This window comes from Serratia sp. Sp408, assembly GCF_057180665.1.
Map to the genome: position 1 here is coordinate 170705 of NZ_JBXUFT010000006.1, position 57671 is coordinate 228375.

The 57671-nt window shown below is 57.9% G+C and carries 48 protein-coding genes and 1 pseudogene (2 of these 49 running past the window's edge); 19 read left to right on the forward strand and 30 right to left on the reverse strand.

Features of this window, described 5'->3' with window-relative positions; translation table 11 throughout:
- From AC2AXP_RS17735 to AC2AXP_RS17795, 13 genes are all read right to left on the reverse strand, one after another.
- A protein-coding gene (locus AC2AXP_RS17735; RefSeq protein WP_484381842.1) for a mannitol dehydrogenase family protein crosses the window boundary here: on the reverse strand, positions 1–1448 show its 5' portion. Its footprint begins 16 nt before the window's first position; the window shows 1448 of its 1464 coding nt (coding positions 1–1448); the start codon lies at positions 1446–1448; the stop codon falls past the left edge of the window.
- Between the two features lie 97 nt (positions 1449–1545).
- Positions 1546–2940, reverse strand: a complete 1395-nt coding sequence (locus AC2AXP_RS17740; RefSeq protein ID WP_004959855.1) for an MFS transporter — start codon at positions 2938–2940, stop codon at positions 1546–1548.
- Positions 2941–3169: 229 nt separating this feature from the next.
- Positions 3170–4183 carry a Zn-dependent oxidoreductase gene (locus AC2AXP_RS17745; protein ID WP_039991847.1) on the reverse strand — a complete coding sequence of 338 codons (1014 nt, stop codon included), beginning with the start codon at positions 4181–4183 and terminating at the stop codon, positions 3170–3172.
- Between the two features lie 14 nt (positions 4184–4197).
- Positions 4198–5412 (reverse strand): D-mannonate dehydratase ManD, encoded by a 1215-nt coding sequence (manD, locus tag AC2AXP_RS17750; protein WP_039992611.1) that lies wholly within the window; start codon positions 5410–5412, stop codon positions 4198–4200.
- Between the two features lie 181 nt (positions 5413–5593).
- Positions 5594–6493 (reverse strand): lipid kinase YegS, encoded by a 900-nt coding sequence (gene yegS, locus AC2AXP_RS17755; protein ID WP_004959864.1) that lies wholly within the window; start codon positions 6491–6493, stop codon positions 5594–5596.
- A 403-nt stretch (positions 6494–6896) separates the two neighbouring features.
- Positions 6897–8249: a prephenate-dependent tRNA uridine(34) hydroxylase TrhP gene (gene trhP, locus AC2AXP_RS17760; RefSeq protein ID WP_004959866.1), complete on the reverse strand. Its 1353-nt coding sequence runs from the start codon at positions 8247–8249 to the stop codon at positions 6897–6899.
- A gap of 172 nt (positions 8250–8421) precedes the next feature.
- Positions 8422–8760: a YegP family protein gene (locus AC2AXP_RS17765; RefSeq protein ID WP_004959869.1), complete on the reverse strand. Its 339-nt coding sequence runs from the start codon at positions 8758–8760 to the stop codon at positions 8422–8424.
- Positions 8761–8938: 178 nt separating this feature from the next.
- Entirely contained in the window at positions 8939–9655 is a 717-nt protein-coding gene (baeR, locus tag AC2AXP_RS17770; protein WP_371902117.1) for an envelope stress response regulator BaeR, read from the reverse strand.
- Positions 9655–11046 carry an envelope stress sensor histidine kinase BaeS gene (gene baeS / locus AC2AXP_RS17775; protein WP_484381843.1) on the reverse strand — a complete coding sequence of 464 codons (1392 nt, stop codon included), beginning with the start codon at positions 11044–11046 and terminating at the stop codon, positions 9655–9657. The genes baeR and baeS overlap by 1 nt, the downstream gene beginning before the upstream one ends.
- Positions 11046–12470 carry a multidrug transporter subunit MdtD gene (gene mdtD, locus AC2AXP_RS17780; protein WP_039991848.1) on the reverse strand — a complete coding sequence of 475 codons (1425 nt, stop codon included), beginning with the start codon at positions 12468–12470 and terminating at the stop codon, positions 11046–11048. The genes baeS and mdtD overlap by 1 nt, the downstream gene beginning before the upstream one ends.
- Before the next feature lie 83 nt (positions 12471–12553).
- Positions 12554–15634 (reverse strand): multidrug efflux RND transporter permease subunit MdtC, encoded by a 3081-nt coding sequence (gene mdtC, locus AC2AXP_RS17785; protein ID WP_484381844.1) that lies wholly within the window; start codon positions 15632–15634, stop codon positions 12554–12556.
- Positions 15631–18750 (reverse strand): MdtB/MuxB family multidrug efflux RND transporter permease subunit, encoded by a 3120-nt coding sequence (locus tag AC2AXP_RS17790; protein WP_198773632.1) that lies wholly within the window; start codon positions 18748–18750, stop codon positions 15631–15633. Before AC2AXP_RS17790 ends, mdtC begins: the two co-directional genes overlap by 4 nt.
- A complete protein-coding gene (locus tag AC2AXP_RS17795; RefSeq protein WP_484381845.1) occupies positions 18750–20000 on the reverse strand; it encodes an MdtA/MuxA family multidrug efflux RND transporter periplasmic adaptor subunit in 1251 nt (416 codons plus the stop codon). Before AC2AXP_RS17795 ends, AC2AXP_RS17790 begins: the two co-directional genes overlap by 1 nt.
- A 261-nt stretch (positions 20001–20261) precedes the next feature.
- On the opposite strand from AC2AXP_RS17795, the gene AC2AXP_RS17800 reads away from it, so the two are divergent.
- Entirely contained in the window at positions 20262–21215 is a 954-nt protein-coding gene (locus tag AC2AXP_RS17800; RefSeq protein WP_004959894.1) for an aldo/keto reductase, read from the forward strand.
- A 74-nt stretch (positions 21216–21289) separates the two neighbouring features.
- Complete coding sequence (locus tag AC2AXP_RS17805) at positions 21290–21907, forward strand: pyridoxamine 5'-phosphate oxidase family protein (RefSeq protein WP_004959897.1); 618 nt, start codon at positions 21290–21292, stop codon at positions 21905–21907.
- 53 nt (positions 21908–21960) lie between these two features.
- Here AC2AXP_RS17805 and AC2AXP_RS17810 read toward each other — a convergent pair whose 3' ends face one another.
- Entirely contained in the window at positions 21961–22521 is a 561-nt protein-coding gene (locus AC2AXP_RS17810) for a GNAT family N-acetyltransferase (protein WP_484381846.1), read from the reverse strand.
- Between the two features lie 63 nt (positions 22522–22584).
- Complete coding sequence (gene yegD, locus AC2AXP_RS17815) at positions 22585–23937, reverse strand: molecular chaperone (RefSeq protein WP_004959904.1); 1353 nt, start codon at positions 23935–23937, stop codon at positions 22585–22587.
- Positions 23938–24110: 173 nt separating this feature from the next.
- Between yegD and alkA the strand changes: the two genes are divergently transcribed.
- Entirely contained in the window at positions 24111–25604 is a 1494-nt protein-coding gene (alkA, locus tag AC2AXP_RS17820) for a DNA-3-methyladenine glycosylase 2 (protein WP_198773633.1), read from the forward strand.
- An 18-nt stretch (positions 25605–25622) separates the two neighbouring features.
- On the opposite strand, the gene mgtE is transcribed toward alkA, so the two are convergent.
- The 4 genes from mgtE to ppk1 all read right to left on the reverse strand — a co-directional run bounded on the left by mgtE (position 25623) and on the right by ppk1 (position 31277).
- Positions 25623–27056, reverse strand: coding sequence for a magnesium transporter (gene mgtE, locus AC2AXP_RS17825; protein ID WP_004959910.1), 1434 nt, complete (start codon positions 27054–27056; stop codon positions 25623–25625).
- Between the two features lie 106 nt (positions 27057–27162).
- Positions 27163–27315, reverse strand: a complete 153-nt coding sequence (locus AC2AXP_RS17830) for a YfgG family protein (RefSeq protein ID WP_004959913.1) — start codon at positions 27313–27315, stop codon at positions 27163–27165.
- A gap of 334 nt (positions 27316–27649) precedes the next feature.
- A complete protein-coding gene (ppx, locus tag AC2AXP_RS17835) occupies positions 27650–29203 on the reverse strand; it encodes an exopolyphosphatase (RefSeq protein WP_004959916.1) in 1554 nt (517 codons plus the stop codon).
- Positions 29204–29213: 10 nt separating this feature from the next.
- Positions 29214–31277: a polyphosphate kinase 1 gene (ppk1, locus tag AC2AXP_RS17840; RefSeq protein ID WP_102991025.1), complete on the reverse strand. Its 2064-nt coding sequence runs from the start codon at positions 31275–31277 to the stop codon at positions 29214–29216.
- 236 nt (positions 31278–31513) lie between these two features.
- Between ppk1 and AC2AXP_RS17845 the strand changes: the two genes are divergently transcribed.
- The 3 genes from AC2AXP_RS17845 to pstB are packed head-to-tail and all read left to right on the forward strand — an operon-like array spanning position 31514 to position 36178.
- A complete protein-coding gene (locus tag AC2AXP_RS17845; RefSeq protein ID WP_484381847.1) occupies positions 31514–33691 on the forward strand; it encodes an ABC transporter permease subunit in 2178 nt (725 codons plus the stop codon).
- The gene (gene pstA / locus AC2AXP_RS17850; RefSeq protein WP_004959927.1) at positions 33688–35337 is read left to right on the forward strand and encodes a phosphate ABC transporter permease PstA; all 1650 of its coding nucleotides are present in this window, start codon (positions 33688–33690) and stop codon (positions 35335–35337) included. The genes AC2AXP_RS17845 and pstA overlap by 4 nt, the downstream gene beginning before the upstream one ends.
- Before the next feature lie 28 nt (positions 35338–35365).
- Positions 35366–36178, forward strand: a complete 813-nt coding sequence (gene pstB / locus AC2AXP_RS17855; RefSeq protein WP_004959931.1) for a phosphate ABC transporter ATP-binding protein PstB — start codon at positions 35366–35368, stop codon at positions 36176–36178.
- A gap of 208 nt (positions 36179–36386) precedes the next feature.
- Here the strand turns inward: pstB and AC2AXP_RS17860 are convergent, their stop codons facing one another.
- Positions 36387–36956: a hypothetical protein gene (locus AC2AXP_RS17860; protein WP_430299825.1), complete on the reverse strand. Its 570-nt coding sequence runs from the start codon at positions 36954–36956 to the stop codon at positions 36387–36389.
- Between the two features lie 611 nt (positions 36957–37567).
- Here AC2AXP_RS17860 and AC2AXP_RS17865 point away from each other — a divergent pair.
- The 3 genes and pseudogenes from AC2AXP_RS17865 to AC2AXP_RS17875 form a co-directional block, all read left to right on the forward strand.
- Positions 37568–37984 (forward strand): annotated as a pseudogene (locus AC2AXP_RS17865) (hypothetical protein); the annotation flags it as partial.
- Between the two features lie 51 nt (positions 37985–38035).
- Positions 38036–38473 carry a fimbrial protein gene (locus AC2AXP_RS17870; protein ID WP_371902137.1) on the forward strand — a complete coding sequence of 146 codons (438 nt, stop codon included), beginning with the start codon at positions 38036–38038 and terminating at the stop codon, positions 38471–38473.
- A gap of 85 nt (positions 38474–38558) precedes the next feature.
- A complete protein-coding gene (locus AC2AXP_RS17875; protein WP_484381848.1) occupies positions 38559–39566 on the forward strand; it encodes a fimbrial protein in 1008 nt (335 codons plus the stop codon).
- A gap of 149 nt (positions 39567–39715) precedes the next feature.
- Here the strand turns inward: AC2AXP_RS17875 and speG are convergent, their stop codons facing one another.
- The 3 genes from speG to purM form a co-directional block, all read right to left on the reverse strand.
- Positions 39716–40267 (reverse strand): spermidine N1-acetyltransferase, encoded by a 552-nt coding sequence (speG, locus tag AC2AXP_RS17880; protein ID WP_484381849.1) that lies wholly within the window; start codon positions 40265–40267, stop codon positions 39716–39718.
- A 182-nt stretch (positions 40268–40449) separates the two neighbouring features.
- Positions 40450–41088 carry a phosphoribosylglycinamide formyltransferase gene (gene purN, locus AC2AXP_RS17885; protein WP_198773640.1) on the reverse strand — a complete coding sequence of 213 codons (639 nt, stop codon included), beginning with the start codon at positions 41086–41088 and terminating at the stop codon, positions 40450–40452.
- Entirely contained in the window at positions 41088–42125 is a 1038-nt protein-coding gene (gene purM, locus AC2AXP_RS17890; RefSeq protein WP_004959945.1) for a phosphoribosylformylglycinamidine cyclo-ligase, read from the reverse strand. The genes purN and purM overlap by 1 nt, the downstream gene beginning before the upstream one ends.
- Before the next feature lie 255 nt (positions 42126–42380).
- On the opposite strand from purM, the gene upp reads away from it, so the two are divergent.
- Positions 42381–43007 carry a uracil phosphoribosyltransferase gene (gene upp, locus AC2AXP_RS17895; protein WP_039991849.1) on the forward strand — a complete coding sequence of 209 codons (627 nt, stop codon included), beginning with the start codon at positions 42381–42383 and terminating at the stop codon, positions 43005–43007.
- Positions 43008–43200: 193 nt separating this feature from the next.
- Positions 43201–44490, forward strand: a complete 1290-nt coding sequence (uraA, locus tag AC2AXP_RS17900) for a uracil permease (protein ID WP_004959950.1) — start codon at positions 43201–43203, stop codon at positions 44488–44490.
- 66 nt (positions 44491–44556) lie between these two features.
- Here the strand turns inward: uraA and AC2AXP_RS17905 are convergent, their stop codons facing one another.
- The gene (locus AC2AXP_RS17905) at positions 44557–45081 is read right to left on the reverse strand and encodes an E3 ubiquitin--protein ligase (protein ID WP_273870325.1); all 525 of its coding nucleotides are present in this window, start codon (positions 45079–45081) and stop codon (positions 44557–44559) included.
- 235 nt (positions 45082–45316) lie between these two features.
- Here AC2AXP_RS17905 and hda point away from each other — a divergent pair, with 235 nt between their 5' ends.
- Positions 45317–46024 (forward strand): DnaA inactivator Hda, encoded by a 708-nt coding sequence (hda, locus tag AC2AXP_RS17910; protein WP_039992615.1) that lies wholly within the window; start codon positions 45317–45319, stop codon positions 46022–46024.
- Between the two features lie 26 nt (positions 46025–46050).
- Here the strand turns inward: hda and arsC are convergent, their stop codons facing one another.
- Positions 46051–46404, reverse strand: a complete 354-nt coding sequence (gene arsC / locus AC2AXP_RS17915) for an arsenate reductase (glutaredoxin) (protein ID WP_198773642.1) — start codon at positions 46402–46404, stop codon at positions 46051–46053.
- Positions 46405–46421: 17 nt separating this feature from the next.
- The gene (gene bepA / locus AC2AXP_RS17920; protein ID WP_004959964.1) at positions 46422–47891 is read right to left on the reverse strand and encodes a beta-barrel assembly-enhancing protease; all 1470 of its coding nucleotides are present in this window, start codon (positions 47889–47891) and stop codon (positions 46422–46424) included.
- Positions 47892–48191: 300 nt separating this feature from the next.
- Between bepA and AC2AXP_RS17925 the strand changes: the two genes are divergently transcribed.
- Positions 48192–49262, forward strand: coding sequence for an AI-2E family transporter (locus tag AC2AXP_RS17925; protein ID WP_039991850.1), 1071 nt, complete (start codon positions 48192–48194; stop codon positions 49260–49262).
- Positions 49263–49323: 61 nt separating this feature from the next.
- Here AC2AXP_RS17925 and bcp read toward each other — a convergent pair whose 3' ends face one another.
- Positions 49324–49791: a thioredoxin-dependent thiol peroxidase gene (bcp, locus tag AC2AXP_RS17930; protein ID WP_004959970.1), complete on the reverse strand. Its 468-nt coding sequence runs from the start codon at positions 49789–49791 to the stop codon at positions 49324–49326.
- 2 nt (positions 49792–49793) lie between these two features.
- Positions 49794–50357, reverse strand: a complete 564-nt coding sequence (locus tag AC2AXP_RS17935; RefSeq protein ID WP_004959973.1) for a glycine cleavage system transcriptional repressor — start codon at positions 50355–50357, stop codon at positions 49794–49796.
- Positions 50358–50499: 142 nt separating this feature from the next.
- Between AC2AXP_RS17935 and dapA the strand changes: the two genes are divergently transcribed.
- The 6 genes from dapA to ypfH all read left to right on the forward strand — a co-directional run bounded on the left by dapA (position 50500) and on the right by ypfH (position 57354).
- A complete protein-coding gene (gene dapA / locus AC2AXP_RS17940; protein WP_259004707.1) occupies positions 50500–51381 on the forward strand; it encodes a 4-hydroxy-tetrahydrodipicolinate synthase in 882 nt (293 codons plus the stop codon).
- Between the two features lie 16 nt (positions 51382–51397).
- Complete coding sequence (gene bamC / locus AC2AXP_RS17945; RefSeq protein ID WP_004959979.1) at positions 51398–52450, forward strand: outer membrane protein assembly factor BamC; 1053 nt, start codon at positions 51398–51400, stop codon at positions 52448–52450.
- A 190-nt stretch (positions 52451–52640) separates the two neighbouring features.
- A complete protein-coding gene (purC, locus tag AC2AXP_RS17950; RefSeq protein WP_004959981.1) occupies positions 52641–53354 on the forward strand; it encodes a phosphoribosylaminoimidazolesuccinocarboxamide synthase in 714 nt (237 codons plus the stop codon).
- 152 nt (positions 53355–53506) lie between these two features.
- The gene (gene ypfJ / locus AC2AXP_RS17955) at positions 53507–54367 is read left to right on the forward strand and encodes a KPN_02809 family neutral zinc metallopeptidase (protein WP_004959984.1); all 861 of its coding nucleotides are present in this window, start codon (positions 53507–53509) and stop codon (positions 54365–54367) included.
- Positions 54368–54528: 161 nt separating this feature from the next.
- On the forward strand, positions 54529–56556 hold the full coding sequence (locus AC2AXP_RS17960; RefSeq protein WP_484381853.1) for a tRNA(Met) cytidine acetyltransferase TmcA: 2028 nt from the start codon (positions 54529–54531) through the stop codon (positions 56554–56556).
- Positions 56557–56664: 108 nt separating this feature from the next.
- On the forward strand, positions 56665–57354 hold the full coding sequence (gene ypfH, locus AC2AXP_RS17965) for an esterase (RefSeq protein WP_198773643.1): 690 nt from the start codon (positions 56665–56667) through the stop codon (positions 57352–57354).
- A 28-nt stretch (positions 57355–57382) separates the two neighbouring features.
- Here the strand turns inward: ypfH and AC2AXP_RS17970 are convergent, their stop codons facing one another.
- The gene (locus tag AC2AXP_RS17970; protein ID WP_004959994.1) at positions 57383–57571 is read right to left on the reverse strand and encodes a YpfN family protein; all 189 of its coding nucleotides are present in this window, start codon (positions 57569–57571) and stop codon (positions 57383–57385) included.
- 2 nt (positions 57572–57573) lie between these two features.
- Positions 57574–57671: the end of a M15 family metallopeptidase gene (locus AC2AXP_RS17975; RefSeq protein WP_198773644.1), read on the reverse strand. It continues 577 nt past the right edge of the window; only the last 98 of its 675 coding nucleotides appear in the window; its start codon lies off the right edge, out of view; it ends in the stop codon at positions 57574–57576.

The following is a 57671-nucleotide window of genomic DNA, read 5'->3' on the forward strand; positions in this document are numbered from 1 at the left end:
CCACCGACGCTCTCTTTGGCGCCGTGGGTCAACAGGGTCAGATAGGCCTGGGTGACGGCCTCGACAAAGGCCGGTTGCGCGGGTAAATCCCGGCCAAATACCGTGTCCATCTGCAGTAATGCCCGTACGCGCGGCTCGCCTTCCTGGCTGGTGGCGACGCGGGTGGCAATCTCGTCACTGCGCGGATCCTGAATCTCGAAGGGCTGACCCTGCTCGTCGATCCCGCCGACATAGCGCATCCAGCCGGCTACGCCCAGCGCCAGACAGTCAAAGCAACTGCCGTGCGCCAGATGCCAGCGAATGGCATCGAGCATGCGTTGCGGCAGTTTTTGCGTACCATCCATGGCAATTTGCGCGGTGCGATGCTGCAGTGCGCCGTTGCCGTAGCGCAGCAGTAATGAGTCGGCGTACAGGGCCAGATCCACGCCCTGCACCTGCAGCGTGGGGGCCTGTTCAGCCAGCATCAGCCGGCGCGCGGCAACGACGAAATGGGGATCTTGCATACAGTCGCTGATGTGCGCATAACCGGCCAGGTAACCCAGATAGGCCAGGAAGGAGTGACTGCCGTTCAGCATGCGCAGTTTCATTTCTTCATATGGCAGCACGTTATCCACCAGTTCGGCGCCGGCTTGTTCCCAGGCCGGGCGGCCTTGAGGGAAGCGGTCTTCGATCACCCATTGGCGGAACGGCTCGCAGGCGACGCCGACCGGGTCGGCAATGCCGCCAAGCAGGTGCTGGATACGCTGTAGGGTGTCGGGCGTGACTGCCGGCACGATGCGATCGACCATGGTCGACGGAAAGGCCACCTGCCGTTCAACCCAGCTTGCCAGCTTGGCGTCCTGCAACTGCGCCAACTGGATGACGACATTACGCGCCACGCGGCCGTTTTCCGGCATGTTGTCGCAGGACATCACGGTGAACGGCGGCAAGCCGCGACTGCGGCGCAGGCGTAGCGCGGCCAGCAGCAATCCCGGCGCCGACTGTGGCCGTGACGGATGCGTCAGGTCATACACAATCGCCGGGTGATCGGCCAGCAGTTGTCCGCTGGCGGGGTGGTAGCAATAGCCTTTTTCGGTGATGGTCAGTGAGACAATGGCGACCTGGGGGTGAGCCATGGCCTCCAACACCGCCTGCACTCCGTCGAGCCGTAGATGCAGCGCCTGCCTGACGACGCCGATGGTCTGGCTGTGCCAGCCGCTGCTGTCCATTTCTGCCACCGAATACAGCAAATCTTGCCGCTTGAGATCGCTAATCAGCTGCTCGCCGCCGACCAGATTGACCGTGCAATATCCCCAATCGCTGCCATATTGGCTGGCCAGCAGATCGGCAAACACTGCCTGATGGGCGCGATAAAAAGCGCCAAAGCCAAGATGTACCATGCGTGCAACCAGCCGGTTGCGATCGTACGATGGCCGCGCAATTGACGTCGTTAAATCGTTAGCATTCATTATTAGCCCGCCGTAGAGTGCCGGCGATCGAGACCGGCACGTTGATGACAAGATGCACCGTGGCGCGGGGCTGGTATTGGCTGCGCCCCGCAGCGGCTCAATAGCTTTGTGCGCTTTTCACCGCGGCGCTCGACGCAGCTTCTGCCGCATCTTCAAGCAGGCTTAAATCACGATCCTTGACCTCCGGCATCAGCAGAGCCGAAATCAGTCCGACCACCGAATAGGCAACGATCATCACCACGATCGGCCACCACGAGTCGACCATATTGCAGAAAATGCCGGCCAGCAGCGGGCCGAAACCTACCGCCACCAAACCGCCGGCCTCCTTGGCAATCGCCATGCGGGTAAAGCGATTACGTGAGCCGAACATTTCCGCCATGGTGATGTTTTCCAGCGCAAACAGCCCCAATACCGCAACGTTGTGGATCACGATGATCGACACCATGATGATGCTGACGTCATTGCCTTTATCGACAATCAACGACAAGGTCGGGTAGGCCAGAATAATGGCGGAAATGCTGACGATGATATAAGGCAGCCGCCGGCCGAATTTGTCGGAAAGCCAACCGAGTAGCGGAATGGTAATAAAACCGAGTATCGAGCTTATCATCAGCGCATCGGTAGGAATGCTCTTCTCAAACAGCAGGGTCTGGACCAGATAACCGGCCAGGAAGGTCTGGATCAGGCCCGAGTTGCCCGCCTGGCCGAAGCGCAGTCCGGTGGCCAGCCAGAAGGATTTGCTGGTGAACATGGCACCAAGCGAATGGGTGTTGTCAACAGGCATGGCATTGGCTACGGCCTCGTCACTGCTGTCGTTGACCTTTTCGAACACCGGACTTTCCTTCAGGTTCATACGCAGCCAGATGGCAAAAATCATTACTACTACGCTGGCCAGGAACGGGATACGCCATCCCCAGGCCAGTAGCTCTTCCTTGCTGAGCCAGAAGAACATGAAGGCCCAAATCGCCGTGGCAGACAGGGTTCCGCAGTTGGTGCCCATGGCGACCAGCGAGGAGATAATGCCGCGTTTACCTTTCGGCGCATATTCGGCCAACATGGTGCCGGCACCGGATATTTCCGCGCCGGCTCCCAGCCCTTGAACAATGCGCAGCAATACCAGCAGCAGCGGCGCAAAGATGCCGATCTGGGCATAGGTCGGCAAAACGCCAATCAGCGTGGTGCAGACTCCCATCATGGTAATGGTGATAAACAGCACTTTTTTGCGGCCAATGGTGTCGCCCATACGACCGAAAATAAACGCGCCGACGATGCGGGCGATGTAGCCGGCGCCATAGGTGCCCATGGCGAGAATCAATGCCATGGCGGCGGATTGTTCCGGGAAAAAGATCTCATGAAAAACCAGTGCGGCACCGAGCGAGTAGAGCTGAAAATCCATAAATTCCAATGCGGTACCCAGCCAGCCGGAAACGGCGGCCTTGACCAGATCGCTGGTATTTCTTTTGGGTTGGGCCGTGTTCTGTCCTATATTCATATTCCTGTTCTCTATTGTTGTTCGTTTTATCGGGCGATATCTTGGCTAGCGTCCGGCACTCCCTGACGTGACGGGCTTGCTCGCGAGCGAAAAGGCGACCTGACGATCCGGTGGTGCTGACCAGCCGCGTCGACAACGATCGGACCATCAGGGTTTTACCTAACCAATTGATAAGGCTGTGTTATTTTGCAAATAGATACAGCAAACTTTCGGGCACAGAGCCTGTTGCCTAGAACTGCAGCAAGACTTTGCAGCACTGCTGCTGGTCTTTTTCAAAAACGTTCATGGCATCAACCACCTGCGTGTATGCAAACTGATGGGTAATCAACTTTTCAGGATCGATTTTTCTGTTGCGCATCCAGTCAATAACCTGCGGGAAGCGGGCGCTGTTAAGGCGCGATGAAAATATCGACAGCTCTTTACTGGTAATAGCTTGCTGGGACAGGGTGCAGGGATCGCTGGAAAACCCCATGATGCCGATGCGTGCCGCCGGCGACGCCAACTGGATGGCTTCGGGCAGTATGCCTGGGTGGCAGGCAGCGTCGACAATCAGCGTCGGGCGGATACCCCGTTTTGCCAACGCCTCCGCCAATGACGCCTGGGTATTGTCAAACACCCAGTCCGCACCGTTTTCCTGCGCCATTGCCAGCCGCTCGGCGATGCGATCGACAACCATCACCTGGCGCACGTTATAGACCCCTTTCAGGGTCTGGATCACCGTCAGTCCCATTGGCCCGGCACCGTAGATCAGCGCCACGTCCTGTTCGCAGGGTTGCAGATGAGCGGTGATATTGGCGGCGATGGTGAAGGGTTCGACCATCGCGGCATGGCGATCGCTGATGTCGTCGGGAATAGGGTAGGCATTGCGCGCCGGAGCGCAGGCGTAATCACTGAAGCCGCCGTCGCGATGCACGCCGATGACCTGCAGGCTGGTACAGACGTTGGGCCGGCCTACCGAGCACGGGTAACAATGACCGCAGCTCACCACCGGATCGATCGACACCCGCTCGCCAAGGCGCCTATCGCTGACCTCGCTGCCGACGGCGTCGATCACGCCGAAGAACTCGTGGCCGATCACCCGCGGATAGCGGGCAAACGGGTTGTGGCCGTGATAAATGTGTACGTCAGATCCGCAGATCCCGGCGAATTTCACCTTGACCCGCACTTCGTCGGCGGCGGGGTGAGGCAGGGCGCGTTGCTGGATAACCAGCTCACCCGGTTGTTCAATCACTACGCTGTGCATGTTCAATTCTCCTGTTACCAGTTCCATAAGGTGCCGTCTTCCAGACGCGCCACCGGCAGGTAAGCGGGGTCATACGGATATTTGGCCGCCAGTCTTTCGTCGAACTCGATGCCGATACCTGGTTTTTCGCCCGGGTGCATATAGCCGTTGTCGAAGCGCCAGCTGTGTGGGAACACCTCCAGCATTTGCTCGGAATAACCCATGTATTCCTGTACGCCAAAGTTCGGCACCCACAGATCAAAATGCAGCGCCGCCGCCATGCATACCGGTGACAGATCGGACGGGCCGTGCGATCCGGTGCGTACCTGATACAGCGAGGCAAAGTCGGCAATGCGGCGCATGCCGGTGATGCCGCCGGCGTGTGTCAGAGTGGTGCGGATGTAGTCGATCAGCTGTTCTTCGATCAGCTGTTTGCAGTCCCAGATGCTATTGAATACTTCACCGACGGCAATCGGCGTGACGGTGTGTTGACGGATTAGCCGGAAGCATTCCTGGTTTTCTGCCGGCGTCGGATCTTCCATCCAGAACAGGCGGTATGGCTCGACGCTTTTGCCGAAGCGCGCTGCTTCGATAGGCGTCAATCGGTGGTGCATGTCATGCAGCAGGTGCTGGTCGAAACCGAATTTATTGCGCACCGCTTCAAACAGTTTTGGGGTGAAATCGAGGTATTTTTCCGTCGACCACAGCTGTTCTTCCGGCCAGACGCCCTTGGTGGCCGGTTCATACGCCTGGCCTTTGCCTTTGGCCATGCCGTAGGTGGTCTTCATGCCCGGTACGCCGCACTGGACGCGAATCGCCTTATAGCCCATTTCCTGGTGTCGGGCGTAATCGTCCAGCACTTCGTCAATCGAATGGCCGGTGGTGTGGCAATAGACCATTACACCGCTGCGTGAAGCGCCGCCCAGCAGTTGATACAGAGGCATATTGGCGGCTTTGGCCTTGATATCCCACAGCGCCATATCGACGGCGGAAATTGCCGACATGGTCACCGGCCCGCGGCGCCAGTAAGCGCCTTTGTAGAAAAACTGCCAAATATCCTCGATCTGATGGGCGTCGCGGCCGATCAACTGTGGGCAGAGATGATCCTTCAGGTATGAGGCGACCGACAGCTCCCGGCCGTTCAGCGTGGCGTCACCCAGGCCGGTAATGCCGTCGTCGGTGGTGATTTTCAGCGTGACAAAGTTCCGTCCTGGGCAAGTAACAAATACCTCTGCATTAACAATTTTCATCATTTCCACTTCCTGACTGGCAACGTTGCGATGCGCAAAAAATACGCTATGAACTAACTACCATACAAGTATGATTTATCGATTTTGCCGGCAGGGATCACACTTCGGCCCGTCGGAGCGATAGGCCGTCAGCAGGGAAAGCAGGGGAGAAAGGCAGGCGCCGAGCGGGCGCCCGTCGGGTTTAGCCGAGTAATTGACAGTTAGGTGGCAGGCGGCATTGCAGCGCGTGTGGCAGTACTTCGATACGGAAGTGGGTGCCTTTCAGCGGTTCACCGTCGAGGTTGAAGGTCATGGTATGCGGAGCGTCAATTTCCACCCACGGCAGCGATGCGCCAATGACGTTTTTGTTTTCTTCGCCGTTGAACAGACTGGCGATCAGCGCCGGCAGCAGCTCATCGGCAATCAGCAGGCGTAACTGCAGCAGACCGTCGTTGATCAACGCATCCGGGCATAGCTGCTGCCCGCCGCCCGCCTGTTTGCCGTTACCGATGCCGATCACCATCGCATCGCCGGTCCAGCTGAAATCCGGGCCGCGAATTTCGCAGCGGTCGGCTTTCAAGGTATCCATGCGCAGCAGGCCGTGAATGAAATAGGAAACGCCGCCCAGCGCCGCTTTCAGTTTTTCTGGTGTTTCGGTGGTGATACGTGCGCCGAAGCCGCCGGTAGCCATATTGATAAAGTAACGATCGTCGTTGACCTTGGCCAGATCGATCGGTACCGCGCGGCCCTTGATCGCCAGATTCAGCGCCTGTTCTGGCACTAACGGGATATTGCACGCCATGGCGAAATCATTGGCGGTGCCCAGCGGCAGGATGCCCAGAATCGGACGTTGCTGCTCGGGAAGGGTGACAAGTGCGGCGGCAACTTCGTTAATGGTGCCGTCGCCACCGCCGGCAATAATGTTGCTGACGCCGAGTTTTACCCCTTCTGCGACGTAACGCGCGGCGTCCCCGTATTCCCAGGTGGCGCGTACGTGCAGGATTTCACCCGCTTCTCTCAACGTGTGAACGGCAGCGCGCACCAGTTCATCGCCGGCACCTTTACCGTTGATGATAAGCAGCGTTGGCGCGTGTTGACTCATTTCCGAACTCCAGACCCAATCATGATGGGGTAAACGATAAACCACAAGCCGGCGCTAAACCATCAGAATATTCAGTTAACAGTGCCGGTTAGCGGGATTTAAACGCGGTTTTATTTTACTCAAGGAGAAATAATATATCGATTTAGCCCGATGGGATATTAATACAATAAATAACGTGGATGACTAAAATAATTTGTCTGGTCGGTTATTGACGGAAGGCAACAAAGAAAAAGCCAGTCCAAGGGAGATTGGACTGGCTAAGGAGGTGGTTCCTAGTATTGCTATGCAAGTATTTTCGTTATTGGTTTTAAGCAGCCTGATATTAACCAGGCTGGCAAAAAATTGATGTGATCCAATTCTAATATTTGCCAAAAAACCGCGCCACCGACCGTGGCGTGGCTCATCAGGCGCTCGGATTATTTCCCTGGGGTAAATTACGGATCAGCAACGCATATTCCAGCTCGATATCCGGTGGGATCGGTAAATAAACAATGTGGCCGTTACCCGGAGCCACGTCTATTGCCTGGTCTTTTTTATTGCGCATGTTTTCCAGTGTAAACTGGATGTTGCCACCCGGCGTCATCAATTCAACGTTGTCGCCACAGGAAAATTTGTTTTTTACGTCGACTTCGGCCCAGCCGTCGCGGCGTACGCCGGTGAATTCCCCGACAAACTGCTGGCGTTCGGAAACAGAAGAACCGTACTCATAGTTTTGCTGCGATTCATGGGTATGGCGGCGCAGGAAACCCTCGGTATAGCCGCGGTGCGCCAAGCCTTCCAGCGTAGTGAGCAGCGACGGATCGAACGGTTTGCCGGCGGCGGCGTCGTCTATCGCCCGGCGATAAACCTGGGCGGTGCGGGCGCAATAGTAAAACGATTTGGTGCGACCTTCGATTTTTAACGAATGCACGCCGAGCTGCGTCAGACGTTCTACGTGCTGGATGGCGCGCAAATCCTTGGAGTTCATGATATAGGTGCCGTGCTCGTCTTCAAACGCGCTCATATATTCGCCCGGTTTCTGCGCTTCGGACAGCATAAACAGCTGGTTGGTCGGCGTGCCGATGCCCAGCGTCGGCTCGACGGTTTGCAGCGGGATGGGTTCATGTTGGTGAACAATATTGCCCGCGTCGTCTTCCTTGCCGGGTTCCGCCTTGTATTGCCAGCGGCAGGCGTTGGTGCAGGTGCCCTGATTCGGGTCACGCTTGTTAATATAGCCAGACAGCAGACAGCGGCCGGAGTAGGCCATGCACAGCGCGCCATGGACGAAGATTTCCAGCTCCATGTCCGGCACCTGGCTGCGGATTTCCGCGATCTCTTCCAGCGACAGTTCGCGTGACAGAATGACACGCGTCAGCCCCATCTGCTGCCAGAACTTCACCGTCGCCCAGTTGACCGCGTTGGCCTGTACCGACAGGTGGATCGCCATCTGCGGGAAGGCTTCGCGCACCATCATGATCAGGCCAGGGTCCGACATGATCAGCGCGTCCGGGCCCATCTCAATCACCGGTTTCAGATCGCGTAAAAAGGTCTTCAGTTTGGCGTTATGCGGCGCAATATTGACCACGACATAGAATTTTTTGCCCAGCGCATGGGCTTCGTTGATGCCGAGCGCCAGGTTTTCATGATTGAATTCATTGTTGCGTACGCGCAGGCTGTAACGCGGCTGGCCGGCATAAACCGCATCGGCACCATAGGCAAAGGCGTAACGCATGTTTTTCAGCGTTCCGGCGGGGGAAAGGAGTTCCGGTGTAAACATGAGGGTTCTCAGTCTGATTTCAGGTCAGTACCGCGCCACCTGATGGCGCAGTGAAAGCGCAGAATTGTAACGGCAGCCCGCGCCAAAATCAGCAATTAACCGGAATTATTCAGGGGAGATTGATCTGCATCATGCGGAAAACGCGCGGCCATGCTGCCGCGCGTAAAAAACCTCAGGCGCTCAGATCGCGCACGTCGGTTGTCGGGCCGTTCTTGATCACCGACTGGATACCGCTTTTGGCGCTGGCATCCGAGCTGTACATCTGGCTGACGCCGATGATCTGATGGTTTTTGGCTTTCAGCACGAAATACGGTTTGTCGCTGCTGCTGACCTTGGTTTCGTATTGCGCTTCGTTGGGGGAATTGGTTTGCACCGAAGCAATACCGTTCTCCGCCGAAGCCTTGCTGGCGTACATTTCGCTGGAAAGAATGATCTCGCCATTACTGGCTTTCAAGGTGAAGTGGTACTGTCCGTTGGACGACTTTTTCAACTCATAGTGGCCGGTTGCCATGGGTCCTTCTCCTGTTGGGTCGATAATTGCAGTAAGTGTAGTCAATCCCTTGAATTTTGGGCGACTGTGCAAACAGACCTAATTAGCGTAGCGTAAAAAAACGCCGAAATATTTGCGGCCGCCGGAAATTTTCACTTTGCAGTGGCGACAACGCACAGGAAGCTAACCACGCGGTGGCTCAGAGAGGATTGACCAGCCGGCACGCTTCCGCCTCCCAACGGTAACCGACGCCATATACCGAACGGATAAACGCCTTTTCGCCGTCGAGTGCTTCCAGCTTGCGGCGCAGGTTCTTGATATGGCTATCGATAGTGCGGTCGGTGACCACGCGATAATCGTCATACAGGTTGTTCAGCAGTTGCTCGCGTGAAAATACGTTGCCAGGCTGGCTGGCGAGGGTTTTCAGCAGGCGAAATTCCGCCGGCGTGAGATCCAGCACCTGACCTTGATAACTGGCCTGAAAACGCGGCTCGTCGATGTGCAGCAGCGCATCTTCCTGCTGGGATTCCGCTGGTCGATAGCAGCGGCGCAGTATGGTTTTTACCCGCGCGACCACTTCACGCGGACTGTAGGGCTTGCAAATATAGTCATCCGCGCCGATTTCCAGCCCCAGCAGCCGATCGATCTCTTCGATTTTTGCCGTGACCATCACGATCGGCAGTTCGGTAAAGCGGCGCAGTTCGCGACAGACCGACAGACCGTCGCTGCCCGGCAGCATCAAATCCAGCAGGATCAACGCCGGTGGCTGCTGATGCACTGCGGCAATGACCTCACTGCCGTTGGTTAGCCAGCGGGTGGCGTAGCCAGCAGCCTGGAGATAGTCCACCAGCAATTGGCCCAGCTTGGGCTCATCTTCAACAATCATGATCTGCAATGGCTGATTTTGCGTTTCCATTAGGGCGCCTTGTTCTTCACGGACGAAATTGGGTCAGGGAATTCTACCGTAATGCGCACGCCGCCCAAAGGCGAGTGCTGCGCACGGATGTGGCCGCCGTGCGCTTCGACGATGTTCTGGCTGATGGAAAGACCAAGACCCGAGCCGCCGCTGGCGCGGTTGCGCGAAGCCTCGGTGCGATAAAAACGCTCAAAGATGCGCGACAGTTGCTCGTCGTTGACGCCGGGGGCGCTGTCCTGCCAATAGATAACCAGCCTGCTGGCGTGCGTTTCGATGCCGATCTCCAGCCTGCCGCCGGCGTCGGTATAGCGCAGGCTGTTTTCCAGCAGGTTGTTGAACAGTTGATTGAGACGGTCCGGATCGCCGAACAGCAATGCACGCTCCGGCAGACGGGTGACGATCTGCAGGCCCTTGGCATGGAAACGTTCGCGAAATACCGCAACGGCGATTTGCAGCAGATGCACGCAGTCGACCTGGGATTTACGGTAGGCCAGCGCGCCGAGATCCGACAGCGACAGCTGATGCAGATCGTCAACCAGTTTGGTCAGGGTGGACACTTCGGCCTGCAATGAACTGAGCGACGCCGGCGTCGGCTGGCGCACGCCATCTTGCAACGCCTCCAGCTCGCCGCGCAGTACCGCCAGCGGGGTGCGCAGTTCATGCGACACGTCGGCCATAAACGCGCGGCGCATCTGTTCGTTTTTTTCCAGCGAGGTGGCGAGCTGGTTAAAGTCCAGCGCCAGGCGACCCAGTTCGTCCTGACTGCTGACCGCCACCCGCGCGCTGAAATCGCCTGCTGCCAGCCGGTGGGTGCCGGCGACCAGCCGCTTCACCGGCGCCAGCAGGCCGCGCGACATCAATAGCGTGACCGCCGCCGCCAGCAGGGTGGACAGCGCGACAATCCACCAACTGGTACGCCGCTGCTGACGGTCGAAGTTGATGTCGGCGTTGCGGGTCAGGCGTTCCGGTGGGGTGGCGATCACCCAGCCGACAATTTCATTGTTGTAGCGAATCGGCTGGCGGGTGCCTTCCTGGGGAATGTGGCCAGCGTGGCCGACCAGCCGGTTGTACTGACTGTCAACCACCCAGAACTGGGTGCGCCAGCCTTTGGGCGGCAGGTTGTGGCTGCTGTCGCTGTTCTGTTCGAACGAACGCATGATCTGGTAGACCACCTGATCGTTGTTGCGCAGAAACTGCCAGTTGCCGTGGCGGCTGTATTGATCTTCCAGCGCATCGCTGAGCATGGCGATACGCTGTTCGTTGCTGTGCTTGATGTAATCGATAAAGCCACGCTCGAAGCTGAGACGCACGCCCCAATGCATGGTGATCAACACCAGCATGCAGGTGGCGAAGATGGCTAAAAACAGCTTTGCGGTAATGCCTATTCTCATTAAGTCCTCGTTGAGCTGTTACCCGGCCCTTTGGTCAATGTGCGGTTGGTGATGTTGATGACCGGAACGCGGGCAAAGGCCAGCGCCGGCAGTGCAATGATCAGCGCCATGCACAGGTAACTGTAAATGAAGGCATTGTGGATCGCCGGGCTGTCGGCCACCACCTGATGGTGGGCAAAGCTGCCGATTAAAATACCGGCGATGCTGACGCCAATGCTCATGGAAAGCTGCATCACCATCGACAGCAGGCTGTTGCCGCTGCTGGCGAGGCGATCCGGCAGGTCTTTCAGCGTCAGCGTATTCATCGCTGAAAAACGCAGCGAGTTGATCATGCCCTGGAACACCAGTACCACCGGCAGCAGATACAGCCAGCCCAGCATCGCCACCAGCAGGAATAGCACGGTGACCAGCGCCAGCAACAGGGTGGCATACACCAGCACGTTGCGATAGCCGAAACGGTTGACCACCTGCACCACGATGCGTTTCATGCCCATACTGCCAAGGATCATCGGGATCATCATCAAACCGGCGTGGAACGGCGAAAACCCCATGCCGACCTGCAGGAACAGCGGAGTCATGAACGGTAACATCCCGCTGCCAATCCGCCCCAGCAGGCTGCCGAACAGGCCTACTTTATAGGTTTCGGTAGCCAACAGCGACAGCGAAAACAGCGCCCGTGAATTGCCGCGGGCATACCACCAGTAGCCCGCCAGCGCGGCGGCACCCAGCGCCACCAGGCCAGCAATGGCGGCCGCCGACAGCCCCATGCCCTTATGACCGTCGAGCGCCAGCGTCAACGCCGCCATACCGATGGCCAGCATGATAAAGCCGCTGATGTCGAAGCGCCGGGTCTGCATGCGGTAGTTGGGCATCAGCATCAGCGTGGCGATGGCGCCGGCAATGCCGACCGGAATGTTGATCAGGAAAATCCAGTGCCAGCTGGCGTACTCCACCAGAAAGCCGCCGAGCGCCGGCCCCATCAGCGGGCCAATCTGCCCGGGCAGGGTAACGAAGGTCATTGCCGCCATATACTGGTCGCGCGGTACGATTTTCATCACCGTCAGGCGGCCGACCGGCACCATCATGGCGCCGCCGATGCCCTGTACCACGCGCCAGGCAATCAGCTGGTTCAGCGTTTCCGCTCGGGCGCACAGCAGTGAGCCGAGGGTAAACAACACGATGGCGCTGAAAAATATCCACTTTACGCCGACCTTATCCGCCAGCCAGCCGCTGGCCGGCAGCATCACCGCTACCGTCAGCACGTAGGAAACTATCACCGATTGCATGCGCAGCGGGCTTTCCCCCAGGCTGACGGCCATGGACGGTAACGCGGTATTGACGATGGTGGTGTCGAGGGTTTGCATGAAAAAACCAAATGCGACGATCCACAGTTGCCATTGTACGGATGCGGGTTGCTGTTTCACGAACCTTGCTCTCCTCCTCTGGTCTGACACGCCGCGGATCAATGGCGGGGCGGGGCCGAATCAGACGCCGCCCGGCTTATCGGTTATTCAGGCAATGGTTGCAATTTTTTTCCGCGGCGAAAACGCATTTGCAGCCGGTCGAAATACAGGTAAATCACCGGCGTGGTGTATAGCGTCAGCAACTGGCTCATCAACAGCCCGCCGGCAATGGTAATCCCCAGCGGCTGACGCAGCTCGGCGCCGTCGCCGCTGGTCAGCACCAGCGGCAGCGCGCCAAACAGCGCGGCCAGCGTGGTCATCATGATCGGCCGAAAGCGCAGCAGGCTGGCCTGGAAAATCGCCTCGCGTGCGTTGATGCCGCCGTTGCGCTGCGCATCCAGCGCGAAGTCGACCATCATGATGGCGTTTTTCTTCACGATGCCTATTAACAGCATAATACCGATCAACGCAATCAGGCTAAACGAGGCATCGAACAATTCCAGCGCCAACAGGGCACCGACCCCGGCGGAGGGCAGGGTGGACAGAATGGTCAGCGGGTGGATATAGCTCTCGTACAGTATGCCAAGCACGATATACACCGTGGCGATGGCGGCGATGATCAGCAACAGTTGGGATTGCAGCGTTTCCTGGAATACCTGCGCGGTGCCGGCAAATGCGCCACGTACCGTACTCGGCACGCCGAGCGCAGTCATGGTGCGTTCGATGGCCGCGGTGGCGTCCGACAGGCTGCCGCCGTCCGGCAGGTTAAACGAAATGGTCGAAGCCGCCGACAGGCCCTGATGGTTGACCGACAACGGCGCGTTGGCCGGTTGCCAGTGAGCGAAATACGACAGCGGGATCGCCTTGCCGTCGTTATTGATCACGAACATTTTTTCCAGCGCACTGACGTCCTGGGTGTAGGGCGGCGCCACTTCCATCACCACCTTGTACTGATTGAGCGGCTGATAGATGGTCGAAACCTGGCGTTGACCAAAGGCATTGTTCAGCAGGTTATTGGCATCGGACACGGAAATGCCCAGCCGCGCCATGGTTTCGCGGTCATACACCAGATCCATTTCCGACCCCTTGTCCTGCTGATCGGAGTTGACGTCCGCCAGTTGCGGCAAGGCAGCCAGCGCGGTGCGGATCTTCGGCTCCCATTCGCGCAGCGCACCCAGGTCGTCGGCCAGCAGAGTGTATTGATAGCTGGCGTTCGACTGCCGCCCACCGACGCGAATATCCTGCACCGCCATCAGGAACAGGCTGGCTCCCGGCTCTTGCGCCAGCTTGGCACGCAGTCGGGCGATGACCTGCTGCGCGTTTGCGCGGCGTTCGGATAACGGCTTGAGCGAAATGAACATCGAACCGGCATTGGTGCGTGAACCGCCGGTGAAACCGGTCACGTTGTCGACGTCAGGATCTTCACGCACGATTTTCATAAAGTCTTCCAGTTTGCCGCGCATCGCCTGGAACGAAATGCTCTGATCCGCCTGAATAAACCCCATCAGGCGGCCGGTGTCCTGCTCGGGGAAGAAGGTTTTCGGAATGCTGACATACAGCCATACATTAAGGGCGATGGTGGCGAGGAACACCGCCAAAACCCAGCGTGAATGACCCAGCACCCAGTTGAGAGAACGCCCATAGCCCTGCTGCAATCCCACCAGCAATCGGCCGAATCCACGGCTGCGGCGCTGGGCGCGTGCCGGCTGGTGGCGCAGCAGATAGGCGCACATCATCGGCGTCAGCGTCAGCGAAACGATCAGCGACAGGCCGATGGAAACCGACAGCGTGACGGCAAATTCGCGGAACAGGCGGCCGGGCAATCCGCTCATCAACAAGAGCGGGATAAATACCGCCACCAGCGACACGCTCATCGAGAGCACGGTAAAACCGACTTCGCGCACCCCTCGCAGCGCGGCGTTCAACGGTTTGATGCCGGCTTCGACGTGGCGTGAAATATTTTCCAGCACCACGATGGCGTCATCCACCACAAAGCCGGTGGCAACGGTGAGCGCCATCAGCGACAGATTGTTCAGACTGAACCCGCACAGATACATGGCGGCGAACGAACCGATCAGTGAAACCGGTACCGCCACCGCCGGGATCAGCGTGGCACGACCGGAACGCAGAAAGATGAACACCACCAGAATCACCAACCCAATGGCGATTGCCAACGACTGTTCGACTTCTGCCAGCGAGGCGCGGATGGTGGGGGAGCGATCCTGTGCGATGTTCAGATGGATCGAGGCGGGGATGGTTTCCTGCAAGGTCGGCAGTTCGGCGCGGATGCGATCGACGGTTTCAATGATGTTGGCATCCGGCGCGCGGCTGACGGTCAGAATGATCGCCGGTTCGGCGTTGGTCATCCCGGCGTTGCGCACGTCCTGCACCGCGTCCTTGACCTCGGCAACGTCGACGAGCCGCACCGCCGAACCATTGTTGTAATGCACGATCAGCGGCTGGTAGTCGGCGGCGGTTTTCAACTCGTCGTTGGTCTGTAACTGCCAGCGCTGCTGCTGGTTTTCCACCGCCCCCTGCGGCCGGCGAACGTTGGCGTTGCTGATGGCCTGCCGTACGCCGTCGAGTGAGATCCCCTGATTGAACAACGCACCCGGGTTGAGTTCTACCCGGACTGCCGGCAGCGAACTGCCGCCCACCGACACGTCGCCGACGCCTTCGGTCTGGGCGATTTTTTGTGCCAGCTGGGTCGAGGCGAAATCATACAGCTGCCCCTGGTTATAGGTATCCGAGGTCAGCGTCAGGATCATGATCGGTGCGTCTGACGGGTTCACCTTTCGGTAGCTGGGACGATTGGGCATACCGGTTGGCAGCAGGCTTTGCGCGGCGTTGATGGCCGCCTGCACGTCGCGTGCCGCGCCGTTGATATCGCGATCCAGATCGAACTGCAAAATGACCCGCGTGCTGCCCAGCGAACTCATTGAGGTCATTTCGTTGACGCCGGCAATGCGGCCTAGCGCGCGCTCCAGCGGCGTCGCCACCGATGACGCCATGGTTTCCGGCGACGCGCCGGGCAGCGAGGCGCTGATGACGATCACCGGGAAATCCACCTGCGGCAGCGGCGAGACCGGCAATAGCCGGAACCCCATCACCCCGGCGATGGCAATCGCCAGGGTCAGCAGGGTGGTGGCCACTGGCCGATAGATGAACAGGGCGAAGAATTTCACGGCAGCTCCTGCGGATCCGGCTGACGGCGAGTATTACGCGCCAGTTTGTCAAACAGCAGGTAAATTACCGGCGTGGTGAACAGCGTCAGGATCTGGCTCATCACCAGACCGCCCACCATGCACACCCCCAGCGGATGGCGTAGTTCGGCGCCGACGCCGGTGCTGAGCATCAGCGGCAGTGCGCCAAGCAGCGCCGCCAGCGTGGTCATCAATATGGGCCTGAAACGCAGCAGACAGGCCTGATAAATCGCGTCGTATGGCGTCATGCCCTGTTCACGTTCGGCGGCCAGCGCAAAGTCGATCATCATGATGGCGTTTTTCTTGACGATGCCAATCAGCAAAATGATGCCGATAATGGCAATCACATCCAGCTCGCTGCCCGCCGCCATCAATGCCAACAGCGCGCCGACGCCGGCGGTCGGCAAGGTGGACAGAATGGTCACCGGGTGGATAAAGCTTTCGTACAACACGCCGAGCACGATATACATCGCGACAATTGCCGCCAGGATCAGCCACAGGGTGCTGCCAAGCGCCGCCTGGAATGCCAGCGTGGCCCCCTGGAACTGGGTGGTGATGTCAGTGGGCAGATTGAGTTGCTGTTCCGCCTGGGTGATGGCGTCCACCGCTTCGCCCAGCGAATAGCCGTCCGTCACATTGAACGACACCGTTGCCGACGGGAACTGGTCAAGGTGGTTGACCGACAGTGGACCAAAGCGCTGTTCTATTTTGGCCATGGCGCTGAGCGGCACAATGGTGCCGTTGCTGCTGGTCAGGCGGATATCGTTGAGAGCCGTCAGCCCAGGTGTCTGGCTGACGTCGTGCTCCAGCACCACGCGGTACTGGTTGGCCTGGGTATAAATGGTGGATATCAGCCGTTGACCAAAGGCGTTATACAGCGCGTTGTCGATGTCGTTCATGCTGATGCCGAGGCGCGAGGCTGAGTCGCGATCGACATTGACGTAGGCCACCAGCCCCTGATCGAGCCAGTTGCTGGTCACCTCGGCCAACTGTGGCGTCTGTTTCAGCACCGTCAGCAGTTTCGGCACCCACAGACTCAGCTCATCCAGCGACATCGCCTGTAAGGTAAATTGATACTGGGTGCGGCTGACCTGGGTATCAATGGTCAAATCCTGCACCGGCTGCAAATACAGTTTCATACCGGGGAAATGCGCGGTTTGCCGTTGCAAGCGGGCGATCACCGCCGGAATGCGATCGCTGCGTTCATCGAGCGGCTTCAGGTTGATCTGCAGCCGGCCGCTGTTGAGGGTGGCGTTGCTGCCGTCGACACCGACGAATGAGGTCAGGCTAGCCACCGCCGGATCGCGCAGGATTTCCGCGGCCACCTGCTGTTGACGTTCGGCCATATTGCTGAACGACACGCTTTGTGGCGCTTCCAGCGTGCCCTGAATGATGCCGTTGTCCTGTACCGGGAAGAAACCCTTGGGGATCAGCAGATACAGCAGCACCGTCAGCGCCAGCGTGCCCAGCGCCACGCCGAGCGTCAGCCACGGGTGATTGAGCACCACCTTCAGCCAGACCGCGTAGCGGGCGATCACCCGGTCGAAGAAGCGCTCGGACGCACGCGAAAAACGGTTTTGCCGGCGCAGCGATTCATGGCTGAGCATGCGCGCGCACATCATTGGCGTCAGCGTCAGCGACACCACGGCGGAAATCAGGATCGCCACCGCCAGCGTCACGGCGAACTCGCGGAACAGCCGGCCGACGATATCGCCCATAAACAGTAACGGGATCAGCACCGCCACCAGCGAGAAGGTCAGCGAGATAATGGTAAAGCCGATTTCGCCAGCGCCTTTCAGCGCCGCATCCAGCGGCTTTTCGCCCTTTTCGATGTAGCGCGAGATGTTTTCGATCACCACGATGGCGTCGTCGACCACGAAGCCGGTGGCGATGGTCAGCGCCATCAGCGTCAGGTTGTTGATCGAAAAATCGAGGAAATACATGGCGGCAAAGGTGCCGACCAGTGACAGCGGTACCGCTACGCTTGGAATAATGGTCGCGGGTACGTTGCGCAGAAAGACGTAAATCACCATCACCACCAGCGCAATCGCCAGCAGCAGTTCAAACTGCACGTCGTTGACCGAGGCGCGAATGGTGGTGGTGCGGTCGGTCAGCACCTTGACGTCAACCGACTTCGGCAGACTCTTGACCAGCACCGGCAGCATGTCGCGAATGCCGTCGGCGGTGGCGATCACGTTCACCCCCGGCTGGCGCTGAATATTGAGCACGATCGCCTGTTGTTTGTTGGCCCAGGCCGCCAGACGGGTGTTTTCCGCACCCTGCTCAATGGTAGCGATGTCCTGCAGGCGGATTGCCGCGCCGTTCTGATAGGCGATGATCAGCTGACGATAGTCTTCGGCCGACTTCATCTGATCGTTGGCGGACAGCGTGACCGAACGGGTAGGGCCATCGAGGCTGCCTTTGGCGGAATTGACGTTGGCGTTGCTGATGGCGCTGCGCACCGTTTCGCTGTCCAGGCCGTAGGCGGCAACCGCCGCGGCGTTCAGCTTGACCCGTACCGCCGGACGTTGGCCACCGGACAGCGTGACCAGACCGACGCCGTTCACCTGTGAGATTTTCTGCGCGACGCGGGTTTCCACCATGTCTTCCACCTGGGTCATTGGCATGGCGCTGGAGGTGACCGCCAGCGTCATGATCGGCGGATCGGCAGGGTTGACCTTACTGTAGATCGGCGGGTAGGGCAGGTCGCTCGGCAGCAGATTGGTGGCGGAGTTTATCGCCGCCTGCACTTCCTGCTCGGCAACGTCGAGCGGCAGTTCCAGTTGAAACTGCAGCGTAACCACCGACGCGCCGCCGGAGCTTTGCGATGACATTTGCTTCAGGCCGGACATCTGGCCGAACTGGCGTTCCAGCGGAGCGGTGATGGCCGAGGTCACCACGTCCGGGCTGGCGCCGGGGTACAGCGTAACCACCTGAATGGTTGGGTAGTCCACTTCCGGCAGCGCGGAAACCGGCAATGCGCGATAGCCGATAATACCGGCCAGCAGAATGGCCAGCATCAGCAGCGTGGTGGCTACCGGGCGCAGAATAAACAGGCGGGATGGTCCGCCACCGGCGTTCGGCGGTGTGGCGTGCATCAGGATTTCCCTTGAACGTGCGGTTGCTGGCGCGGTTTGGTGGCCGCCGGGGTTTCCTGCGGCGTCAGCACTTCAACCTGTGCGCCTTCGGTCAGGCGATCGATACCGTCGGTTACCACCCGGTCGCCGGCGCTCAGCCCGGCGCTGATCACCACCTGCTGGCTGTCCTGCACCCCGGCGGTCACCAGGTGCTTGCTGACGCGGCTATCGTCGCTCAGCGTCCAGACAAAGTTGCCTTCGTTGCCCATTTGCAATGCGGCGGTCGGGATCACTACCGCGTTGTGCAGGGTGTCGACCTTCAGCCGTGCGTTGACGAACTGATTGGGAAACAGCGCGTCATCCTGATTGTCAAAACGCGCTTTGAGTTTGATGGTGCCGGTGGCGGTATCAATCTGGTTATCCAGACTCAGCAGTGCGCCGGTGGCGAGCCGTTGCTGATTGGTGCGATCCCAGGCTTCAACCGCGACCGGGCCGGCTTTTTGCGCCTTGACCAGATCGGCGATATTGCCCTCCGGCAGGGTAAATACCACGTCGATCGGCTGCGTTTGGGTGATCACCACCAGCCCGGTGGTGCTGCCGCTGCTGATATAGTTGCCGACGTCCACCAGCTTCAGACCGACGCGCCCGTCAATCGGCGCGGTGATGCGGCTGTAGGTGATTTGCAGTTTGGCGCTATCGACCGCGCCCTGATCGGCCTTGATGGCCCCTTCGGTCTGGCGCACCAGCGCTTGCTGCGCGTCGAGTTCCTGACGCGAAATCAGGTTGGTTTTCACCAGTTGCTGATAACGTGCCAAATCCTGCCGGGCATTAGCCAGCGTTGCCTGATCCTTCGCCAATTGTCCCTGCGCCTGGGTGAGCTGGACGTTGAACGGCCGCGGATCGATTTCCGCCAGCAGATCCCCGGCTTTGACCTGTTGTCCCTCGGTAAAATGCAGCGCCATCAGTTGACCGTCGACGCGGCTGGTGACGGTAACGGTATTGGCGGCGGTAGCGGTGCCCAACCCGGACAGATAGCGCGGCACCGTCTGTTGGCTGGCGGTGGCTGCCTGCACCGGCGACATCGGCATACCGCGCCTACCGGCGGCAGGCGTTGCGCGAGCATCCTTGCCGGCTGCGGCCTGGCGGGCGCTTGGCATCGCTTCGGGCTGCGTCGCAGAGAAATGGCGCCACAGCATAACGGCAGCAACAATCACCAGAATCAGCGCCAGCAGGCGCAGTATCCAGGAACGACGTGTGGGGTTTGCATTCATGACGGTGAAAATTCTCTCCAAAGGCAGGCGTACTGACGGGCATTGATTGCCGAAAAGCGGTCTTTCTATAGGATACTAGTTTAGCGGCCGGAGACTTGATAAAAATGAAGGAAAAATGGAGGAATCGTCAGTTTTCCATGAAGAGTTCGGGGATTTATCGTTTTCCAGACTAATCTTGTCTGTTAGCGCGGCTTTTATCGCGTGCCAGGTGCGACGCATCTGGCTGGTTGAGCCTATCTGTTCTGCCTGGAGGAGTTAGTAATGCGTAAACGGCAATTGGGAACCACCGATATTCAGGTTCCACCGCTGACCTTTGGCGGCAATGTGTTTGGCTGGACGGCGGATCGCGCCATGTCCTTTCGTCTACTTGATGCGTTACTGGATCATCAGCTTAATTTTATTGATACCGCCGACGTTTATTCCTCTTGGGCGCCGGGCAATCAAGGGGGCGAGTCGGAAACCGTCATCGGCGAATGGCTGAAGAAAAGCGGCAAACGCGACCAGGTGATTATCGCCACCAAAGTGGGCAAACCGATGGGGGAAGGCCGACAGGGGCTGGCGCCACGCTATATCCAACGGGCGGTAGAAGATTCGCTGCGCCGCCTGCAAACCGAGTATATCGATCTGTATCAGTCCCATGACGACGATCGCGATACGCCGCTGGCGGAAACGCTGTCGGCGTTTGATGCCCTGATCAAGGCCGGTAAGGTGCGGGCTATCGGCGCCTCCAATTATCAGGCCGAACGGCTGGAGGAAGCGCTGAACGTCAGTGAACGGCTCGGACTGGCGCGCTATGAAACGCTACAGCCGGAATATAATCTCTACGCCCGCCAGGGTTATGAACAGGCGCTTGAGGGCGTGGCGGTCAAACGGCAACTGGGCGTGATCAACTTCTTCTCGCTGGCCAGCGGTTTCCTGAGCGGCAAATACCGTAGCACAGCCGACGTCGGCAAAAGCCAGCGTGGCGATACGGTGGCTGCACGTTACTTGAATCCACGCGGGTTTCGCATTCTTGCCGTGCTGGATCAGACGGCGGAAAAGCACCGCAGTACGCCGGCGCAGATTGCCCTGGCCTGGCTGATGGCGCGGCCGAGCATTACTGCTCCGATTGTCAGCGCCACCTCGTTGCAACAGCTTGATGAGCTGGTGGGCGCGACCCGCGTGCAACTCGACGCGCAGGATATGCAGCGGTTGCAGCAGGCCAGTGCCGCATAGCCGCGCCGTGCTCTCCTTTGGCAGGATTTTGCTCTATCCTGAATGGGTCTAGATGATTCATTCAGGGAGCAGCAATGTGCAACGAGACTGTTAATGATTTAGCCACGCTTGAGCAAATTTACGGCCAACCGGCCGCCCCTTCGGTGTTCAAGGAAGTCAGTTACCTTCACCCGGCTTATCGCCCTTTTATCGAGGCCGCGACATTTGCCGCGCTGGCGAGCGTTGGCCCGGACGGGATGGATGTGTCGCCGCGTGGCGATCCGGCCGGTTTCCTGCATATCGAGGATAAAAAAACGCTGTTGCTGCCTGACCGACGCGGCAACAACCGCATCGACAGCATGCGCAATATTCTGCATGACAATCGCGTTGCTCTGCTGCTGTTGATTCCCGGGGTGAATGAAACGCTGCGTATCAACGGCCGGGCGGAGATTGTGATCGCCCCGACGCTATTGCAACGCTTTGCCCATCGCAACATGTTGCCGCGCTCGGTACTGCGTATCACGGTGGAGGCGGTATTCTTTCAGTGTGGCCGGGCGATTCTGCGTTCCGGCCTGTGGGATGCGTCGACGCAGATCCCGCGCCAGTCGCTGCCCAGTACGGGTACTCTGCTGGCCGAAATCAGCAAAAGCAGTTTTGACGGCGAGCAGTATGACGCCGAGTTGCCGCAGCGGCTGCGCGATACGCTGTATTAATCACCTGGCGTCAGGCGGGCGTGCCAGCGTGCCCGGCAAGCCGAAAAAGATAATCAGCATGTTTGCTCCTGCCATTGTTGCCGCGTCAGACGATACACCACATGATCGCGTAACGGGTGGCCTGCCGGCAGGCGCGGATGGGCAAAGCGCTCACCGTGGTAATGCATGCCGATGCGCGCCATCAGCCGCCGTGAGGGCTGGTTGATGACGGCGGTAAATGACACCACTTCCGGCAATGACAAGCGCTGGAACGCATAGGCCAGCACGGCACGGGCAGCTTCGCTGGCATAGCCCTGATGCCAATAATTCGCCGCCAGGCGCCAGCCGATTTCCACGCCAGGTGCGATGGGCAGATCGTCGCCTATCGGATTGAGGCCGACAACGCCGATAAACGGCGTAACCGCTTTGAGCTCCACGGCCCATAACCCCCAACCGACCCGTTGCATAACATGGCGCAGGGTGGCCGCCTGACGGTTGCTGGCAGCGGCGCTGAGTGTCGAGGGGAAATAGTGCATGACGCGTGGATCGGCATTAAGCGCGGCGAAGGCGCTCAGATCGCTGTCCTGCCAGGCGCGCAGGTGCAGGCGCGCGGTATCAAGGGTGTCGATGGACATGGCGCTTCCTCGGAAAAGGCGCGGCGTGGTGGCCGCGCCCGGTAGAGTGTAGCGAATGACGAGCTAGCGAAACAGCGTTTGTGCCCAGCGCGCCAGTCCGGCGGTGACCGAGCCGAAGTCGTTACCGCCGACGATCGGAATGCCTGGCAACTGTTGCTGTAGTGCGGTGCGCAGCAGCGGCGAACGTGCACTACCGCCGGTGAGATAAATCACCTGTGGCGTGCTTTGGCTGGTGGCCAATGCCGCAGTCACCTGTTCCTGGATCCGTTGCAGTGGCTGCGAAATTGCCTCGGCCAACTGACCTTGACCGATGGTTTCGGCCAGATCGGGCTGCACAAATGCCAGCGGCACCTGGGTACTGTCCTGAGCGGACAGGGCAATTTTGCTTTCTTCTGCCGCCCGCACCAATCGGTAGCTCAGGCGCTGCTGATAGACCTTCAGCAGGCGTTGAACCTTCTCCGGCTCGGCGGCGTCGCGGATCAGATCGCGCAACAGACGGGCATTGGCGCTGCCATAAAAATCGTTCTGCGCCGGCACGTCGTTGGTAGCAACCGCGTTCCAGTAAGGCAACGCCGGCAGCGCGATGCCTTTCTCGGTTTCGCCGCCCATGCCGAACAGCGGCATCAACTGTTTGAACGCCAGCATGATATCCAGATCGTTACCGCCAACGCGGCAGCCGCTGTGACCCAGCAGGCTTTGCTGGCGGTCGGCGCGATCGCGCCATTGCGGCCCCATCAGCAACACCGAACAGTCGGTGGTACCGCCGCCGATGTCCACCACCAGAACGGTTTTTTCTTCGCTCAGCGTGGCTTCAAAATCCAGCCCGGCGGCTACCGGCTCGAACTGGAATTCGATGTCTTTAAAGCCGGCGCGCTGGGCGGCGCGTTGCAGAATACCCTGTGCCTGATGGTTGGCCTCGTCGCCGCCGGTGCCCTGGAAGTTAATCGGGCGGCCAATCACCGCCTGATCGATCTGCTGCTGCAACGCTCCTTCGGCCTGGCGCTTGATGTGGAACATCATGGCGCACACCAGATCTTCAAACAGCGCGATCTGCTGTGCTTTCAGGCCGTTGGCTCCAAGGAAGGATTTTGGCGAGCGAACGAAGTACACCTCTTGCGGATCTTCGACGTAATGCGCCAGCGCTTGCAGGCCGAACAGCACGCTGTCGGCATTCACCGGAATGTCTTCCTCGCGGTTAAAGCTGATGGCGCGCCGCAGCAACTGCTGGTTTTCGTCGCTGCCGGTCGGCACCTGCCAATGGCGGTGCAGACACTCGCTGACCGCTTCGCGCGTTGGCGCGCACAGCATTGACGGCAGATACGGTTCGTTGTTTTCCAGCGCCAGCAACTGAGGGCCATTGTCGCCCATGACCGCCACGGAACAGTTTGCTGTTCCATAATCAAAACCAATAAACATTGTCTTTCCCCATGCCAATGAAGGGGGGCGACTTTACCCGAGAGCGGGCGTCTGGGCAACGTGCAGCGCGTCAAGCGGCTAAAAATTTAGCGCAGTGGCAGTTGGCATGCTTAACTGTTTGCCACAGGTTAATGTCCGAATTCCGCACGCCAGGGCGCAGCGCGAGCAGCATAATGATGAAAAAACCGACATTGAGCGTAATCATGAGTAATCAACAGGCATTCTATGCCGCGCTGCAGGCGCGCGATCGCAAGTTCGACGGCCGATTTTTTGTCGGCGTTTCCTCAACCGGTATTTATTGCCGCCCGGTGTGCAGCGCCCGCACGCCAAAAATTGAAAATTGCAGCTTTTACCCCAGCGCGGCGGCGGCCGAACTGGCAGGGTTTCGCCCTTGTCTGAAGTGTCGGCCTGAACTGGCTCCGGGGCTGGCGTTAATCGATCTGGGCAACCGCTACGCGCAGGTGGCGGTGCAACTGATTGAGCAGGGCTATCTTTCCGAACACGGTTGTGACGCGTTGGCGGCGCGGCTGGGCATTTCCGATCGACATCTGCGGCGGATATTTGCCGAACGCTTCGGTGCGTCACCGATTGATTATGCGCAGTCGCATCGGCTGTTGCAGGCCAAACGGCTGTTGGCGGACACCCGTATGCCGCTGAGCGAAGTGGCGTTCGCCGCCGGTTTCGGCAGCCTGCGGCGCTTTAACGAGCTATTCAAACAGCGTTATCGCCTGGTGCCGTCGGCCCTGCGCGAAAGCAGCGCAAGACAGTCGCGCGCCGCTGCCAGCGGGCTGGTGTTTCACCTGGGCTATCGCCCGCCGTACGACTGGGCGCGTATGCTGGAGTTTTTGCAGGCGCGTGCGGTTATCGGCGTGGAAAGCCTGCGGGACGGTCTGTATTGCCGTTCCATTGCGTTGCAGCAGGGGGGGGAGGAATACCGCGGCTGGGTCAGCGTACTGCCGGAGCCGGTGCGCAACCGGGTGCGGGTGGAGATTGCACCGTCGCTTAGCCGAGTCACCACCGAGGTGCTGCGGCGCGTACGTCAGCTGTTCGATCTGGATGCCGCACCTGACCTGATCGCCGATGCGCTGGGCGAGCTGGCGGCCGACGCGCCCGGTTTGCGGCTGCCCGGGTGCGTCAACAGCTTCGAACAGGCAACGCGCGCGGTGCTGGGCCAACTGGTCAGCGTCAAGATGGCTGCCAGCTTTGCCGGGCGAATGGCCGAGCGTTGGGGGACGCCGCTTGAACAGCCGTACGCCGGCATCACTCACCTGTTCCCGACGGCACAGCAGGTAGCGCAACTGCAACCGCAGGATCTGCGGCCACTCGGTGTACAGCTCAAACGCGCCGCGGCGTTGATTGCCATTGCCCGGGAGGTAGTGGAACAACGGTTGACGCTGGATAACGTGCTGGATATCGATGCAGGCATCAAGGCGTTGACCGCGCTGCCGGGGATTGGCAGCTGGACGGCGAATTACATCGCGATGCGCGCCTGGTCATGGCCGGACGTGTTTTTGGCTGGCGATTACCTGATCAAACAGCGTTTCCCCGGTATGACGCCGCGACAGATGGAACACTACGCCGAGCGTTGGCGGCCGTGGCGTTCTTATGCCACGCTGCACCTCTGGCACCATCAGCGCTGGCAGCCTCAGCCGGCAAGCGACCAGTAACGCGCCGGCCGCGCTGGCCTACAGCAGAAAAAGCGTGGCAAGGCCAAGAAAGATAAAGAACCCACCGGTATCGGTCAGCGCGGTGATCAGCACGCTGGAGCCGACTGCCGGATCGCGGCCGAGCTTGAGCATGGTCATTGGAATGACGACGCCCATCAGTGCCGCTACCAGTAGATTAAGTATCATCGCCAGCGTCATCACGCCGCCCATCGCCCAGTCGCCGTACAGCAGATAGGTCACCACTCCCATGATGCCGCCCCACACCACGCCGTTGATTATCGCCACGCCCAGTTCCCTGAGCATCAGTCGCGATATGTTGCCGACTTCAATCTGGTGCAGCGCCAGGGCGCGCACGATCATGGTAATGGTCTGGTTGCCGGTGTTGCCACCGATGCCGGCGACGATCGGCATTAACGCCGCCAGCGCCACCAGTTGGGAAATGGTGTGCTCGAACAGGCCAATGACGCGCGAGGCGATAAAGGCGGTGCACAGGTTGATAGCCAACCAGGCCCAGCGGGTTTTTACCGCTTTGCCAACTGGAGCGAACACGTCTTCTTCCGGACTCAAGCCGCCCATACGACGCAGGTTGCTTTCGCTTTCCTCATTGACCACGTCGACGATTTCTTCGATGGTCAAACGTCCCATCAACTTGCCTTTGGCGTCGATCACCGGCGCACTGATCAGGTCGTAGCGTTCAAATGCGCCAGCCGCCGCTTCGGCTTTGTCCTCTGGCTGAAAGGTGGTGGGATCGCTGTCCATCACCTCGGATACCGGCGTTTCCGGATCGTTGAGCAGCACGGCGGTCAGCGGCAGCTCACCCAGCAAGGTGTTTTTGCGATCGGTAACGAAGATTTTATCGGTCGCGTCGGGAATGGTTTTGCGCAGACGAAGAAAGCGGTGCACCGCGCCCAGCGTGACGTCGGCGCGCACCGTGATCAGCTCGAAGTCCATCATCCAGCCGACGGTTTCTTTGCCGTAGTGCATCATTTCGCGCACTTGCGCCCGTTCATCCGGTTCCAGCGAGGTCAGCAGCCGTCCCATCAGGTTACGCGGCAGGAACTGCGCCAGATAGGCCTGTTCATCGACGTCCAGCGTCTTGATCGCCTTGAGCAGGTCTTTGTCGCTCATTTCTTCGATCAGGCTGTCCCACACCGGTTCGGCCACTTCCACCAGCGTTTGGCCGCGCTTGGTGTTGCCCACCAGCCGCCACAGCGCCAGTCGTTCATCCTGCGGCAGCGCTTCCAGCAGGTCCGCCAGATCGGCGGCGTGCATGTCTTCGACAATCTGGGTGATTTCTGCGGTCTGGTTGAGCCGTTCGCTTTTGTCGAGCGGTTGTCCGTCGCCGGGACGGCCAAGAATGCCATCGATCAACTCTTTGTTATTCAACAGCAAAGACAGAATGCGCTGACGGTGTTCAGCGACTTTTTTGACGTTATGTGTAGCGGCTGACATGGTATTCCTTAACGCGTTACTCGCACAATTCCCGTATGACGACCTTAACAAGATAGAACATGCTGACGCTGAGCGTCAGTTTTAAGAGGCACAACAGAAGGCGGGGTTACAGCTGTTGATGGTACTGTTGCGAGGCGGCTTGCTTCTCCTGGTGATGCGGCACGGCAACCACGGCGGCGTACAGTAATCGGCCGATCAGTATGATAAAACTGACAAATAACACGATCTTGGTCATTTGTCCGGTGGTTCTTTTTCTCATAGATCACCTGAGGTTATCGGTTCCTTTTCAAGGCGTTGGCAGCCGCGTGTTGCGCACGATGACTGCAAGTTTAGGCCGGGTGAGTAAAACTTGTCTATTTGTTTCCTGAATGGTTTAACCGTCGTTTAGCGTTATTTTATGCGACACATGGCCACGGCCGGTTTTCATTGCCGCTATCATGCACAGGGTGAGGTGCCAAGCGCGGCCGGCGGTGAGCAGGGATAGGTGAGGGAGTGGTAGCCGATGCCGACAGACGAAACGGGGGCGAGCGCTATGCACCACGCAATGTTACCCGGCTTGCCCTCGGGGTATGTGAAGGCAAGCCGGTAAAGCGTTATGCCGAACGTTGTTCGTCGTTCTGCGCGTCTTCTTCTTCTATCATCAGCTTCCAGCCAACCACGTCGTTCCAGTAGGCCTGTTCGCGTTCAAAATCCAGTTGTACCAGATTGTTCTGCGCCAGATAGCCAGTCGGGAAGCGCAGCGTCCAGTGATTGTCGTCGGTGATCAAACGCAGCGTTTCCGGCGTGGTGGTGGACTGCCGCTGGTTGTTGAGCAGCGTGCTCAAGCGCAGCAGCTGAATCAATGGCAGATAATGTTTCTTTTTGAACAGATTCAGGCGTGGCAGGTCATCCAGCTTGATCGCCTTGCGGTGGAAGCGCACCAGCGCCGCCAGCAATAATTGCTGTTCCTGATTAAAACCCGGCAGGTTGGAGTTTTGTAAAATATACGCCGAGTGGCGATGCATGCCGCTGTGGTTAATGCTCAGCCCGACTTCGTGCAGCATTGCCGCCCACTTCAGCAGGGCTTCCAGCTGCGGATGCACCAGCTTGCTGTTTTGCGCCATCCACTGTGCGTACAGCAGCTCGGTGGTTTCCAGCACCCGTTTGGCCTGTTCACGATCGATATTATAGTGATCGGCCAGGCTCTTGGCGGTGCGGCTGCGGATGTCCTGATGGCGGAAACGGCCTTCCATCTCATACAGCACGCCTTCACGCAGCGCGCCGTCAGACAGGCGCAGATCGCGGATCGCCAGCGCGTCGAACACCCCGCACAGAATAGCCAGACCCGGTACAAACACCGATTGACGATCCTCCGACAGCCCCGGCAGGCTGAGTGCGCTGAAATTTTTGAACTGCAGCACCTGCTCGACCATCATTTCCAGCCGTTCAGGGGTGATCAGGCCGTCTTTCTCGCCCATTTCTACCAGCACTTCATGCGCGGCCTTGATGGTGCCCGATGCGCCCAGTGCGTACTGCCAGCCCTGAATGCGATACTGCCAGGCCAGGGTTTCCAGCTTTTGCGCGGCGGCCAGGCGCGCACGCTTGAAGTTGGTTTTGCTGATTTCACCACCCGGGAAAAACATCTGGGCGAAGCTGACGCAGCCCATGCGGCGGCTTTCCGCCAGCAGCGGTTCGAAATCTTCGCCGATCACCAGTTCGGTTGAACCGCCGCCGATGTCGACCACCAGCTTGCGTCCTTTTTCCGGTTGGGTATGCTCGACGCCCATAAAGATCAGGCGCGCTTCCTCCTGCCCGGAGATGATTTCAATCGGGTAGGGGATGACCTTCGCCGCGCGTTTGAGAAACGCTTCGGCGTTGACCGCCTGACGCAGGGTATGGGTACCGACGATGGTGACGTTATCCGCCGGAAAGCCTTGCAGCCGCTCGGCAAATAATGCCAGGCAAGCCAGACCACGTTCTATAGCCTCTTCACTGAGTACATTGTTGGCATCCAATCCATCGGCGAGGTGAACCCGTTGTTTCAAACGGCCTAACACCTGCAAGGCGCCGTTGACAACGCGGGCGATCACCATGTGGAAACTGTTCGAGCCAAGATCGATGGCAGCAATTTCCTGCGGTTTATGAGTTGTGGTGCTGTTTAGCGGCATAGTTACTGGCCTAGTGTCCTGGTTGTTCCAGAGCGTTTAAATACTCGTAAATGGCAATCTGTGCGCGCACCTTGCGGCGGTTGCCGCGCGGCACATACTGATTGCTCAGTTCTTTATCAATATAACGGGCTTTGACCGTGTCGCTGAACAGGATCTCCAAAATATCCAGCACCCGCTGTTTGAGCGCCGGATCCAGCAGAGAAACCGCCACTTCGATACGGTAATCGATGTTGCGGGTCATCCAGTCGGCAGACGACAGATAGACTTTTTTGTCACCCTTGTTTTCGAAAACGTAGACGCGATCGTGTTCCAGATAGCGGTCGACGATACTGATCACCTGAATATTGTCACTGATTCCCGGCAGGTTGGGAATCAGAGAACACATTCCACGCACCAGCAGGCGGATTTTCACGCCGGCGCCAGAGGCGGTATATAACCGATCCACCAGCCCTTTATCCACCAGATTATTTATTTTCAGCATAATGCCGGCCGGCTCACCGGCCTGCGCGTTGGCGATTTCGTTGTCGATCAGTTGGTACAGCATGCGGCGCGAGTTTTGCGGCGACACCATCAGATTGTCGAAGCTGACCGGACGGTACGGATTTTCAATAAAGTTGAATACTCGCCGCACTTCGTTGGTGATGCGCGCATCTGCGGTCAACAGCGAATAGTCGGTATAAATGCGCGCGGTTTTCTCGTTGAAGTTACCGGTGCCGATGTGCGCATAGCGCACGATGGCATCGCCCTCGCGGCGGGAAATCAGGAACAGCTTGGCGTGGATCTTCAGGCCTGGCGCCGAGAAAATAACGTGAACTCCGGCTTCGGTCAGGCGTTTTGCCCAATGAATATTGGCTTCTTCGTCGAAGCGTGCCTGCAATTCCACCACCACCGTGACTTTCTTGCCGTTGTGCGCGGCATGGATCATCGATTCGATGATGCGCGAGTCTTTCGCCACACGGTAAATATTGATTTTTATCGCCAGTACGCTGGGGTCGAACGAAGCCTGACGCAGCAGTTCCAGCACGTGCTCGAACGTGTGGTAAGGGTAGTACAGCAATACGTCCTTTTCCCGAATGGCATCAAAGCCGTTGCGGAAGTTGTCAAACCAGATATGGCGCAGCCGCGGCAGTGGTCGATTGACCAGATTGGCTTTGCCGACGTTAGGAAAGCTGATGAAATCCTTGAAGTTATGGTAACGTCCGCCGGCGATCACCGAGTCGTAGTTGGAAATGCCGAGCTTGCCGCGCAGCAGTTCGACCATTTCGTTTGGCATATCGCGTTGATAGACAAAACGCACCGGTTCGGCGGTCAGACGCTGCTTCAGGCTGGAGGACATCAGTTCCAGCAGGCTGGATTCCATTTCGGTTACCAGATCGTATTCGGCGTCGCGCGTCATCTTCATCGAATAGGCGTTCAACGCGTCGTAATCGAAAAAGCCCTTGAAGATATCATCCAGGCAGTAGCGCAGAATGTTATCCAGCAGGATCATTGGCTTGCGGCGGCGCGGCGCTTCCGGCGGCAGGTTGACAAAGCGCGGAACCTTATCGGACGGGATTTCCAGCAGCGCGTAGTCGATGCGCGTCCCGCGGATGATTTCGACCGCCAGATAGGTGTAGTCATCCTTCAGAAACTGCACCAGATTGGTGTCATGGTTAATCAGAATCGGCGTAATGTGCTGGCGCAGGTGCTGTTTGAAATACTGCCGCAGCCAGATTTGCTGATTTTCCGAAACCTGTCTCTCGTTAATCAGGAAGATCTGATTACGTGCCATCTCCAACAGCAGATCGTTGTACAGGCTGTCGAACTCCTGATCGGTTTTCAGCACCTTTGCCTGGATTTTTTTCAGCAGATGGCGTGATGCGCCGGCGGAGCCCTGTTCTTCGCTGATCAGGATACGCCGCTTCAAGTCGGCAAAGCGGACTTTATAAAACTCGTCAAGGTTATTGGAGTAAATGCCAAGAAACCGCATGCGCTCAATCAGGGGATTGCTCTTATCTGCGGCTTCCTGCAATACGCGCTCATTAAAGGATAACCAGCTTAGTTCTTTTTCGATGTAGAGCTTTTCCTGACCCATTATTACTCCGCTTTAACATGGGGAAAATTGAATGGCATCCTCTAGGGTTCTGGGCATGAGTTGTGCCGGATGCCGCTCTAATGTCCTACAACATTATTGCGAGAGATTGACAATAAAGTCCATTAGATTACCGACTTGCCTTACGGTAACTTTGTCATGCAAACGTCACCAATCTGACATAAGATGCCCGGTTATCTTACGGCGCAAGCCCAGCCAGCAAAACGACAGCGAGACACATGGTACAGACTACGGCAAATCAACATCCTCGGGATCGTCTGCGGGCGCGTGTCGATCGCGGCGTACAGGCAGCGGTTACCGTCAGCGGGTTGCTGGTGCTGATGACGTTGATGCTGATCTTCGTTTATCTGCTGTATGCAGTATTGCCGCTGTTCAAGCCGGCGTCGATCGAGGCGGCACCGCCGATGGCGATCGAGCGTTCCGCTCCGACGCTGGCACTGGGCATGGATGTGCAGCAGCGCGTCGGTTATCGCATCGATACGCAGGGCGCAGGGCAATTCTATGCGTTGACCTCGGCAGACAACCGTCCTGCCGGCACGCCGATTGCGCAGCAACGGTTGCTGAAGGCGCCCGCGCTGTTGGCGCAGGCGGTTGGTGCCCGGGATACTTTTGCGCTGGTGGGGGCCGATGGCCGTTTTATCATTACGCAGGCCGAATTTGCCGCGACGCAGCAAGGGCTGCCGCGCTGGACGTTGCCGCTGGGGGCGCGGCCGCAGGTGCTGGATCGTCGCGGTCGCGCGTTGACGCTGTTGGCATTGACCCCGGTGCGTCCTGCCGGCCAGTTTCTGCTGGCGGCGGTCACTGACGATCGTCGGCTGCTATTGGGCCGCTTTGGCCCCGAACAGGCCGCCAGGGTGAGTGAATTGCCGCTTGATGCCGCAGCGCAGCAACTGATCATCACCCCGGACGGCCGCCAGCTGTATCTGTTGAGCGGCGATCGGCTGGCGCGCTACCAGATCGAGGGCGATCGGCTGCAACTGAGCGAAACCCGCAGGCTTGGTGGACAAGGGCCTTACCGCATCAGCGCCTTGCCTGGCGGCAGCGCGCTGATCGTTCACGCCGCCGATGGCGAACTGCGTGAATGGTTCGACGTGGAAAAAAACCAACGCTGGCAACTGACGCCGGTACAGCGCTTCCAGCCACACGCGGTGCCGCACAGTCTGCTGCTCAGTGAACCCTATCGCCGGGTGTTTGCCACCCTGCAACCTGACGGCGCCTTTGCGCTGTTTTCCACTTTGCAAGCGTCGCCGCTGTTGAGCGCGCAACTGCCGGCTGGCGTGCAACATGCCGCGTTTGCACCGCGCGGCGACGGGCTGCTGCTGGAAACCGCGCAGGGCTGGCAGCGCTACGCACTGGACAATGCCTATCCCGACGTGACCTGGCGCTCGCTGTGGCAACGCATGTGGTATGAAAACTATCCGCAGCCGGCGTTTGTCTGGCAATCCACCTCCGGTGAAGACAGCTATCAGGCCAAATTCAGCCTGATACCGGTGATTTTCGGCACCTTCAAGGCTGCGGCTTACGCCATGCTGTTTGCGGTGCCGCTGGCGTTGGCTGGCGCTGTTTATACCGCCTATTTTATGTCGGCAGCGCTGCGCAGGGTGATAAAACCGGCAATTGAGGTAATGGGGGCATTGCCAACGGTGGTGATTGGGCTGGTGGCCGGTATCTGGCTGGCGCCGGTAATAGAACAGCATTTGCTGGCGGTGCTGGCATTGCCGTTGCTGTTGGCGGCGGCGGTATTGCTGTGCGGCGCGGCGTGGCACCGCTGGGGGGCACGCCGACTGGCGCCGGGCATCGATTTGCTGCTGTTGCTGCCGGTGGTGGCGCTGACGGTGTGGGTCGCCTTTGCCGTGGGGCCATGGCTGGAACTCAGCCTGTTTGACGCGCCGCTGCACGTCTGGCTGGGGGATGACTTCGATCAGCGTAACGCGTTGGTGGTGGGGGTGGCGATGGGGTTCGCGCTGGTGCCGATTATCTTCTCGCTGGCGGAAGATGCACTGTTCAGCGTGCCGGCCACCCTCAGCCAGGGATCGCTGGCGCTGGGCGCTACCCAGTGGCAGACGGTGGCGCGCGTGGTGCTGCCGTCCGCCAGCGCCGGCATCTTTTCGGCGTTGATGATCGGCTTTGGCCGCGCGGTGGGGGAAACCATGATCGTGCTGATGGCCACCGGCAATACGCCGATCGTTGACGGCAGCCTGTTCCAGGGATTGCGCGCGCTGGCGGCCAATATCGCGATAGAAATGCCGGAGGCGGTGTCCGGCAGCAGCCATTACCGGGTGCTGTTCCTCACCGCGTTGGTATTGTTTATTTTCACTTTTATTTTCAACACGCTGGCTGAAGCCATTCGCCTGCGACTGCGTGAGCGCTATACCCTGAATCAGGAGGCGCCATGAAAAACTGGCTGAAATCCGGCTCGCCGTGGGTCTGGCTCACTGCCGCCTCGGTCACCGTCAGCCTGCTGGCGCTGATCGGCATTTTGTTATTGCTGGCCGGGCAGGGGATGCGCTATTTCTGGCCCAGTCCGGTGTACCAGTTCGAGCTTGAGCAGCCGGCGGCCGGGCCGGTGACGGTGATTGGCGAACTGTATCAGCAGCAAACCATTTCTCGTCGTCAACTGCTGGAGTCCGGCGTGACGCCGCCGGGCGATGCACAACGCTACACCCGTTATCTGATCAAGGTCGGTAATCGGGAAAGCGAAGGGCAGGATTTCCGCACCCTGCTGGCCAGCGACGTGCGCCGTCAAACCGCGCCGCGTGATCTGCTGGTGCTCGAACGCAACAGCAGCGGTACGGCGTACGGTTATCTGGCCGGGCTGCTGGAAGACGGGCAGCCGCTCACCGGCCGCGATCTTGCTCAGGCGTTGCAGCAGCGTTTGCCGCAGATAGCGGCGCTGTCGCGCCAGGCGCACGATATCCAGTTCCGCGCGATGGCGCGCATCAATGAGCAGTTCGCCGCGCTGAGCCTGCGCGAAAAACGCCTGCTGCGTGACGATCGGCTCGATGCGCGCGCTCAGGCGTCGATCAAAGCCGAACGGTTGGAATTGCAGCGGCAATACCGCCTGTTGGCAGAAAAACTGTCGGGGCTGAATCGCGATCGGCAGCGTGACGCGTTGCTGTTGCGTGACATGCATGGGCAACTGCATACCATCGCGCTGAGTCAGGTACGCGATGCCTGGTATCCCAACGCGATGAGCGTCGGCCAAAAAGTGACGCACTGGGGCGATCAGGTCAGAAAATTCCTGATGGACAGTCCGCGCGAGGCTAACACCGAAGGGGGCGTGTTCCCGGCGATTGTCGGTACCGTGCTGATGGTGATTTTGATGTCGATGGTGGTGATGCCGTTCGGGGTGATTGCTGCGGTCTATTTGCATGAGTACGCCGGTAATAACCTGCTGACACGGCTGATACGCATCGCGGTGGTCAATCTGGCCGGCGTGCCGTCGATCGTGTATGGCGTGTTCGGACTGGGCTTCTTTGTCTATCTGATCGGCGGAACCCTCGACCAGCTGTTTTACCCCGAGTCGCTGCCCAACCCGACCTTCGGTACGCCGGGCGTGCTGTGGGCCGCATTGACGCTGGCGCTGCTGACGCTGCCGGTGGTGATCGTGGCGACCGAGGAAGGGCTGTCGCGCATTCCTGCGACCTTGCGCCAGGGATCGTTGGCGCTGGGTGCCAGCCGAGCGGAAACCTTATGGCACATTGTATTGCCGATGGCGGCGCCGGCGATGATGACCGGCCTGATTCTGGCGGTGGCGCGCGCGGCGGGTGAAACTGCGCCGCTGATGCTGGTCGGGGTGGTGAAGTCGGTGCCGGTGCTGCCGGTAGACGATATTTTCCCCTATCTGCATCTGGAGCGTAAATTCATGCATCTGGGCTTTCAGATTTACGATATGGCATTCCAGAGCCCCAGCGTTGAGGCCGCACGACCGCTGGTCTTCGCCACCGCATTCCTGTTGGTGGTGATTGTTATAGGGCTGAATCTGGCGGCAATGGGCATTCGTCATTCGCTGCGAGAGCGTTATCGGGCATGGAGTCAGTAACTGCAATGAACTATTTGGGAAGTGTGCAATGGGTTTAAAGACGCCAGGCAGTTTGCCCCGGCTGGATGTCCAGCATCTCGAACCACAGCAGACCGCGCTGTCGGTCAGCGATCTCAACCTGTTCTATGGCGACAAGCAGGTGCTGCATGATATTTCGCTGCGTATTCCACGCCACCGGGTAACCGCGCTGATCGGCCCGTCCGGCTGCGGCAAATCCACGCTGTTGCGCTGTTTTAATCGTATGAACGATCTGGTGGATAACTGCCGTATCGACGGAGAATTGCAGTTGAACGGCGAAACGCTGTCCGGGCCGCATATCGACGTCGCGGCGCTGCGGCGGCGGGTGGGCATGGTGTTCCAGCGGCCCAATCCGTTCCCCAAATCAATTTATGAAAACGTGGTGTATGGCCTGCGTTTGCAGGGCATTGGCGAACGACGCATTCTGGATGAGGCGGTGGAACGCTCGCTGCGCGCCGCCGCGCTGTGGCATGAGGTCAAAGACCGGCTGCGTGAGAATGCGTTTCGACTGTCTAGCGGGCAGCAGCAGCGTTTGGTGATTGCGCGCGCGATAGCCATCGAACCGGAGGTATTGCTGCTGGATGAGCCGACTTCGGCATTGGATCCGATTTCAACGCTGACCATCGAAGAGCTGATTTCTACCCTGAAGCAGCGTTATACGGTAGTGCTGGTGACGCATAATATGCAGCAGGCGGCGCGGGTTTCCGATTACACCGCCTTTATTCATCAGGGCAGGCTGGTGGAATATAACGATACCGACGCCATATTCACCGCGCCGCGCCAGCGTCGCACCGAAGATTATATTACTGGGCGCTATGGTTAATCCGTCATACTCCCCGCGATAAGCGTATCGGCCACCACCATTGGCCAGATGCGAGGCGTTCGGCGATGGCAACCGGCTTAAGCCAGGAAGAGGGCGTACGGCATTGTGCTGCGCCTCGCACGGATCGGCGAGTGGTCAGGGGCAGGCTATTTTCATCGCTGTGGCCGGTGGGGAGAGCGTCGGGTGATCGCCGCAGCCGTTGCAGGGGTTAATCTTTTGGCGTGCTTATCGCTAGCGCAGGGGGCGCAATGCCCGGCGTATTCTGCTGCAGAAACTCGCTGAGCTGTTCATCGCTCAGCCGTTCGAGCAGCAACGCGGCCTGCTTGTGCCGCCGAGCAAGGTTGAGTAAGCGCAGATTATCCTCGTCGGTCAGTGCCAATAACGTCTTGATGCCTTCGCGGATCAGTGTATTCCTCAGTAACTCGATCTCTTTGCTGTTGAGCACGGCCATCATGTCGCAGATAAAACGGATATTGTCGCTATATGGCTGCGCAGGCGTTGCGTTATTGGTTTCTTTATTACACGCGTTATTACGCTCGATCGCCCCAAAAAGAATCCATTTTGCGTCTACCCGTTCGGCGTCGGCAATCTGTTTGACAATCCTGGGACGCGGGTGCGATTTTCTGGCGGTCAAATAGTTATTAAGCGTGGCGTATTTGATTCCCCAATCCTCTGCGGCCTGCCTTCTTGAGCGGGTCCCGATCAGCTGTAACAGTCGCTGCTGCAGGGTTTGCCCGCCGTCAGGGTGAAAACAAGGGTCATCCACCAGGCTATTCATTATTTACCATTCCTTTAATATTTGGGTTTTTATGGTTTGGTTTAATTTCCTGAACCATTGAGTCCAAGATGGAATTAATTTATTGACATAATTTCTTTTGGACTCTATTCTCTAATCTGCCGATAAAACATGCGTGGATTAGTTTTATTGCGAACTTTTTAGGGTAATCGAATGATGAACTGAAATAAAGCGCCCTGTATTATCCCGCAGCGCGGTATCGTCACGTCATCTGTTAAAACCAGCCTGGTTGTTGGTCGTGGTATTAATCAATTGCTATAAAATTGGCGTTATCTTCTTATGTGTGAACACCTAAGTTGCGCTTATCGATGATGCTGTCTACGGTGAATTAGTGTGCTATTTAATGATTAGGGCGAAAGTGAATACGTTGCTGTTTTTTTTGAGGATTAAATGGCGGTAATCAGCAGAGGGCAGATACGGCTGATGGCAACTGGCGCTATCAGCATCAAAGGAATAATGTGTTCGCTCTCCACAAGAAATTAATTAACTGAATAATTACTAATTAATGTATTCACGTAACAAATGGAATGGATGCGAAGGAAATGAAAAGAATAGGATTTTACGGTATTGCACTAGCGCTAGGGGCAGCCACAATGTTATTAAGTGGACAAGTGTATGCAGCGAATTGTTATTTACTTCAGTCTACAGTGACCGACAGCGTGAGTTCATTAGCCATAAAGGTACAGCGAGATGCGCCGGTCGGCACTATCCTCAGTGAGCAGAATGTGGGGCCTTGGACATGGGGGGTGGCTTATTGCAATGGAGCTGCACAAATATACCTTGCTATGAGCTATGCCGGAGGAATAACTGAAGGTAATAATATCTATCGCACTAACCTCCCTGGTGTGGGCGTCAGATTATCTTGGGGTAAAGTCCCTTTTACTAATCCTGCTAATCTAGGGGAGGGAATTTCAGGAGGATATCTTACCTCTAATATACACACTCTTCAGATTATAAAAACAGGACCTGTTACTTCTGGAACGCTTAACCCGGGGATGATTGGAAGATATTATGTAGTATCAAAACTAGATAATTCTTCCGCGGATGTTACGGTTATCAATATGGGTAGCGGTAACACCGTAACCCAACTGGCCTGCTCGTTGAACGCCTCCAATATTCAGGTGCCGCTGGGAGATGTGTTGGCAACCGAATTTACCGGCGTGGGGACGACGCTAAAACCCAAGGCGTTTAACGTCGGGCTGAACTGTGATGCCAATGCAAAAATCAACGTCTCGCTGGGTGGTACGCAAAATTCAGAGAGCAGCGATAGCAGTATCTTGCAGCTCACCAACGCCGGCAGCGCCGGGGTGGCCAAAGGAGTTGGCGTACAGCTGTTGTACAACAACACGCCGCTAAAACTCAACCAGCTACTGGCGTTGAAAACCTCGGCCGGTGGTCAGGAAACCTTCCCGTTTACCGCCCATTATTATCAGACCGCCGCAAATATCACCGCCGGCTCGGCCAATGCCACCGCCACGCTGAATATTTCTTATCAGTGATGGATATGTTGATAACCCATATTTAAAAGAGTATCAGCGAGTGTCTTATATACCCTTGGTGGCGATTGAGAGTTGATAACGTGGTATGTCTCGCTATCATGCGGGTAATTATATTATTAATCGAATGGATGCGAATAAAATGAAAAAACGATTCTTATATGGGGTTTCGCCAGCGCTTGGCATTATCGCCATGCTGGCTAGCAGTCAACTGTATGCCGACTGTATCCTCCGAGGGGAAACGGTAACAGGCACGGTGAGTTCTCTGGCGATGACGATACAGCGCGATGCGCCGGTGGGTAGCGTGCTGGGTGAGCAGGCACTTAATACCCTTGCTTATAAAGTGGCTTATTGCGCCGAACCTGCCAATATTTATAGATTAATCACTTATGCTGGCGGGGTTCCTGAGGGCAATAATGTCTATCGGACCAATCTGGCTGGCGTTGGTGTTAGAGTACTAAGTGGATCAATCTCTTTCAGCAATCCTCCTCATAAGGTCTTTATAACCGGTCCTGGTCTTTACACGTCACAAGAGGTAACCGTGCAGTTTGTTAAAACCGGGCCAATAACTGCCGGCGCTATTACGCCCGGGCCACTGGCCAAATATTATGTCGTATCAACTACGGATAACTCATCGGTAGATATTACACTTATCAATATGGGTAGCGGTAACACCGTAACCCAACTGGCCTGCTCGCTGAATGCTACCAATATTCAGGTGCCGCTGGGAGATGTGTTGGCAACCGAATTTACCGGCGTGGGGACGACGCTAAAACCCAAGGCGTTTAACGTCGGCTTAGCCTGTGATGCCAATGCAAAAATCAACGTCTCGCTGGGTGGTACGCAAAGTGTCGAGAGCAGCGATAGCAGTATCTTGCAGCTTACCAATGCCGGCAGTGACGGGGTGGCCAAAGGGGTTGGCGTACAGCTGTTGTACAATAATACGCCGCTAAAACTCAACCAGCTACTGGCGTTGAAAACCTCGGCCGGTGGTCAGGAAACCTTCCCGTTTACCGCCCATTATTATCAGACCGCCGCAAATATCACCGCCGGCTCGGCCAATGCCACCGCTACGCTGAATATTTCTTATCAGTGATGGAGATATAGAGGTAAGTGGCAGAGAAAGAGCGAGCAAGAGTTTTCTGCCAAGATAATACTAACGCTTATTTGAGGTTTGGAATTGAAGCGTCTCTTGGCAGTCATCACAGTAAATTAAAAAACCGCTATTACGGTTTTTTAGCGCCCTCACTTCACCCGCGGCTTATCAACCGGCGTTTTAAACTTCGCCAGATACTGCGGCTGGAAGATGCACATGCGCAGTACGGTGCGATATTCGCCATTGACGAAGAACTCGTCGATCAGCTCACCCTCGACCTCAAAGCCCAGTTTGCTGTAGATGTGGATCGCCTTCGGGTTTTCCTTGTCGACGATCAGGTACAGCTTGTACAGGTTCAGCACCGAAAAGCCATAATCCATCGCCAGTTTGGCGGCGGTGCTGGCGTAGCCTTTGCCCTGGTGCGCCGGATCGATGATGATCTGAAATTCCGCGCGGCGATGGATATGATCGATCTCCACCAGTTCTACCAGGCCGACTTTGGCTCCCTGGTGTTCAATGATAAAACGGCGCTCGCTTTGGTCGTGGATATGCTTGTCATACAGATCGGACAGTTCGACGAAGGCCTCGTAAGGCTCCTCGAACCAGTAGCGCATTACGCTGGCGTTGTTGTCCATCTGGTGGACGAACGTCAAATCATCCCGTTCCAATGGGCGCAATCGGACGCTGGCAGTGCTGGACATGTTGGTTCCTCTATGTCGGTTATCCCCGCGATAGCGCGAACCGCACGATTGTGGCTTTTACGCAACGCGAAGGATCGGGAATAAAAAGTGAAATCCTGCAAATTATAACTTGATGGGATGTATTGCGGCGAAAAAAAACGGCGCCTGCGTGGCGCCGTTGAGATGAGGTTCAGTTTGCGTGCTCAGTCCGCCGCGTGTCCCTGCTCTGGCAGGGGGTGGCCATCGAGCCAGGCTGCGCCGTCACGCATCGCCAGGCGCCCTTCGACAAACCAGTTGACCACCAGCGGATACAGGGTGTGTTCCTGCGCCTGCACGCGTTCCACCACCTCATCTTCCTCGTCGCCAGGGAAGATAGGCACCTTGGCCTGCAGAATTACCGGCCCGCCGTCGAGCTGCTCGGTAACGAAATGCACCGAGGTGCCATGTTCGCTATCACCGTTGTCGATCGCCTGACGATGGGTATGCAGGCCAGGGTACTTCGGCAGCAGGGAAGGGTGAATGTTCAACATCCGGCCAGCGTAGTGCTGCACGAACGCGGCGCTGAGAATACGCATGTAGCCGGCCAGCACCACCAGATCCGGCTGGTATTGGTCGATGGCCTGCGCCAGCGCGGCGTCGAACGCATCGCGATCGGCAAAGGATTTGGCATCCAGCGCATGGGCGGCAATGCCTGCCGCTTCGGCGCGCTGCAAGCCATAGGCCTGAGCCTTGTTGCTGAATACCGCCACGATCTCGGCGGCAACGCGGCCCTGCTGGCAGGCGTCAATCAACGCCTGGAGATTGCTCCCCTGACCGGAGATCAACACCACAATCTTTTTCATCACTGAATAACCACTTGCTGTTGGTCGGCGCTGGCGGTCAGTTTGCCAATCTTCCAGGCTTTTTCGCCAGCGGCGGTCAGCAAGGCGATAGCCGCTTCCACTTCGGCTTCCGGCAGGGCGATAAGCATGCCCACGCCGCAGTTGAAGGTGCGGTACATTTCATGACGGCTGACGTTACCGGCCTGTTGCAGCCAGTTGAATACCGCCGGCCACTGCCAGCTGGCTTCGTCGATCACCGCCTGCATGCCTTCTGGCAGCACGCGTGGAATGTTTTCCCAGAAGCCGCCGCCGGTCAGGTGAGCGATGGCATGAATATCGTGCTGTTCAATCAGTTGCAGTACTGATTTCACGTAAATTTTGGTCGGTGCCAACAGATGGTCGGCCAGCGGTTGGCCGTCGAGGTCGGTGGTCGTCGGATCGGTGTTGCTAACTTCCAGGATCTTGCGCACCAGCGAATAACCATTGGAGTGCGGGCCGGAAGCGCCCAGGGCAATCAACGCATCGCCGGCCTGAACTTTACTGCCGTCGATGATTTCCGACTTTTCTACCACACCGACGCAGAATCCGGCGACGTCATAGTCTTCGCCGTGGTACATGCCGGGCATTTCAGCGGTTTCACCGCCCACCAGCGCACAACCTGACTGTTTGCAGCCTTCGGCGATGCCGGTGATCACGCTGGCGGCGGTATCCACATCCAGCTTGCCGGTGGCGTAATAATCGAGGAAGAACAGCGGCTCTGCGCCTTGCACCACCAAATCGTTCACGCACATGGCGACCAGATCGATACCGATGGTGTCGTGGCGTTTCAGATCCATCGCCAGACGCAGCTTGGTGCCCACGCCGTCAGTACCGGAGACCAGGATCGGTTCGCGGTATTTTTGTGGTAATGCACACAGGGCGCCAAAACCGCCCAGACCACCCATCACTTCCGGGCGGCGGGTCTGTTTTACTACACCTTTGATGCGGTCTACCAATGCGTTGCCAGCATCGATATCGACACCTGCGTCTTTATAGCTGAGAGAGGTTTTGTCGGTCACTGCGCGATCCCCACGACGGTTTGCGGTTTGAAAACGGTGCTTCCGGCATTGATTCCGGAATAAGGCGCGGCAATTCTAACAGCGCAGGCAAACGTTTGCGAGTGGCTTGTGAGCTTGCTCTGATTTTTCGTCTTCTATAATCATTATCAATCTTTAGTTGATCTGGATCGGGCTATTGTTAGTGGCGTGCCCGCAAAAAGGAGGTATAATCCCGCGATTTTTTTGGCCGTCAACCACCTTAATAGGAGAAAAATGATGAAGATCGTTGAGGTGAAACACCCGCTGGTAAAACACAAGCTTGGTCTGATGCGCGAACACGATATCAGCACCAAACGCTTTCGTGAGCTGGCTTCTGAAGTGGGTAGTTTGCTGACCTATGAAGCGACCGCCGATCTGGAGACTGAAAAAGTCACTATTGAAGGCTGGTGTGGGCCGGTTGAAATCGAGCAGATTAAAGGGAAAAAGATCACCGTCGTGCCTATCCTGCGCGCCGGTCTCGGCATGATGGAAGGCGTGCTGGAACACGTGCCAAGCGCACGCATCAGCGTGGTCGGCGTCTATCGCGATGAAGAAACGCTGGAGCCGGTACCGTATTTCCAGAAGCTGGTCTCCAACATTGAAGAGCGCATGGCGCTGGTGGTTGACCCGATGCTGGCAACCGGTGGTTCGATGATCGCCACCATCGACCTGCTGAAGAAGGCCGGCTGCAACAGCATCAAGGTGCTGGTGCTGGTTGCCGCGCCGGAAGGCATCAAGGCGCTGGAAAAGGCGCACCCGGACGTTGAGCTGTACACCGCCTCGATCGATCAATGCCTGAACGAGAAGGGCTACATCGTGCCTGGTCTCGGCGACGCCGGCGACAAGATATTTGGTACCAAGTAAAATTTAGCTGACAAGCCGACTGTAATGAGTCGGTTTTTTTTGCATAAAATATTTATCCCCCAATAACTGCTGTTGCATCACGGCGGCAAGCGAGGCACTGCCGATCAACTGACGCCTGTCAGTGATGCACGCGTGCGCGCAGCCAACGGCAAGACAGCGGCAGGTATGACCGGGATAGCAGAGGAAAAACCGTATGACCCGTCGCGCCATTGGCGTCAGTGAACGCCCGCCGCTGCTTCAGACCATTCCACTCAGTTTCCAGCATCTGTTCGCGATGTTCGGTGCCACCGTGCTGGTACCGATCCTGTTCAAGATCAACCCGGCCACGGTGCTGTTGTTCAACGGCATTGGCACGCTGCTGTACCTGTTTATCTGCAAGGGTAAAATCCCGGCCTATCTGGGGTCGAGCTTCGCGTTTATCTCACCGGTGTTGTTACTGTTGCCGTTGGGCTATGAGGTGGCGCTCGGCGGTTTTATCATCTGCGGCGCGTTGTTCTGCCTGGTCGCGCTGATCGTCAAACAAGCCGGTACCGGCTGGCTCGACGTGATGTTCCCGCCGGCGGCGATGGGGGCGATTGTGGCGGTAATCGGTCTGGAACTGGCGGGCGTGGCGGCCAATATGGCCGGCCTGCTGCCGGCCGACGGTGCTGCGGTTGACGGCACCGCCGTGACCATTTCACTGGTCACGCTGGCGGTAACCGTTCTTGGCTCGGTGCTGTTCCGCGGTTTTCTGGCGATTATCCCGATCCTGATTGGGGTGCTGGTGGGCTACGCGCTGTCATTCTTTATGGGCGTGGTCGATCTGACGCCGATTCGTGAAGCGCACTGGTTTGCGCTACCAACCTTTTACACCCCGCGCTTTGAGTGGTTTGCCATCTTCACCATCCTGCCCGCGGCGCTGGTGGTGATTGCCGAACACGTTGGCCACCTGGTGGTGACGGCAAATATTGTCAAAAAAGATTTGCTGCGCGATCCCGGCCTGCATCGTTCGATGTTCGCCAACGGTGTGTCGACCATGTTCTCCGGTTTTTTCGGTTCGACGCCGAACACCACCTACGGTGAAAACATTGGCGTGATGGCGATTACCAAGGTTTACAGTACCTGGGTGATCGGCGGCGCGGCGGTGCTGGCTATTCTGTTGTCCTGCGTTGGTAAACTGGCGGCGGCGATTCAGGCGGTGCCGGTGCCGGTGATGGGCGGCGTCTCGCTGTTGCTGTACGGCGTAATTGGCGCATCCGGTATTCGCGTGCTGATTGAATCCAAAGTGGATTATAACAAGGCGCAGAACCTGATTTTGACCTCGGTGATCCTGATCATCGGCGTCAGCGGGGCGAAGGTGCATATTGGCGCAGCCGAACTGAAAGGCATGGCGCTGGCGACCGTGGTCGGCATCGGTCTAAGCCTGCTGTTCAAGCTCATTAGCCTGTGGCGCAAGGAAGAAGAGGTGATTGACGTCGTGGAAGAGCGCGTCGATCAAAAATAACGTGCGGGTTATTGGCCAGTAAAAAGGGCGGCTTTGCCGCCCTTTTCGCTATTTGCCGTAGGCCGATTACGGGTTGGTTGCCGGGGCTGGCTGTGGTTCAGCCGGAGTAGTGGCGGCATCCGCCTGGTTTTGGGCGTCTTGCACTTTATTATCCATGCTTTGCTTGATTTCAGCCGTTTTGGCCTTGGCCTGCTCGGTCAGATCGTTTGCGCCGCTGATGGCGTCGTTTTTAATATTTTTAGCCTGCTCAACCAGTTGCTGGCTTTGCTGGTCCGCTTCCTGCTTGATGGCTTCGGCCTTGGCTTTGGCATCGCCGGTCAGCACATCCGCCTGTTTGGTGGCGTCGTCCTTCAGCGAGGAAGCCTGGTCTTTTAAGCGATCGGCCTGTGCGGATGCCTGTTGCTTGATCTCTTCCGCTTTGGCTTTCGCGCTGTCGGTCAACTGCTCGGCCTTCTTGTCTGCGGCGTCTTTCAGCTGTTCGGCGCTGTTTTTTGCCTTGTCCAGGTTAGCGTCTACTTTGGAGGCATCATCGCAGCCGGCGACCAGTAAGCCGATGACCGAGGCCAACAATACTTTATTCCATGATTTCATTGTTTACGTCCTTTCGGTAACCCAAATAGTGGAAATTGCAGTTTGCCTATCCATACTAGGACAGGTTGTAGCAAAAATACAAACCCGCCCGATGGAACATTGTCGGCGCCCAGCCGCCGCCAAACGGCGATCGTGCGCTGATGCCGCTCACTATTGCGGCATAAAATCCTGCCGGTTCAACAGTCGCCGTTTTCTGTGTTAGACTGATGCCGTTTTCCTGCCAGTTTTGGTTGAGGTGCTTCTGAATACGCCGGCACAGCTTTCACTGCCACTTTATCTTCCCGACGATGAAACGTTCGCCAGTTTTTATCCGGGGGAGAACCCATCCCTATTAGCTGCGATCCAGTCTGCCGTTGTTCAGGAACATGGCAGTTATATCTATTTCTGGTCGCGCGAAGGTGGTGGGCGCAGCCATTTGCTGCACGCCGCCTGCGCCGAGCTGTCGCAACGCGGCGAAGCGGTCGGCTATGTGCCCTTGGATAAACGCGCCTATTTTGTGCCGGAAGTGCTGGATGGCATGGAGCAGTTGGCGCTGGTGTGCATTGATAACATTGAATGCATCGCCGGCGATGAAGCCTGGGAAATGGCCATTTTCAACCTGTACAACCGCATTCTGGAAACCGGTCGCACGCGGCTGTTCATTACCGGCGATCGCCCGCCGCGCCAGCTGAATCTGCAATTGCCGGATCTGGCGTCTCGCCTTGACTGGGGGCAGATCTACAAGCTGCAACCGCTGTCCGATACGGAAAAACTGCTGGCGCTGCAATTGCGTGCCAAACTGCGTGGTTTTGAACTGCCGGAAGACGTGGGGCGTTTTTTGCTCAAGCGGCTGGATCGTGAAATGCGCACATTGTTCATGACGCTGGATCAGCTTGACCGCGCGTCGATCACCGCACAGCGCAAGCTGACTATTCCGTTTGTGAAGGAAATTCTCGGCTTATAAGGATCCAGCTGCGCGGATCCCGGGGGTTACAGAATCTCCAGCACTTGCTCCGGCGGGCGCCCGATACGCGCCTGATGGCCGTTCACCACGATCGGCCGCTCGATCAGTTTTGGATTGTCCACCATCGCTTGCAGCAGCTGCTGTTCGCTCAGCCCCGCATCCGCCAGCTGCAATTGCTTATATAAATCTTCTTTTTTACGCATCAGCTCGCGTGCCGAGCTGAAGCCCAGCTGGTGCAGCAACTGTTGCAACTGTGCCACCGACGGTGGGCTATCCAGATACGGTACCACCTTGGGCTGGAGGCCTTGCTGTTCCAGCAATGCCAGGGTTTCGCGGCTTTTGGAGCAGCGAGGGTTATGGTAAATCGTGACGTCTTTCATCGAGTTTCCTTGTTAAATCAACTGCGCTGATATTGGCGGAAGCGCTGCTGCAACTGGCGCAACTGATCGATGCGCGCGTCATAACGCGCCTGTTTCAGGCTACCGAGTTTTTGCAGTGAACTGGCGTTGCTGAGCAGGCTGATGGATTGATCCAGCCGCCCGGCCAGCGCCAGGCTTTCGGCGCGTGCCGACAGTTCTTCGTCACGCAGCCCTTGTGCCGCGCTGGCCTGCGCCAACAGATCCCAGCCGTTCGGATCGTCCGGGTGGGCAAAAGTATAACGGTTGAGAATTTTTGACGCCTGCGCCGGCTGGTTGCCTTCGACGTAGGCGTTGGCCAGGTTGAGCTGCAACACCGGATTATTGCTTTGCGCCGCGTTGGCGGCCTGCAGGCGTGCAATGGCCTGCGATGCCCGTTTCTGGCCGAGATCGATGTCGGTCATCAGATCGAGGAACCAGACGTTATTGCTGTCCTTGGCCAGCAGCGGCGCAATGATATTGCGTGCGTTGTCGTACTTCTTCGCTTCGTAAAACAGGATTGCACGGCCGTATTTGGCGGCGATTTGCTGGCGCACGTTACCCTTGGCATAGCTGTCCAGCAGATCTTCCCTCAGCCCGTAGCCGACGCTGCTGTACATGCCTAACGCACGAACCTTGGCCATATAGTAATCCTCGGTGGATTGCGTGATATGGCGTGGCATCTGGTTGGCGCGGTTGCGGGCATCGGACAGGCGGCTGTCAGGCAAGGGGTGGGTCAGCAGCATCTCCGGCGGCTTGGAGGCATAGCGCGCCTGATCGGCCAGTTTTTGCAGGAAACTCGGCATCGCCTCCGGATCGAAGCCGGCGCGTTGCAGCACCTGAATACCGATGCGATCGGCCTCCTGCTCGTTGGACTGGGTGAAGCTGATCATGCCTTGCTGGGTGCCGGCCATGGTGCCACTCAGCGCGGCCATGCCCATCGTCGGGTTGGCCATCGCCAACAGGATCGAGCCAAGCGCGCCGACCCAGGTCAACGGGGCATTGCGTTGCTGGTCTTCCATCGCGCGTGCCAGGTGGCGTTGGGTGACGTGTGAAATTTCGTGCGCCAGCACCGACGCCAGCTGGCTCTCGTTGTCGGTTTCCCGGAACAGGGCCGAATGCAGCACCACGTTGCCGCCGAAGAAGGCAAAGGCGTTGATTTCGTCGTTACGCACCAGGAAGAAATGGAACGGCGTGCGCACCGAGTAGGCGCTTGCCACCAGCCGGTTGCCCAACTGATTGATGTAGGTGTTCAGCAGCGGGTCGTTGATCAGCGGCGTGCTGGCGCGCAATTGGCGCACGTAAAAATCGCCCATCGCCAATTCCTGACCGATGCTTAAGGTCCCGCCGGCGGTGGTGCCCATATCCGGCAGTTGATCCTGCGTTTCCGCACTGACAGGCGCCACCGCAGTGGAACTGAGCGTGCCGAGTAACAGAAACGCAATCGCTGTTTTGGTCAACCGGGTGGTCATAGTCAGGGGTATCCCTCGTGATGTGGTAGTAACTAGGACGCCTATCGCCGATAAGAGTTCTTCTTCCGTGCCGGACTCTCCAGTACAATCAGCCCGAAGGTGCGCTGGTTCACAAAAATGCCGTTTACGCACCGTGGGACAGACCCATCACATCATAGTCAGCCGTGAGCCACAATGAAACTTTTGCCCAGGGATTTTCGGGCTAAAATTGTGTTAAAACAAATAACAATGTTATCCCGCTGGGCCGCCAGGGAAAGGTGGACAACGATCCTCATTCATGGAATCAAGGAGCACTCTCTGATGTTGGAGATGTTATTACAGTGGTACCGTCGTCGTTTTACCGACCCGCAGGCCATCGCGCTGTTGGTGATTCTGCTGGCCGGGTTCTGCATTCTCTACTTTTTTCACGGCATCCTGACGCCACTGCTGGTGGCGATCGTACTGGCCTACCTGCTGGAATGGCCGACCGCGCGTCTGCAGCGCATAGGGTGCTCACGCACCTGGGCAGCCAGCATGGTACTGGTGGTATTTGGCGGTATCGCCATGCTGCTGGTGTTGGTGGTGGCGCCGACCGCCTGGCAGCAGGGCATCAACCTGATGACCGATCTGCCGGGGATGGTTAACCAGTTCTACAACTATGCCGCCACCTTGCCGAAGCGTTATCCGGCGCTGGTGGATGCCGGCATTATCGACATGATGGCAGAAAACCTCCGCGCGCGGCTTTCCGGACTGGGCGAGTCGGTGGTGAAGTTTTCGCTGGCGTCGCTGGTGGGGCTTTTGACGCTGGCCATCTACCTGATCCTGGTGCCGCTGATGGCGTTCTTCCTGCTCAAGGACAAGGAACAGATGCTGAACGCGGTGCGCCGGGTGCTGCCACGTAACCGTGGGCTGGCCGGTCAGGTGTGGATCGAGATGAATCAGCAGATCACCAATTATATCCGTGGCAAAGTGCTGGAAATGGTGATTGTCGGCGTTGCCACCTATCTGGTGTTTATCATTCTGGATATGCGCTATTCGCTGCTGTTGGCGGTGTTGGTCGGGTTCTCGGTACTTATCCCCTATATCGGTGCGGTGCTGGTAACCATTCCGGTGGTGGTGGTAGCGATGTTCCAATGGGGCGTCGGTGCGGATTTCTGGACGCTGATCGTCGCCTATCTGGTGGTGCAGGGGCTGGACGGCAATCTGCTGGTGCCGATTCTGTTCTCGGAAGCCGTTAACCTGCACCCGCTGGTGATTATCCTGTCGGTGATCGTTTTTGGCGGACTGTGGGGGTTCTGGGGCGTGTTCTTTGCCATTCCGCTGGCAACGCTGGTGAAGGCGGTGGTGCACGCCTGGCCGGACGATATGCTGGTTGATATGGAAAAAGAGTGAGTTGAAGCAATAAAAAAACCACCTCAAGCGAGGTGGTTGCGGATTTTCGACCGGCGACGACTCAGTGTGCTTGCAGGTAGCTCAGCACGATGTCGTGGTGATTGGTGGTTTTGAAATCATCAAACACCTTTTCAACCTGGCCGTTGGCGTCAATCAGGAAACTGATGCGATGGATGCCGTCATAGGTCTTGCCCATGAAGGTTTTCTCGCCCCAGACGCCGAACTGCTGTGCTACCTGATGATCCTCATCGGACAGCAACGTGAAGTTAAGCAACTCTTTCTCGACAAAACGGGACAGTTTTTCCGGTTTGTCGGTGCTGATGCCAAGCACTTCGACACCGGCCTTTTTCAATTCGTCCATATTGTCCCGCAGGCCGCAGGCTTGCACGGTGCAGCCCGGCGTCATTGCCTTGGGATAAAAATAAACCAACACTCGCTGTCCCTGGAAGTCGGCCAAACTAATTTCCTCGCCGTCCTGGTCGAGCAAACTAAATTTCGGCGCTGTATCACCGGCTTTCAATGGGCTCATCACTACTCTCCATCTTTCTCGTCATGCTGTGGATAGTTCACAACGCTAATACTGCCTTGCGCATTCAATTCTGTACATAGGCGATGAAAGGCTTGCTCAATATTTGATGCCGCCTGGTTGCCGGAGCTGTGTGCGGTGATCTGAATATAAAGCTGTGGCGACAGGTCGTCATCGACCGGCTGGGTGCGTGACACCAATTCGGCGATGTTCATCTGGCTGGTGTCGAACAGATCGGTAAAACGCTCGATGATATGCGGGGAGTCCTTGACTTCGACCTGCACCCACACGGTGGCCGGCATTGGCGGCCGTTCGTGTGAATTTGTGCGTTTCATCACAATCAGCAGATCGAGCTCGGCGCCTTTTTGCGGCAGCGTGGATTCGATCAGCGTGATGGCGTTCCAACTGCCGGACAGCAGCATGATAAAGGTGAACTCTTCGCCCAACATGGCCAGACGGCTATCTTCAATATTGCACCCGCAGCTGCTGACGTGGCGAGTGATGGTGTTGACGATACCGGGGCGGTCTGCGCCGAGCGCGGTAATCACCAGATAGTGTTCATCTGACATGGAGGTTCCTGCATACTAAAAGGGTATATCAAGGTAAACATAAAAAAAACCGCCTGCCAAGCGCTTACAACACCGTTGTTTGCTTGCTTTTGGATAGGCAGCAAAAGTACCATGAGTGACTTGTTTGTGGAGGGGACGGCCAATGTTTACGGGAAGTATAGTTGCACTGGTTACGCCGATGGACGCCAAAGGCGCAGTCGATCGTGCGAGCCTAAAAAAACTGATTGATTATCATGTTGCCAGCGGAACCTCGGCAATCGTATCCGTAGGCACCACTGGCGAATCCGCAACGCTTGCCCATGATGAGCATGTGGACGTGGTATTGCAGACGCTGGAACTGGCCGATGGCCGTATTCCGGTGATTGCCGGCACCGGCGCCAACGCCACCGCCGAAGCGATTTCATTGACCGAACGTTTTAACCATAGCGGCGTCGCGGGTTGCCTGACGGTCACGCCTTACTACAATAAACCGACCCAGGAAGGGCTGTATCAGCACTTCAAGGCTATCGCCGACAGCACCGATCTGCCGCAGATTCTGTACAACGTGCCTTCGCGCACCGGCTGTGACATGCTGCCGCCGGTGATTGCGCGCCTGGCCAAAATCAAAAATATTGTCGCCGTTAAAGAAGCAACGGGGAACTTAAGTCGTGTTAGCCAGATCCAAGTGCTGGTTGATGATGAAGACTTCATCCTGCTGAGCGGCGACGACGCCAGCGGTCTGGACTTTATGCAACTGGGTGGCAAAGGGGTCATTTCCGTTACCGCCAACGTGGCGGCGCGCGAAATGGCGCAGCTTTGCCAACTGGCGGCGCAGGGCAATTTCGCCGAAGCACGCCGACTAAATCAGCGCTTGATGCCGTTGCATCAGGATTTGTTTGTAGAAGCAAACCCAATTCCGGTGAAATGGGCCTGCAAGGCATTGGGATTGATGGCAACCGATACGCTGCGTCTGCCAATGACGCCGCTGACCGACGCCGCCCGCCCGGTGGTGGAGCGCGCGTTGAAAAGCGCCGGTTTGCTGTAACTCTAAGGGAAATTTGATGGCTTATTCATTGCAAAAGTCGACGGTAGCAAAAGTCGTTGGGATCTCGCTGGTAATGATGCTGGCGGCTTGTTCCAGCGATCAGCGTTACAAACGCCAGGTGAGCGGCGACGAGGCTTATCTTGACGCAGCGCCGCTGAAGTCGCTGAACGCGCCGGCCGGCATGATTTTGCCGATTCAGAATGGTAACTACGACGTTCCTCCGGTTGCCGCCAAAGGCGCCTACGGCAAGCAGTTGGACATTCGTCCGCCGGTGCAGCCACTGGCGTTGCTGAGCGGTTCACGCGCACAATACGCCGGCGACAGCGGCACGCTGCTGCTGGAAAACAGCCCGCAGAACCAGAACCTGTGGTCGCGGGTGGTCAGCATGCTGCAGGCCAAGAACATTCCAATCGCTTCACGCCAGGACGCCGGTCAGAGCCTGACCACCGACTGGGTGAAGTGGAACCGTCTGGATGAAGACAACCAGTATGAAGGTCGCTATCAGATCAGCGTACAGCAGCAGGGCTATCAGCAGGCGCTGATCGTCAAATCGGTCGGCCTGCAGCAGCAGGGCAAAACCGAACCGGTGACCGACGCCTCGGAAATCCAGCGCTACAACGGCATGATGATGAATACCATCACCGAAGGCCTGGACAAGCAGGACAACCTGGCGAGCAACCAGAACGCCAACCGTTTTGGCGCGCTTGACGTGCAGAGCGGTGCAGACGATACCGGCCTGCCGGTGCTGATCGTGCGTGCGCCTTACACCGTGGTGTGGGATCGCCTGCCGCCGGCGATGGAAAAACTGGGGATGAACGTGGGTGACCGCAGCCGTCCGCAGGGCACCGTCGCAGTGACCTATAAACCGCTGAGCAGCGGTGATTGGGATGCCCTGGGCGTGAAGGATCCGGAGCTGTCCGCCGGGGACTACAAATTGCAGGTCGGTGATTTGAACAACCGTACCAGCCTGCAATTCATCGACTCGAAAGGCAAGCCGCTGACCCAGTCGCAGAACGACGCTCTGGTCGCGGCCTTCCAGGCAGCGTTCAGTCAGACCAGCGCAAAATAACGCAAAAGGGGCTTCGGCCCCTTTTTGTTTTACGAATACGGTATCGTTTGCGTGGCAGGTTTGGCACAATATATCCATGCGTGTGGTTAAAGAATCAGTGGTATCAATTTTATCCTCAAGAGATTTCAAGCAACGGCCAACGGCGCCATGGTTTGAAAGATGAAGGGGATTCTTTTATTGGAGTCAGAAGATGCAAAAAATAGCTGAGCTGTATCGCGGAAAGGCGAAAACCGTCTACACCACCGAAAACCCCGATCTGCTGGTGTTGGAGTTCCGCAACGATACGTCAGCACTGGATGGTCAGCGCATTGAACAGTTCGATCGCAAGGGGATGGTGAACAACAAATTCAACCACTTCATCATGAGCAAGCTGGAAGAAGCCGGCATCCCGACGCAAATGGAACGCCTGCTGTCTGACAACGAAGTGCTGGTCAAGAAGCTGGACATGGTGCCGGTCGAATGCGTGATCCGCAACCGCGCTGCCGGTTCGCTGGTGAAGCGCCTGGGCATTGAAGAAGGCCTGGAGCTGAATCCGCCGCTGTTCGATCTGTTCTTGAAGAACGACGCGATGCACGATCCGATGGTAAACGAATCCTATTGCGAAACCTTCGGCTGGGTTGGCAAAGAGCACCTGGCGCGTATGCGCGAGCTGAGCTATCAGGCCAACGCAGTGCTGAGTAAGCTGTTTGACGACGCAGGGCTGATCCTGGTGGACTTTAAACTGGAGTTCGGTCTGTTCAACGGTGAAGTGGTGCTGGGCGATGAGTTCTCGCCGGACGGCAGCCGCCTGTGGGACAAGAATACCCTCGATAAAATGGACAAAGACCGTTTCCGCCAGAGCCTGGGCGGGCTGATTGAAGCCTACGAAGAAGTGGCGCGCCGCATCGGCGTGAAACTGGACTAAACCCCGCGCATTTCCGGGGCGGCCTTGCTGCTCGCCCCGTCATTTTTTCATTTCCAGCAAATTTCTGCCTTTCCTCCGCCAACAAGCATTTATAATGGCAATCAGTGGGCGAGTTTCCTACGATTATTAAAAACCTACACTGGAGTTTATTTATGCGTTGGCAAGGGCGTCGAGAAAGTGACAATGTTGAGGATCGTCGCGGGCAGTCTTCAGGTTTGGGTGGCGGTGGTTTCCGGCCGCCGATTCGCGGCAAGGGCGGTATTGTGCTGCTGGTGGTGGTGCTGGTCGCAGGCTATTACGGCATCGACCTGTCGCCGCTGCTGACCGGTGGCGACGTCTCTACCACCCAGCAGCAGAGCGCCAGCATCAGCCCCAAGGATGACGAACTGGCGAAGTTTACCTCGGTGGTGCTGGCTTCCACCGAAGACAATTGGAATGAAGTCTTCCAGCGGATGGGGAAAACCTATCAAGCGCCGAAGCTGGTGATGTATCGCGGTGTGACGCGTACCAGCTGCGGCACCGGCCAGTCGGCGATGGGACCGTTCTACTGCCCGGGCGACAAAACGGTGTATATCGATCTGTCGTTCTATCAGGACATGAAAGACAAGCTGGGTGCCGGCGGTGACTTTGCACAGGCTTACGTGGTGGCGCACGAAGTGGGGCATCACGTACAGAACCTGTTGGGCATCGAACCGAAAGTACGTCAGATGCAGCAGGGTGCCAGCCAGGTGGAAGTTAACCGTCTGTCGGTGAAAATGGAGCTGCAGGCAGACTGTTTTGCCGGCGTATGGGGTAAATATGCCGAGAAGCAGCAAATGTTGGAAGAAGGCGACCTGAAAGAGGCGCTGAACGCCGCGCAGGCGATCGGCGACGATCGGTTGCAACAGCAAGGCCAGGGCCGCGTGGTGCCGGACAGCTTTACCCACGGCACCTCCGAACAGCGCTACACCTGGTTCAAACAGGGTTTTGACAGCGGCGATCCAAACACCTGCAATACCTTCGCCTCGCGTTAAAACTGCCGGCATGCCGGTGGCGGTACGGGCAATGATCCCCGTCGTCTGACGAACCCGTCGGCGGGGGCGTAACTGCCGTCACCGTGATGCAATATCCCTTTGCCGGATGCGCTGACGGCGACGCGTTCGCCGAGCTTGCTGAATGCGGGGCTGGAAAAATGATGTTACAGACAACGCAACGGTTGATGCAGCAACAGGGTATCCGTCGACTGCTGGTAGTGAGCGGCGACGCGCCGTGGTGCCGACAGCAGGCGCAACAGCTGGTGGCCAGCCTGCCAGGAGATTGGCCGTGGGTGGGTGATGACGTGCCGCACGGCATGGCGGCACTCTCTGGCGGTGCGGTACGCGCTCTGCTCGGGCAAGAGCGGCTGCATGCGGTGTTTGATGCCGCCAATGGACTGGACGTCGAGGCGCTGGCGCAGCTCGCCGGCGTATTGCAGGCTGGCAGCTGGTTAATCTTGCTGACGCCGCCATCGAGCCTGTGGCCGCAGCGGACGGATGCCGACAGCCTGCGCTGGAGCGATTGCCCACAACCTATTGCCACGCCGAACTTTATTCATCACCTACAACAGCAACTGGCGGCCGACGCCGAAGTCAGCCACTGGCGACAGGGGCACTCACCGCAGTTTGCCGCGCTACCGCCGCGAGCGGTCTGGCAGGCGCCGGACGGCGCACCAACCGCCGAACAGCAGACGCTGCTGGCGCAATTACTCGCCGCCGAGGCCGGCATCTGGGTGCTGACTGCGCCACGCGGCCGCGGTAAATCCACGCTGGCCGGTATGCTGGTCGCGCATTCACCGCTCAATTGCTGGATCACCGGCCCCAGCCGAGCCGCCACCGAGGTCGCCAGCCACTGGGCGCAGGGGCAGGCGCAGTTCTGGGCGCCGGATGCCCTGTTGGCGCACTGTCGCGAACAGGGGGCGCCGCACGTCGATTGGTTGCTGGTAGATGAAGCGGCGGCGATCCCCGGCCCGCTGTTGCAACAGTTGGTCAGTTATTTCCCACGTGTGTTGTTAACCACTACCGTTCAGGGCTACGAGGGCACCGGGCGTGGCTTTTTGCTGAAGTTCTGCGCGTCTCTGCCGCAATGGCAAGCGCTGACGCTCAGCCAGCCGATGCGTTGGGCGGCAGGCGATCCGCTGGAGCGACTGATTGATAACGCCTTGCTGTTTCACGAACTGCCGGCCTGGTCAGCGCCGGAGCACACGCCGGTTTTACGCATGTTGGATCAGCCGCAGCTGTGTGCCGATGCGCGATTGCTACGCCGTTTTTACGCGCTGCTCAGCAGTGCGCATTATCGAACCTCGCCGCTCGATCTGCGTCGATTGATGGACGCGCCAGGGATGCATTTCAGCGCGGCATTGTTGGCAGATGAGGTGGTGGGGGCGCTGTGGCTAGTGGACGAAGGCGGTTCGAGCAGTGCGCTGGCACACGATGTGTGGGCCGGACGACGACGGCCGCGCGGTAATCTGGTGGCGCAATCACTGGCGGCGCACAGCGGCCAGTGGTGGGCGCCGACGCTGCGCGCCCGCCGCATCAGCCGCATTGCGGTACTGCCCGAGCTGCGGCGGCAGGGCATCGCGCGCCAGCTGATTGAACAGCAGCGCCAGCAGGCGCAGGGACTGGATTATCTCTCCGTCAGTTTTGGCTATACCGAGCCACTGTGGCGTTTCTGGCGCGCCTGCGGCTTCGAGCTGGTACGCATCGGCAGCCAGCGCGAGGCCAGCAGCGGCTGCTACAGCGCGATGGCGCTACTGCCACTCAGCGAGCAGGGCGAAGCGCTGTGCCATGCGGCTCACAAGCATTTAACTCGTGACTGGCGCTGGCTGCGGCAGCGCATCGATCTGGCTCTGGACATACCCGGTGACGACGGCGACCCGTTGCTTGACGAAGCCGACTGGCGCGAACTGGCGGGTTTTGCCTTCGCCCACCGTCCGTTAGAGGCCAGCCTGGGCGCCTTGCAGCGTTTATTGCTGGCCAGTTGTCTGCCATTGCCGGCGCTGCGTATGCATCTGCAACGGCAACTGACGGTGGCACAATGCGTGGCACAGGCCGGCGTCAGCGGTCAGAAGGCGTTGCTGCGCCAATGGCGGCAGGAAGCCGGGCAGGGGCTTGAGCATCTACAGCCGCAGCATTGCCGCCAATGGCGCGATTGGGCGCAGACCTCTCCCGCCGAGTCATTGCAATAAATGGAAAGAGTTGTTCAATAAAACCCGATTTTCCCGTTCTCTGTACGGCGTATAGTAATGACAGGTGCCGGGGCAGCCCGGCGTATTCGCGCAACCAGGGAGTCTGTAATGAAACACGCACATTTCGTTGTCCAAAGCCCTGCAACGCCGGCTGAGCAATTATTTTTGCTGTTTCATGGCGTGGGCGATAATCCGGTCGCGATGGGTGAGATCGGCAGCTATTTTGCCAAATCGTTTCCCAACGCGCTGGTAGTGAGCATCGGTGGACCACTGCCGTTTGGCAACGGTTCCGGTCGCCAGTGGTTTTCCGTGCAGGACATCACGGAAGAAAACCGCGTCGCACGCATTGCGCAGGTGATGCCGAATTTTGTTCAAACGGTGCGCTATTGGCAGCAACAGAGCGGCATCGGTCATGCGGGCACCGCGCTGGTCGGGTTTTCGCAGGGGGCTATCATGGCGCTGGAGGCGTTGAAAGTCGAGGCGCAGCTGGCAGGACGCGTGGTGGCGTTCAGCGGGCGTTTTGCGCGTCTGCCTGAAGGGGATTTTGGCGACAGCGTGGTGCATTTGATTCACGGCCAGGATGACGCGACCATCGCCGTCGGGCATGCACAGGCCGCGGCTGAACGTATGCAGGCTAACGGCGTGGATTTCACGCTGGACGTAGAGCCGGGCGTCGGCCACGGTATCAATCAGGGTATGATGGACAACGCGTTGGAGCGTTTGCACTTCTACGTGCCGCAGCGCTATTGGGATGAAGCGCTGTTGGGTCGGCGCGGCGATCTGATTGCCTTTAAATAAACCTCAGGGCGCATAATGCGCCCTGAGACTATTTCTTTTTCTTTGGCCAGTCGTCTTCGTCATCCCACTGCGCATTATTATCGCGGTGCGGCGGCAATTCCGGCTTGTCGGCCAGGTATTTCTTTACGTCAACGCGACGCAATTCCTTAATCCCGCTGACAATCATGCCAACCAGAATCAGCAAGATAATCCACCAGTAATCCGCTAACCATTCCATACTTACACCTTTCCTTCAGGGGAGATAAAACGCGAAAAAATCGCCGGTAAATGGCGTTCAAGCCATTCAGCACCGGCAACCTCCCTATCTTGCCAGGCCG

What these genes read in the sequence shown, in the direction of transcription:
- AC2AXP_RS17740 (WP_004959855.1), bottom strand. Translation starts at nt 2,940, where the DNA reads ATGAATATAGGACAGAACACGGCCCAACCCAAAAGAAATACCAGCGAT.
- AC2AXP_RS17745 (WP_039991847.1), bottom strand. Translation starts at nt 4,183, where the DNA reads ATGCACAGCGTAGTGATTGAACAACCGGGTGAGCTGGTTATCCAGCAA.
- manD (WP_039992611.1), bottom strand. Translation starts at nt 5,412, where the DNA reads ATGAAAATTGTTAATGCAGAGGTATTTGTTACTTGCCCAGGACGGAAC.
- yegS (WP_004959864.1), bottom strand. Translation starts at nt 6,493, where the DNA reads ATGAGTCAACACGCGCCAACGCTGCTTATCATCAACGGTAAAGGTGCC.
- trhP (WP_004959866.1), bottom strand. Translation starts at nt 8,249, where the DNA reads ATGTTTACACCGGAACTCCTTTCCCCCGCCGGAACGCTGAAAAACATG.
- AC2AXP_RS17765 (WP_004959869.1), bottom strand. Translation starts at nt 8,760, where the DNA reads ATGGCAACCGGCCACTATGAGTTGAAAAAGTCGTCCAACGGACAGTAC.
- baeR (WP_371902117.1), bottom strand. Translation starts at nt 9,655, where the DNA reads ATGGAAACGCAAAATCAGCCATTGCAGATCATGATTGTTGAAGATGAG.
- baeS (WP_484381843.1), bottom strand. Translation starts at nt 11,046, where the DNA reads ATGAGAATAGGCATTACCGCAAAGCTGTTTTTAGCCATCTTCGCCACC.
- AC2AXP_RS17790 (WP_198773632.1), bottom strand. Translation starts at nt 18,750, where the DNA reads ATGCACGCCACACCGCCGAACGCCGGTGGCGGACCATCCCGCCTGTTT.
- AC2AXP_RS17795 (WP_484381845.1), bottom strand. Translation starts at nt 20,000, where the DNA reads ATGAATGCAAACCCCACACGTCGTTCCTGGATACTGCGCCTGCTGGCG.
- AC2AXP_RS17800 (WP_004959894.1), top strand. Translation starts at nt 20,262, where the DNA reads ATGCGTAAACGGCAATTGGGAACCACCGATATTCAGGTTCCACCGCTG.
- AC2AXP_RS17805 (WP_004959897.1), top strand. Translation starts at nt 21,290, where the DNA reads ATGTGCAACGAGACTGTTAATGATTTAGCCACGCTTGAGCAAATTTAC.
- AC2AXP_RS17810 (WP_484381846.1), bottom strand. Translation starts at nt 22,521, where the DNA reads ATGTCCATCGACACCCTTGATACCGCGCGCCTGCACCTGCGCGCCTGG.
- yegD (WP_004959904.1), bottom strand. Translation starts at nt 23,937, where the DNA reads ATGTTTATTGGTTTTGATTATGGAACAGCAAACTGTTCCGTGGCGGTC.
- alkA (WP_198773633.1), top strand. Translation starts at nt 24,111, where the DNA reads ATGATGAAAAAACCGACATTGAGCGTAATCATGAGTAATCAACAGGCA.
- mgtE (WP_004959910.1), bottom strand. Translation starts at nt 27,056, where the DNA reads ATGTCAGCCGCTACACATAACGTCAAAAAAGTCGCTGAACACCGTCAG.
- AC2AXP_RS17830 (WP_004959913.1), bottom strand. Translation starts at nt 27,315, where the DNA reads ATGAGAAAAAGAACCACCGGACAAATGACCAAGATCGTGTTATTTGTC.
- ppx (WP_004959916.1), bottom strand. Translation starts at nt 29,203, where the DNA reads ATGCCGCTAAACAGCACCACAACTCATAAACCGCAGGAAATTGCTGCC.
- ppk1 (WP_102991025.1), bottom strand. Translation starts at nt 31,277, where the DNA reads ATGGGTCAGGAAAAGCTCTACATCGAAAAAGAACTAAGCTGGTTATCC.
- AC2AXP_RS17845 (WP_484381847.1), top strand. Translation starts at nt 31,514, where the DNA reads ATGGTACAGACTACGGCAAATCAACATCCTCGGGATCGTCTGCGGGCG.
- pstA (WP_004959927.1), top strand. Translation starts at nt 33,688, where the DNA reads ATGAAAAACTGGCTGAAATCCGGCTCGCCGTGGGTCTGGCTCACTGCC.
- pstB (WP_004959931.1), top strand. Translation starts at nt 35,366, where the DNA reads ATGGGTTTAAAGACGCCAGGCAGTTTGCCCCGGCTGGATGTCCAGCAT.
- AC2AXP_RS17860 (WP_430299825.1), bottom strand. Translation starts at nt 36,956, where the DNA reads ATGAATAGCCTGGTGGATGACCCTTGTTTTCACCCTGACGGCGGGCAA.
- AC2AXP_RS17870 (WP_371902137.1), top strand. Translation starts at nt 38,036, where the DNA reads ATGGGTAGCGGTAACACCGTAACCCAACTGGCCTGCTCGTTGAACGCC.
- AC2AXP_RS17875 (WP_484381848.1), top strand. Translation starts at nt 38,559, where the DNA reads ATGTCTCGCTATCATGCGGGTAATTATATTATTAATCGAATGGATGCG.
- speG (WP_484381849.1), bottom strand. Translation starts at nt 40,267, where the DNA reads ATGTCCAGCACTGCCAGCGTCCGATTGCGCCCATTGGAACGGGATGAT.
- purN (WP_198773640.1), bottom strand. Translation starts at nt 41,088, where the DNA reads ATGAAAAAGATTGTGGTGTTGATCTCCGGTCAGGGGAGCAATCTCCAG.
- upp (WP_039991849.1), top strand. Translation starts at nt 42,381, where the DNA reads ATGAAGATCGTTGAGGTGAAACACCCGCTGGTAAAACACAAGCTTGGT.
- uraA (WP_004959950.1), top strand. Translation starts at nt 43,201, where the DNA reads ATGACCCGTCGCGCCATTGGCGTCAGTGAACGCCCGCCGCTGCTTCAG.
- AC2AXP_RS17905 (WP_273870325.1), bottom strand. Translation starts at nt 45,081, where the DNA reads ATGAAATCATGGAATAAAGTATTGTTGGCCTCGGTCATCGGCTTACTG.
- arsC (WP_198773642.1), bottom strand. Translation starts at nt 46,404, where the DNA reads ATGAAAGACGTCACGATTTACCATAACCCTCGCTGCTCCAAAAGCCGC.
- bepA (WP_004959964.1), bottom strand. Translation starts at nt 47,891, where the DNA reads ATGACCACCCGGTTGACCAAAACAGCGATTGCGTTTCTGTTACTCGGC.
- AC2AXP_RS17925 (WP_039991850.1), top strand. Translation starts at nt 48,192, where the DNA reads ATGTTGGAGATGTTATTACAGTGGTACCGTCGTCGTTTTACCGACCCG.
- bcp (WP_004959970.1), bottom strand. Translation starts at nt 49,791, where the DNA reads ATGAGCCCATTGAAAGCCGGTGATACAGCGCCGAAATTTAGTTTGCTC.
- AC2AXP_RS17935 (WP_004959973.1), bottom strand. Translation starts at nt 50,357, where the DNA reads ATGTCAGATGAACACTATCTGGTGATTACCGCGCTCGGCGCAGACCGC.
- dapA (WP_259004707.1), top strand. Translation starts at nt 50,500, where the DNA reads ATGTTTACGGGAAGTATAGTTGCACTGGTTACGCCGATGGACGCCAAA.
- bamC (WP_004959979.1), top strand. Translation starts at nt 51,398, where the DNA reads ATGGCTTATTCATTGCAAAAGTCGACGGTAGCAAAAGTCGTTGGGATC.
- purC (WP_004959981.1), top strand. Translation starts at nt 52,641, where the DNA reads ATGCAAAAAATAGCTGAGCTGTATCGCGGAAAGGCGAAAACCGTCTAC.
- ypfJ (WP_004959984.1), top strand. Translation starts at nt 53,507, where the DNA reads ATGCGTTGGCAAGGGCGTCGAGAAAGTGACAATGTTGAGGATCGTCGC.
- AC2AXP_RS17960 (WP_484381853.1), top strand. Translation starts at nt 54,529, where the DNA reads ATGTTACAGACAACGCAACGGTTGATGCAGCAACAGGGTATCCGTCGA.
- ypfH (WP_198773643.1), top strand. Translation starts at nt 56,665, where the DNA reads ATGAAACACGCACATTTCGTTGTCCAAAGCCCTGCAACGCCGGCTGAG.
- AC2AXP_RS17970 (WP_004959994.1), bottom strand. Translation starts at nt 57,571, where the DNA reads ATGGAATGGTTAGCGGATTACTGGTGGATTATCTTGCTGATTCTGGTT.